Consider the following 57,671-nt stretch of genomic DNA (forward strand, 5'->3'; position numbering starts at 1 on the left):
CGCCAAAGATAAAACACAAACACCTCGCGAGATAAACTCGCTCTCACCAGTCTCAGCAGGGTAGGAGGTGGTTCACCCGCCGATTTGTGTGCATACACATTCGAGTCGAAGACGCCAAAGATAAAAAACAAACACCTCGCTAGATAAACTCGCTCCTACCACAGTCTCAGCAAAGTGCTATAGGTGGGCGGGAGTCATCTGACAATTCGTCTTAAAATTAAATAGAAAATATGTTGAATAAAGAAACATTTGCGATTTTCTTTCAGCTGTATATACTTACAGTAAATGAACTACTGTATGGAATACCAGTTAATGCGTCCTCTAACAAAACGACAAGAACAAATCTTTGAACTGATAAAAGTATTCATTAAAGATACTGGGATGCCCCCGACACGAGCAGAAATTGCCGATGCGCTGGGTTTTAAGAGTGCAAATGCAGCAGAAGAGCACCTAAAAGCCCTTGCTAAAAAAGGTGTCATTGAGATGGTACCTGGCGCTAGTCGTGGCATTAGACTGGTTGAGGACGAACCTGAGCAGCTAGGACTACCGATTATTGGCAGGGTTGCAGCCGGTGAACCCATCTTAGCTGAGCAGCATGTAGAAAGCCATTTTAACGTAGACGCAAACTTCTTTAGACCGAGCGCAGACTACCTTTTAAGAGTTAATGGAATGAGTATGAAGGATATCGGCATTATGGATGGTGACCTTCTTGCAGTTCACCGAACTCAAGTAGCGGAAAATGGACAAGTGATAGTAGCGCGAGTTGAAGAGGATGTTACCGTTAAGCGCCTAGAGAAAAAAGGTAAAAAGGTATTACTTCATGCAGAGAACGAGGAGTTTCAAGCGATTGAAGTCGATTTAGAGCAACAGAATTTTTCTATTGAAGGCTTGGCCGTCGGTGTTATTCGAAGCGCTGACTGGATGTAATACTAGTTTGTACTGTTACTTGTGCAGTTAAGGTAGAGGCTCGCACTCATACCATTCAGTCTTAATATTTGCTCAACTTTAAAGAGTAAATCAGACACTAACTGCGTTAAAAATTTCTTATTTCTAACAACTAAGCAGCAAAATTTTTGCCTTGCCAACATGGACGTCGGCATCTTGATTTGAGCGGGTTGGGTCTCGGGTTGTCGACGTGATTTTCTCGCCTCAAAATAGATCACTTAATTAAGTGACTTGGTATTTTAATGAAAGAAGTTTCTCTTCCCGCTATCAAGACTAGTTTAGCCTTACACCTGTCCAACTTGCTAGAACGTATTTAACGCTAAACTAGTAGCGTGTTGTCACACCACACCATAACATTTGAATAGCCTAGCTAACCTGAGGTTTGGATGAAAAATGGGTTAACTCATTGTTTTTAGAATCTCATAAAATCTGGCCATAGTGTCTTAGGAATAACCCCGCTCTCGCGCTCTGCTACCGCCCTGGTACCAACATCCTTGTAGACAAGGCGAATTTACGTACCAACAGCTGGCTATTGGAAGTGACTGCAGCGCAGTTAGCGCTTGAACTGGCCGCTAGAAAGGCATTAATTATCCGAAGCTCAGGTTAACCCACCTTGCCAGGTTTGGCTGCAACTACTTTGGTGAGAACAAGATGATCAAATAGGATAAGCTATCAGGTCCTCTTATCTCAAAAAGCCTCTTAATTGAGTAAATTGGTATAACCCACAAGCTTACTTGCCTATCGAATATTGGTTGCTCTATTTGAGCGCTAGCATAGTAAAAATAGGGTCATGCATGAGGGGTTGCCTTGCCTTAAAGAAAACCACCAGAATAAATACGCCAATATAAATTGTTCAATTGAGTTCAACATTAAATTGGGTGTTACGCTTAACAGATACTTTATTTTGCTTCAATGCTAAGAATTAACTTTGCTTATTACGCTGTAATGACGAAAGCATTAAGACTTTTTTCATTTATTTGTATATTTACTACATTGATAATTATGCATAATTTTTCTCCTTCTGCTGGTTTGATCTCGAAAATCTAGATTTTCCTTTCTATAGCTATTGCTCTTAAAAATCTTGCGTTTTGTTTGTTTTTTGACTAATTGGTTAATAGTCGTGCAGTAAGTCTATGTACCAATAGACAATATGACAGTCATCCAATAATAACAAAAGGTGGTTTTTAGCCGCCTTGAAGGAGACGTCAAATGAAAATTTGTCGATTAGTTGTAGCATTTGTCACCGTGCTAATCGCCACGCCCTCACTTGCTAATAGTGATTACAATATGAGGCAAGGTGTGACAGACATCAGTCATCAAGTATATGAACTCCATATGACCATATTTCTCATATGCTGTGTTATTGGGGTGATAGTCTTTGGTGTGATGTTTTGGGCACTTATAAAGCATCGTAAATCCAAAGGAGCTGTAGCCGCTCAATTTCATGAAAGCACAAAAGTTGAGATCCTGTGGACTGCCATTCCATTTTTAATTTTGATAGGGATGGCAATACCAGCCACTAAAACTCTCATTGCAATGGAAGATACAAGTAAAGCCGATCTCACAATCAAAGTGACGGGATCACAATGGAAATGGCATTACGAGTATATGGGACACGAGGTTGAATTTTATTCTCTATTATCCACACCAAAAGATGAAATTAGCGATCTCCAAGAGAAGAATGAAAATTATCTTTTGGAGGTGGATAAACATTTGGTAATACCCACAGATAGAAAAGTTCGATTTCTAATGACCTCTGATGACGTTATTCACTCTTGGTGGGTTCCTGACTTTGCGGTGAAAAAAGATGCTAATCCTGGGTTCATTAACGAAGCATGGACCAAAGTTAACGAAGAAGGGATATATAGAGGACAATGCGCCGAGCTTTGCGGTAAAGACCATGGCTTTATGCCTGTGGTGGTAGAAGCTGTTAGCCCTGAAAAATTTGATAATTGGCTCGCTGATGCCAAAGCGGCTAAAGCGAAAGCAGCAGCTGAATCACAAGCCGTTGCTCAGCAAACATTGTCAAAAGAAGAATTGATGGAAGTTGGGGAACAAACCTACATGGCATATTGTGCTGCCTGTCACCAACCAACAGGGTTGGGCTTACCTGGCGTATTCCCAGCGATGAAAGGGAGTAAAGTGGTCACTGGTGATATCAAAGCGCATATAGATATCTTATTACTTGGTCGCCCGGGAACTGCCATGCAATCTTTTGCAAAACAATTAACGATAAAACAGCTCGCAGGGGTCATTACTTACAAAAGAAACAGCTGGGGTAACGACACAGGAGAAGTGGTTCAACCTAGCCAAGTTCAGAAAGAAATTGATGCATTAGAGGAGGCTAAGTAATGAGTGCCATAGTAGAAGAACATTCACATCATGCGGCTCCCAAAGGTTTAAAGCGTTGGCTTTTCACAACCAACCATAAAGATATTGGAACACTCTATCTATTGTTTTCGTTGACCATGTTCTTAATTGGTGGGGCGATGGCGATGGTTATCCGAGCTGAGCTATTCCAGCCTGGTTTGCAGCTAGTAGATCCGCACTTCTTTAATCAAATGACAACGGTACATGGCTTGATTATGGTATTTGGTGCGGTGATGCCAGCGTTTACTGGTCTTGCAAATTGGATGATCCCAATGATGATAGGGGCACCCGATATGGCACTTCCTAGGATGAATAACTGGAGCTTTTGGATCTTACCTTTCGCGTTCGCTATTTTGCTTATGTCTTTGTTTTTAGAAGGTGGTGGACCCGCATTTGGTTGGACTTTTTACGCTCCACTCTCGACAACCTATAGTAATGATAATACAGCATTCTTCGTGTTTGCAGTTCATATCATGGGGATAAGCTCAATCATGGGCGCTATCAACGTCATAGTGACTATCGTCAATCTCAGAGCTCCAGGAATGACATGGATGAAGCTGCCACTTTTTGTCTGGACTTGGCTTATTACGGCATTCTTGTTAATTGCGGTTATGCCAGTTTTAGCCGGAGCTGTCACTATGGTATTGACTGATAAATTTTTTGGTACGAGTTTTTTTGATGCCGCTGGCGGCGGAGATCCGGTTATGTTTCAGCACATATTCTGGTTTTTTGGTCATCCTGAGGTATATATAATGATACTTCCCGCTTTCGGTATTATCTCGACCATAGTGCCTACCTTCTCCAGAAAGAAACTATTTGGCTATGCTTCAATGGTATACGCTACAGCTTCTATTGCGTTGCTCTCGTTTGTTGTGTGGGCGCATCATATGTTTACCACCGGGATGCCTTTGGCCGGTGAGCTTTTCTTTATGTATGCGACGATGCTTATCTCTGTGCCAACAGGAGTAAAAGTATTCAATTGGGTGGCGACCATGTGGCGAGGAGCAATTAGCTTTGAAGTGCCGATGCTCTTTTCAATCGCCTTCATTGTGCTATTCACGATCGGTGGATTCTCCGGCTTGATGTTAGCGATTACCCCTGCTGATTTCCAATATCATGATACCTACTTTGTTGTTGCTCACTTCCACTATGTGCTCGTAACTGGTGCCGTGTTTTCTATCATGGCAGCGGCTTATTATTGGTTGCCCAAGTGGACGGGGCATATGTTTGATATAAAGCTGGCGAAGTTACATTTTTGGTTATCCCTGATAAGTGTCAACATATTGTTTTTCCCTATGCATTTTGTAGGTCTTGCTGGTATGCCGAGGCGGATACCTGACTATGCACTCCAGTTTGCTGATTTTAATGCCATAATCAGTATCGGTGGGTTTGCATTTGGCTTGTCGCAATTACTATTTGTTGCTGTAGTGTATAAATGTGCTAAAGGAGGCGAGCAAGTTCCCGGAAAAGTCTGGGATGGTGCTGAGGGCCTCGAGTGGGATGTACCATCACCTGCGCCATACCATACATTTTCTACTCCACCGGAGATCAAGTAATGCAACATGGGCGCCTACTTAAGAAACTTATCTTACTGACACTTGGGATGTTTGCGTTCGCTTTTGCATTGGTTCCGCTTTACGACGTTTTTTGTGATGTGACAGGGCTCAACGGCAAACCTTCGATGGAAGTGGCTGAACAAAGTGAGGCCATTGTTGATAGCCGCCAAGTTGAAGTAAGTTTCACAACCCATAGTCAAAGTCAGGCGCCATTTAAAGTTGATGCTGTACAGCACTCTGTCAGCGTGCAACCTGGCAAGCTAACAGATGTTAAGTTTATAGCAAAAAATATGAGTGACAGTGAGCGTGTATTACAAGCAATTCCCTCTGTATCTCCGGGGAAAGCTGCCAAGTATTTACATAAAATGGCCTGCTTCTGCTTTGATCAGCAGCCAATGAAAGGCCAAGAAGAAGTTGAGTTTGTACTGAGGTTTTATGTGGATACAGAGCTACCTAATGATGTAGAAGAGCTGACGCTTTCGTACACGTTGTTTGATATTACAGAGCGAGTAAGCAAGACCCAAAGTGCAGAATTGGGTCAGTTAGTTGCTCTAAAGGAGTTCTAATATGAACCATGAACAAGAAAAATACTATGTTCCAGAGCAAAGTCCGTGGCCTATCGTTGGTGCTTTTGCGCTATTTTTTATTGCGGTAGGCTCAGCACTTACAATTATTCAACTTGATTCGGCCAGCAATAGTGGCGCACTTTTGCTGCTTGTGGGCATTGCCACACTCATCTATATGATTTTTGGCTGGTTTAGAAATGTGATCCAAGAGTCTCAAACTGGGTTGTATTCGGCCCAAATGGATCGTTCATTTAAGCAAGGAATGGGCTGGTTCATCTTCTCAGAAGTGATGTTTTTCGGAGCTTTTTTTGGTGCGCTTTTTTATGCTCGGATGTTCGCTGTTCCATGGCTCGGCGGTGCAAGTAATAATGCGAGTACTAATGAAGTGCTATGGCCTCAGTTTGAGGCCGTGTGGCCATTACTAACCACACCTGATGGCACTGTAACACAGGCAATGGGCTGGCAGGGATTACCCTTGATAAACACCATTATTCTGCTCGCATCTTCGGTTACATTAAGTTTGGCACACGTGGCATTGGAAAAAGAGCAAAGAGCAAAAGTAAAAGCCTTTTTAGGGTTAACGGTACTACTTGGCATTGGCTTTTTAACTTTGCAAGTCGAAGAGTATATCCATGCCTACCAAGAGCTTGGGTTAACGCTTCAGTCGGGAGTCTATGGTAATACCTTCTTCTTGCTAACTGGGTTTCACGGAGTGCACGTTACACTTGGAGCAATTATTCTTTTTGTGATTTGGATTAGAGTTCTGAAAGGGCACTTTACTGCAAAAAATCATTTTGCTTTTCAGGCTGGTGCTTGGTATTGGCACTTTGTTGATGTGGTGTGGTTGTGTCTGTTTGTATTTGTTTATGTGTTGTAGAAATCGGCGATGGGTGTAATTTTATCAACCCAAATTGAGCAGCAAGACAAATAATAAGAATGACAGCGATTGAAGCATATACACGATTTAATAATTGCTTTGCCATTGATACTTGTTGCTCAGATTTGAGCATTATCAACATCGCCTTAAAAAGACTAATAAAAACAAATAGCAGTAATACAACGATAATAATTTTAATCATAAGGAGTGTCCGTGAATTTAGGTGCACTTTTTAAAGGTAGATCAAAAACGCCTATATTGGCAGCATTAATCGTTATGCTGCTGTGTTGTTCGCTTTCATATTGGCAGTGGCAAAGAGCGGTTAAAAAGCATGAGCTCAATCAGGATATAGAAAAGCAGCAACAGCTTAATCTTGGGCATGGAGTAAATGATAATAAGAGAGATCTTACCGAGAAAATTAATGGAGAAGTTCAACTAACAGGGCATTTTATTGATGGAGCAATATGGTATCTCGACAACCAAGTGGTGAAAGGTCGCGTAGGTTTTGACGTTATTTCTATCTTAAAAATGAGAGATACCGGCGAATATGTAGTCGTAAATTTGGGCTTTGTTCCACAGCAAGCTAGTCGAATGCCTACGCCTATCTCTCTCTCAGAGGCACAGGTGTCGATCCCTGCATACATTAAAACAAGCTCGAGCAAGCGTTTTACGCTTGCTGACTCAGCTGCAGAAAGTGGGTCAACTCAATCAATTATTCAGTATATCGATATTGATTATCTATCCAAAGCTTCGAATCATGCTTTATTACCTATCATCGCTTATATGACGCAGGACATATTGGGAAGTACCAAACCACACTATCAGCCTGTTGTTATGTCGCCTCAGAAGCATGAGGCGTATGCAGTGCAGTGGCTTCTCATTGCTATTGCAGCCGCGGTAATTGGGTGGAAGCTTTCAAAAAAGGAGAACAAAAATGTCTAAGACAGCAGTTTGGTTTATTGGCTTGTTCGTACTTCCTCTACTTCTGGCTTTTGTAGCACTAAAGCTAGATTGGCTTCCTAATAGCACAACCAACCATGGTGAATTCTTACGTCAAGAAGTGCGTCAGCCAGAAGTCGTTTTAGATACCGAGTGGAGTATCGTGTATCAGCGTCCGCAGTCATGCGATGAGCAATGCTCCTTATTACTAAATAGCCTACCTAATTTGTATTTAGCGCTGGGCAAGTATCAGCAAAAAGTATCGGTTGTGGTGTTACAAAATCAAGATGAGCCTGTTGTGGAACACGCTACCTCGTTACCTTTACACTTAACTCAATTACAAGACAACTATATTTACTTAGTTGATAAAACGGGCCTATTTGTACTTCAGTATGCGCCTACATTAGATCAAGCAAAAATGAGAAGTGTGCAGAAAGGTCTGCTGAGTGATCTTAAGAAACTACTTAACTACTCTCGCTCAAGCTAGGAGGTGAATATGAATAGAATCAGGATCGTAATATTTGCCTGTTTTGTTACTGTAGTCGTGGTAACCCTTGGTGCGTTTACCCGCTTGAGTGATGCAGGGCTTGGTTGCCCCGATTGGCCAGGATGTTATGGCTTTTTGACAGTGCCGAATGAGAGCCACGAACTTTCAGCGGCAAAAGATCAGTTCCCACACTTAGAAGTTGAAGCTGAAAAAGCCTGGATTGAGATGATCCATCGCTATTTTGCCAGCTTTTTAGGGCTTATCATCCTTACATTGGCATGTTTACAGTTATTCAAAAAGCAAGAAAATAAGGGCCCAAATCGACATTACTATTTACTGTTGATGCTTGTGTTGTTTCAAGGCGCCTTGGGAATGTGGACTGTGACAATGAATCTGCAACCTGTGATAGTCATGGGACATTTACTTGGCGGATTTAGTATCTTAGCGTTGTTGGTTTTATTAGTCTTGCGACTAAAGCACAGTAGTATTACTGCTCAGGTGCCCAGGCGCACCGCTCAAGTGTGTTATGTTGCACTGTTTGTTTTGGTGATTCAAATTGCACTTGGCGGCTGGTTAGCTGCTAATTATGCAGCGCCACATTGCACCGGTTTACCTCTTTGTGATAATTCACAACTCTTTTCATGGCAAAGCTTATTCACGTTACCAGAGGCTTCAGCTACTTACGAATTTGGTGTGCTCCCCTTTGAATCAAGAGTGTCGATTCACTTTACACATAGAGTATGGGCGATCATTACCGTATTGAGCTTACTTATTGCGTGCTGGCCTTTATTAAAGCAACAGCAAAGTCAGGTGATTAAAAACTCAGCTTATCTTGTGCTGGTGTTAGTAACTCTGCAAGTTGTTGTCGGCGCTGCCATCGTTCATTTCCAATTTCCATTGTTACTCACCTTATTTCATAACTTCATGGCAGCCATGGTATTACTGGCGATGGTGAGACTATGTTTTTTTGTGAGTTTAGCGCAAAAAATAGGAGAGAAATATGCAACAGTTAACTGAACTTTCGGAATATCAAAGAATAACAACATTGCTAAAATCCTATTTTGGTATGTGCAAATTTAAAGTAGTTTGTATGTTGGTTATTACCGCTTGGGTTGGCATGGCTTTGGCGCCACACAGTGATAAAACGTTACTCTCTCAAGTAATGAGCTTATTGGGTATAGGACTGCTCTCAAGTAGCGCTGCGGCGATTAATCATATCGTGGATCGAGAGATAGACAAAAAAATGGCCAGAACTCGCAACCGGCCATTAGCGACAGAGTCTGTCTCGGTTTCATCAGCATTAATATTTGCCAGTATTTTAGCCGTACTTGGTTATGCTCTACTCACGATTTTTGCAAATCAGCTCTGCGCATTATTAACCCTTGCTGCATTAGTTGGATACGCTGTGGTCTACACATTATTGCTAAAGCGTGCAACACCACAAAATATAGTGATTGGTGGATTAGCAGGTGCTATGCCTCCGTTACTTGGATGGGTCAGTGAGACTGGACAATTGGGAGCAGAACCATGGTTATTGGTGATGATTATATTTGCTTGGACTCCACCTCATTTTTGGGCTCTGGCGATTGCGCGTAAACGTGACTACGAAAAAGCGAAAGTACCGATGTTGCCAGTGACACATGGTGATGAATTTACCAAACTGTGCGTATTATTTTACACCATATTACTTACTTTAGTTTGTCTATTACCTTATTTGGTCGGGATGTCGGGGTGGATTTATTTATTATGCTCTGGTGCGGCCAATGTTGCATTTATTTATAAAGCAACAAAGCTTATGAAAACTAATAGTTTAGAGTATGCTATGAGAGTATTTTATTTTTCTATCTGGCATTTACTGATAGTTTTTGTGGCACTTTTTGTGGATAAAGCATTTATATGAAAAGAATTATAGTTATTGTCTTGGCTGTGATGTTATTTGGGTGTGGTCAAGCACCTGAGGTATCAGAAAAAGTAGTCTGGTATCCAACGCCCAAGGCGGTAAAGCATTTTGAACTTCAAGATCAATACGGTGAGACTGTTAGCAACCAGGACTTTGCCGACAAGTGGAATTTACTTTTTCTAGGTTACACTAGTTGTCCTGATATTTGTCCTATGACGCTATTAAAATTAACACATGTGTATCAATCAGTTGAAAACAAGGATAGCTTGCAAGTGTGGTTTGTTTCTGTAGATCCAAACAGGGATACAAAAGATAAGCGCTTAGCTTATATTAAGCACTTTGAGCCTGCTTTTAAGGCCGTTTCCGGTGATCATGCTGCGCTATTTCCTTTCGTCAGAGATCTGGGATTGATCTATGCGATAAATCAGGAGCAGAAAGGAGAATATTATGTCGATCATAGTGCATCAGTAGCACTAATAAACCCTGATGGCCAACTTGAGGCCATTTTCAAACCCTCATATGCCGAAGGCACAGTGCCAACTATCGACGATAAGTTGTTACTTAAGGATTTAGAAAAGATCATCAATTAGTCGCATATTGGCACTGCTAAATCTCAGTGCCAGCAACATTTCCTACCTCTAACGCTTTAATTATTTGCGGATTTTTATCCAATCTTTGTGGCAATTTTGCTATCTCGGTCTAAGCTAATTTTATTACTCATTTTTACAAGGATAGTCTTCTGCTCATGTTGAAACTTCCACCCGAGATGGCAATCAACCATGTGGAAAGTCTGTACCATCAGTTTTTCCAAGACTCTATGGAAACGTCTGACATCACAATTGACATTAGTGAAGTACAAAAAGCAGACACCGCATCTATCCAGTTATTGTGTGCCGTACAAAAACACCTACTCACAATGGAGCATAAAATTGTATGGCATGGTGAAAGTGAGGCGTTAGCCCAAGCGGTAAATGAGCTCGGATTAACTCATTATTTATTCCATAGTATTGAAAATTAAGAGGTGATTATGAAAAAGATTTTAGCTGTGGATGACTCGGCATCTATGCGTCAAATGGTGGGCTTTACGCTAAAAAAAGCAGGTTTTGATGTAATAGAGGCGAAAGATGGTAGTGAAGCACTATCCATCGCAAAACAACAGGGCTTCGATGCTGTTATTTCTGATGTGAATATGCCTGTGATGGATGGTATTACGCTAATCAAGGAATTGCGCAGTTTGCCAAATTACAAGTTTACGCCCTTGCTGATGCTGACAACAGAGTCAGGGTTGGATAAAAAAACCGAGGGGAAGGCTGCTGGAGCTACGGGCTGGATTGTTAAACCATTTAACCCCGAACAATTATTAGCGGTATTAAAGAAAGTCATAAGATAGATACTGAGAGGCGTCGATATGAGTATTGATTTAAGCCAATTTTTTGATGTCTTTTTTGAAGAAAGCTTTGAAGGACTAGATATCATGGAAGCTGAGCTGTTGAATTTACAGCCCGGACACGAAGATTCTGAGACAATCAATACTATCTTTCGCGCAGCCCACAGTATTAAAGGCGGCAGTGGAACATTTGGGTTTACCTCTGTGGCAAACTTTACCCATGTGTTAGAGACCTTGCTCGACCAGATCAGAGATGGGCGTCGTCAACTTATTGCCGAGCATGTTAATTTGTTATTGCAGGCCGTGGATTGCTTACGAGCATTATTAACTGCACTACAAGCCGAGGAAGAGCCAGACCTTTCAAGCGCCAATGAGTTGCGCGGTAAGTTTGAAGAGATCTTGGGGAGCAAAAGTGAAACAAGCTCTGAGACTTTGCAAAGTGATTCAGGGAGACTCGAATCGCATACCTATCAGATTGACTTTAAACCATTACCGCACCTTTTTAAGACCGGAAATGAACCGCTCTACATGCTAAGTGAGCTCTCGGAGCTGGGGGAGTTAGAAACACATGCCTTTTGTGACGCCATTCCGGAAATAGACGTTTTTAATCCTGAAGATTGTTATTTAAGCTGGCGTTTGTATCTCACAACAACACAACCAGAATCTGCGATTAGAGAAGTCTTCGAGTGGGTTGAAGATGATGCCGAAATAGTCATTACTATATGTGGCGGCCTGTTTGAAGGCGAGGGGGAAATGCTTGCAGGTGAGTTGGAGCAAAACCAACAGGATAGCCCTGCTAATGAGCCTGAGGCTCATAACAAACCTAACAAAGCAGCCGTTGCAGCAAAAGCGAAACCTGAAGCGAGTAAAAAATCAGCAGAATCAACGTCGATAAGGGTAGGCATTGATAAAGTGGACTCTCTTATCAATATGGTTGGGGAACTGGTGATCACGCAAGCAATGTTGACGCAACTAGGAGAGCAAGAACCGACGGAACATACCCTAGCAGCCATGCAAGAGGGACTGGCACAGTTGGCGCATAACACCCGAGACTTACAAGAAAATGTAATGCGGATCAGGATGTTGCCGATTAGCTTTGTGTTTAGTCGGTTTCCTCGGTTGGTGAGAGACACCTCACAGAAGCTAAACAAGCAAGTTGAACTAAAGTTGTTGGGTGAGCAGACAGAGTTAGACAAAACGGTCATGGAGAAAATATCTGATCCTATGGTGCATCTGGTGAGAAACTCATTGGATCATGGCCTAGAAACGCCGGAAGAAAGAATCAAGTCAGGTAAAGACCCTGTAGGCACCGTCACGCTCAATGCATTTCATCAAGGCGGTAATATCGTTATTGAAATCATGGATGACGGTAGAGGGCTAAATACTGAAAAAATAAAAAGTAAAGCAGTAGCGAACGGCCTGATCCAAGAGACTGATGAGCTTTCTGTGGAAGAGGTTAATGAACTGATCTTCAAGCCAGGATTTTCTACAGCTGATGAGGTGAGCGATATCTCTGGCCGTGGTGTCGGTATGGATGTGGTAAGACGAAACATCCAATCGCTGAATGGCAGTGTGGAGGTAACCTCCGCCAAAGGGGTTGGCTCTACCTTTACCATAAGATTACCACTTACCTTAGCCATTTTAGATGGCCAGCTGGTTAAGGTTGCTAAGCATACTTATATTATCCCACTTATCTCCATCGTCGAATCCTTGCAAATTGATATTAAGAAAGTGAGCAAAGTTGGAAATGGTTTAGAGGTGTTACGACTACGTGATGAGTACATCCCGATATTGAGGCTTTATCAGTTGTTTAATCATGAAGGTGCAATTGAAGAGCTCGACAAAACTTTGCTGGTGGTGGTCGAAAGTGACAATCACAAAGTAGGCTTGTTGGTTGATGATTTACTTGCTCAGCAACAGGTAGTGATCAAGAGCCTTGAAGCAAACTATCAAAAGGTTAATGGTATCTCTGGTGCGACCATTTTAGGGGATGGCAGAGTTTCTCTAATAGTTGATATTAGTGGTCTGATTAAATTAAGTGGTCTCAAACGTCCAGGCACTCAAGAGTTGCTGATGGAGCAGGAGCTAGAAGAGGTGGCATCATGATCACGGAAAGGGCATCAATAAATGAGCAAGTTATGCTGGCAGACAAAGATGACGATACACAATTTTTAACTTTTATGATGGCCAATGAAGAATATGGTATGGATATTTTGGCTGTACAAGAAATAAGAGGTTGGGAAGAAGTAACGACTATTCCAAATGCCCCCAAATATGTAAATGGCGCGATTAACCTGCGCGGTACGATTGTACCTATTATTGATTTAAGACTGCGATTTGGCTTACCCCAAGTTGAGTATGGCCCATTAACCGTCGTTATCGTTGTATCTGTGATTATAAAAGAATCCACCAAAATAATGGGATTAGTGGTAGACGCTGTATCGGATGTGTACAGCATAAATGAAGAAACGGCTAAAGATGTCCCTGACTTTCAGGACTCTGAAAACAGCCAATTTGTACAAGGACTTGTCAATGTGGGCGAAAAAATGGTCGTCCTTTTGAATTTGAAAAAAATCTTAAACCTTGAAGTAAAACAAAATGAGCAATAGGTTGTCGGGGGATAACATGAACGATCAAGCATTAGCAAGTCAACTCAACAATAGGGTCTTGATAGCGAGTGCCATAATAGTTGTGGGCTTGGCAATTAGTGTTCAGATGCTGAATATTAGTATGTCTACTCAGACTTATGTGGCGATTGTCATCGCGCTAGTTAGTGTAGTGTTGGCGATTTTACTATTAAAGCAGAGTGCAAACGTGCTCCTCTCTAAATTAAGAGATGTTGAAGAAATTGTGCCTGCCATCCAACAAAAAGATGCCAGTCTACTCAATGTGAATAGTGCGGCGAGACAGTCTTCACTGTATCAGGCAGTGTCTAATTTATTAAATACCGATGATAATAGCCAAGATCATAGCCATAGCTTGTTACTGGCGCTTCAGGTTTGCCAAGCAAATATTATGTTAGCCGATGAATCTTTGAATATTGTTTATTTAAATGATTCAGTTACCAGCATGTTAAGGAAAAACCAAGCAAAGTTGCAACAGGAGTTACCCGGTTTTAATGTGGAAAATTTGATTGGCCAAAATATTGATTCGTTCCATAAAAACCCAAGCCACCAAAGGGGGATACTGGCTAATTTAACCAGGCCTTACGTGACAAAAATAAAGGTAGCTGGGTTAACGTTTGACTTAATTGCAACGCCTGTATTTGACGACGAAGGACAAAGGATCGCGACGCTAGTAGAGTGGAAAGATCTCACTCGAGAGCTAGCCATGGAGAAAAAGCAGGCCGATTTGGCCAGTCATAATGCACGTATATCAAATGCGCTAGATGTTTGTCAGGCTAATGTGATGCTTGCAGACGAACACTTAAATATCGTTTACGTCAACGACTCGGTTGTCAGCATGTTAAGAGATAACCAGTCTCAGCTTAGAAAGTCATTACCGAATTTTGATGTAGATAGCCTGGTTGGCCAATGTATTGATGTGTTTCATGAAAACCCCAACCATCAGCGTAATTTGCTTGAGAAACTGAGTGATGTTTATAAAACCGATATTAAGGTTGCAGGTTTTACTTTTGGCCTGATTGCGACACCTGTTTTTGATGACGATAGAAATCGCATAGGCACGGTTGTTGAGTGGGAAGATAAAACGGAACGGTTAATACGTGAGCAAGAAGAAAAAGCTGCCGCCGCTGAAAACTTAAGGGTTCGTCGAGCATTAGATAATGTATCAACAAACACGATGATCGCGAATGAACAGTTCGAGATAGTCTATTTAAACCGCGCGTTGAAGAAATGATGAGAAACGCGGAGCATGATCTGAAACGAGATCTGCCTAACTTCGATAGTCGACAACTCTTAGGTGCAAATATCGATGTGTTCCACCGTAATCCGAGTCATCAGCGTAGTATGCTAGGGAGATTGGAGTCAGAGTACACAACGGAAATTGTTGTAGGAGGAAGAACCTTTAGTTTGGTGGCCAATCCTATTTTTGATAGCAACAACGAGCGTGTCGGCACTGTTATCGAGTGGGATGATAGAACGAAAGAAGCTTCTATCGAAAAAGAAGTGGGTGGGCTTGTGCAATCTGCTAATAGCGGCAACCTGAGCGTTCGTTTATCTGAGGCGGGTAAAGATGGGTTCTATTTACGCTTAACACAAGGGCTTAATAGCCTAGTGTCCACTGTTGATGAAACGGTGACGGACATGGGCGACATGTTAGATTCATTGGCTACAGGCAATTTAACTAGACGTATCGAAGGGGATTATCGCGGTGCATACGAAAAACTGAAAAAAGACGCCAATACCACTGCCGAGAAGTTAACAGAGGTGTTAAGTCGGATCCGCACGTCTGCAAACTTAGTGGCTAGTGGAGCCGAGGAAATATCCCAAGGCAATGCTGATTTAAGTCAGCGCACAGAAGAGCAAGCTTCATCGCTAGAAGAAACTGCATCCAGTATGGAAGAAATGACCAGTACGGTCAGACAAAATGCTGACAATGCCAAGGTGGCGAACGAATTAGCAGAAGAAACCTGTGATAAAGCAACCAAAGGTGGTGAAGTGGTGACTCGCGCCGTAGCGAGCATGTCTGAGATCAATAATTCGAGCAAGAAAATAGCTGACATTATTGGTGTGATCGATGAAATTGCTTTCCAAACTAATTTGTTGGCCTTAAATGCAGCAGTAGAAGCGGCAAGAGCAGGTGAACAAGGGCGTGGTTTTGCGGTAGTTGCCGGTGAAGTGAGAAATCTTGCACAGCGCTCAGCGGCAGCAGCGAAAGAAATCAAAGACTTGATAAGAGACAGTGTCAGTAAAGTGGAAGATGGCACATTACTGGTTAATGAGTCTGGCGAAACATTAAAAGGTATCGTCGAGTCCGTAAAACGTGTTACGAACATGATATCTGATATTGCAGAAGCGTCTATCGAGCAAAGCTCAGGTATTGAGCAGGTTAATAAAGCTGTGTCTCAAATGGACGAGATGACACAGCAAAATGCAGCACTGGTTGAAGAAGCATCAGCTGCTGGTGAGTCAATGGCTGAGCAAGCAAACGACATGAGAAGGCTATTAAACTTCTTTACACTGGGCGACGGTTCAGGGCAGGGTTACGAACTTGCTGAAGCTCCACAGTCTTATAAAGCTCCTGAAAGGCAGCTACCAAAACAAAGTATGAACTCCAGCAAAACGCTTTCTCCAACTCCAGCTACAAGGGGTAATCAGTTTGCAGATGATTCCGAAGAGTGGGAAGAGTTTTAGCCGACAAGCCACTTAGCGCAAACAAGTAGTGAGTTTGATTGAAGGAATAATACGATGCGAGAGTTTTTATTAACCGATAAGGATTTTTCCGAAATTTCGGCTCGGGTTTATGATGTGTGTGGCATCGTGCTTGGGCCTCATAAAAAGGAAATGGTTTACTCTCGATTAGCGCGTCGCATTAGGGCTAACGGACTTCACTCGTTTGCGGAGTACCTCTCTTTTTTAGAAGACAATCAGGATGCTGAGTTCAGCCATTTTATCAATGCGATAACGACAAACTTAACGTCCTTTTTCAGAGAGAATCATCACTTTGAGTTTTTGGCAAAAAAAATAGTACCAGAAATAGTTGCCAGACATAAACAGGATAAGCGAGTCAGAATTTGGTCAGCAGGTTGCTCTACAGGTGAGGAGCCGTACAGTATTGCGATGACCATCGCAAGTGCGTTTCCGAGTGATTGGGACATCAAAGTACTGGCCACCGATCTCGATTCTAATGTACTGAGTAAAGCAAGTATTGGAGAGTACACCGCAAATAATGTAACAGGACTAGATGAAGAAAAACTAAAAAAGTGGTTTTTGCGCAGTGCCGACGGCGCTTTATATCGGGTGAAACCAAAGTTACAGTCATTTATCCATTTTAAGCGGCTAAACCTGTTGGAGCCATGGCCGATGAAGGGGCCCTTTGACGTGATATTTTGTCGCAACGTGTTAATTTACTTTGATAAAGAAACCAAGGATAAGCTTTTTCAGCAGTATCACAATTTGTTAGTGCCAAATGGGTATTTGTTGATAGGACACTCAGAAACAATGGGAAAAGAACACCTTGAGTTTAAAAACTTAGGTAAAACCATTTATCAAAAAGGCCAGTTGAATGAAAGAGTTTAGACCTGTTCTGCGAGGCTTTGAGCATGTAAAGCGTTTTTGGGATTCTGGACGAGCCAAAGTTGTCGCGAAAGTACTTCCTGGGGAGTTTTATGTGTCTAAGCAGGATGAACTAATCTCGACGGTGCTTGGTTCATGTATTGCCGCTTGTGTATATGACGAGAAGCTAGGAATTGGCGGAATGAATCATTTTATGTTGCCAGGCGCCAAGGCATTAAGAGAGGTACATGCTGATGACCTAAATTGTCGATATGGCAACTGGGCGATGGAGTATCTTATTAACGAAGTAATAAAAAATGGCGCTTCAAGAACCAACCTAAAAATAAAACTGTTTGGTGGTGGGAAAATTATTAGCTCCATGACGGATATTGGAGATGGGAATATTAGGTTTGCACAAGCTTATGTTGAAGAAGAGAGCTTAAACCTCATCTCTCAGGATGTGGGAGGACCTTGGCCCAGAAAAGTGGTTTTTCACCCACAAAGCGGCAAAGCACAGGTGAAAAAATTACGGACTATGCACAATAATACGATTGAACAGCGTGAAGTGCGTTACTTACATGATATTGAAGCTCAAGATAACAAGACGGATATTGAGCTGTTTTAGGGGTGAAATATGATCAAGGTTCTGATTGTCGATGACTCACCGCTAATTCGTGGGTTGCTAAAAGAAATACTAAGTCAGGCAGAAGGTATTGAGGTTGTTGGCACTGCGGAAGATCCCTATGAAGCGAGGGAGTTAATTAAATCAACTTCACCAGATGTGCTTACGCTAGACATTGAAATGCCAAAAATGAATGGCATCAGCTTTTTGAAAAATTTAATGCGTTTACGACCGATGCCAGTAGTTATGATTTCAACTCTAACACAAGAAGGGTCGCCAGCTACGATAGAGGCATTGGAACTTGGTGCGGTTGACTTTATTTCCAAACCCACAAGCAATGTTGCCGATAAGCTGATGTCCTATTCCGATATTTTGGTAAAAAAAATAAGGGTGGCAGCTAAGGCGAGAGTACGCTCATTCAAAGCGCCAAAGCAAGATAGTGAGATTGAAATTGGTACAAAGTTTACATTCTCGCGACAAACAATTTTAGCAATAGGCGCCTCGACTGGTGGCACCGAAGCCATCCGTGAGGTGCTGATGCGCCTGCCGACTCATGCTCCCCCAGTTGTTATTACCCAACATATTCCGCCAGTGTTCAGTACATCGTTTGCACAAAGGATGGATCGGACTTGCGCGGTAGCGGTGAAAGAAGCGGATGATGGGGATGTGTTAAAACCGGGCCATGTTTTTATTGCACCTGGAGATAAACACCTAAAGGTGGCGAGCACGGCAAATGGATATGTGTGTCGTCTTGATGACACTGATCCTGTGAATCGTCATAAACCTTCCGTTGAAGTGTTATTTAACTCCTTAGTTCCCATGGGAAAACATGTGTGTGCTGTCATGCTCACCGGCATGGGCAGCGATGGGGCAAAGCTATGTTAGCGCTGAAATTAGCGGGGGCTAGAACATTCGCGCAAGATGAGTTGAGTTGTGTGGTTTGGGGAATGCCAAGAGCCGCGCATGAGTTAGGGGCTGTACAGGCTTTGGTACCACTGAGCAAGGTAACCGAAACAATGCTCAGTGCAATAAAAAAGTAACTTCAATAAAAACGTTAAGAAGTGAGGTGTGATTTGACTGTCTTATACCAATTGAAATCAGTTTCCAATCAATTTGAAGGGTGAAATACCATATTAGCATTGTTAAAAATTGTTCATTTAGAATAACTAAATAGCAAAATTTTTGCCTTGCTACTAACGCAATAGTAAGGGATAACAGCTGCTAGAGAACAAGCTGCTATCCCGAGTTTAGGTTACTTAATACCATGGGTATTACTTCACAATAACCCAAGGCTGAGAAAACCAATAGTAACGTCCCGCATCTTTTATGGATGGCGCGGTACAATTATATCGCGAGCGTCCCAGTGTAAGTGCTTTTGGAGTTTGGATCCGAACTCTATTTTCAGATTGCCACTCCAGCTCAGCCTGACCAACACCTGAGACATAGCAAGTAAATTGACTGGTGTGAAAATCTTTATTTTCAAACTCTAAGGTTATTTCAGGCTGCTTATTCTCAGTTACGCTGTCCTGATACACCAGATTCTGTAGCTGGAACGCTTTGGTATCCAATTTTGTTTTCAATGTTTCTAAATTGCTATAAATACCAGAGGCAGGAAAGCGCGCAACGCGTGAAAAGTCTGAGGTGATCCCCACGGCACCAGAGTGTTGCCCAATGCCGATTAAACCTAATTCCGTCACTAACTTTTGCAGCGCTTGATTAAACTCACCGTAAGGATAAGCAAGATAAGGATAGTCATGGCCAATCTCTGCTTTAATACGCTGTTGTGACCACGTGATATCATGTGTAATACGCGCTCGCCATTGTGCTTCGGATTCACCATCTAGCTTTCGATGCAAGTAATCATGTTTGGCGCTATGGTTCGCGATGGTAGCGCCTCGCTCTGCCAGCTTTTTCAGTTCATCCCAAGTCATCACATAGCTTTTTTTCTCATCGATAAGCTGCGGATTAACAAAAATAGTGTAGGGGAAGCCAAACTCCTGTAAGAGAGGGGCAGCAGCAGTGATATTATTGTCATAACCATCATCAAAAGTAATTGCTAACGTTTTGGCGGGCAGTGACTTTCCCGATTGTAGGCGAGTTAATAGTTGTGGTAATGGGATCACGGTATAGCCATTTTTTTTAATATAGCTAAGGTGTGATTTGAAGGTTTCTTCACTAACACTAGTGACCGCCGGCAGTTTCTCACTGACGTGATGATACTGTAAGATGACCGCACTCCAACTATTTGCAGAGAACAGGGCCAAGCCTAAAATAATATGCTGTATCAATTTCTTAAATGCCATAAAGCGCAACATCTGAGCCTCTTACTACTTGCAGGTCCGATGATATTATCAAATATTACGGTCCCACTGTTAGGATTAGTCGACACAGCTGTTATTGGTCATATGGATGATGCACACTTCTTGGCTGGGATCGCACTGGGCTCAAGCTCTATTTCAGTATTATTTTGGCTCGCCAGCTTTTTACGAATGAGCACTACAGGTGTGATTGCGCAATCCAGTGGCCAGCAAGATCACGACAAGTTAGTGCGCTCATTGTATACCAGCATGCTTATTGCGTTAATTTTTGCACTAAGCTTGATTGTCTTGTCTCCATTTTTACTCAATGTGATTGCCTCATTGTCGAATGCCTCTCATGAAGTATTTGAGCAAGCCAAACTATACTTTCAAATCCGGGTATTTAGCGCACCCGCTGCGATGCTAAATTTGGTGTTACTGGGTTTTATGCTCGGTATGCATTATGGCCGTGGGCCATTCTACTTAGTGTTATTCACAAATATAGTAAATATAGCCTTGGATGTTTTATTCGTTATTGGATTCGAGTGGGGCGTAGCAGGGGCCGCTTGGGCATCCTTAATGGCAGACTATGCGGCGCTGGGTTTATCGATATTTTTATGTATGGGGGTTGCGAGAAAGCACGGAATCACACTAGAGTTTTGTCTACCTGAACGAGCTCATTGGCTCAGTCTATTGACGCTGAATCGAGACATCTTTATCCGTTCATTGATCTTGCAGTTGTGTTTTAGCTTTATGACCTTTTATGGCGCCCGACTTGGAGAAATCACGTTGGCTGCAAATGCTGTATTGCTCAACTTCTTAATGTTAGTGAGTTTTGCAATGGACGGAATTGCCTATGCGGCAGAAGCAAAAGTAGGAAAATCAAAGGGGCAAGCCTCGTTAACTCAACTACAGCTTTGGGTAAAAGTGAGCCTGTTTTGGGGGGCGGTATTTGCACTGTTCTACAGTCTTACTTTTTATGTTGCTGGTGGCTGGATCATCGGTTTGTTAACCAGTATTCCAGAGGTGATTACGTTAGCAGGTGTTTACTTACCTTGGCTTGTTGCTTTGCCGCTGATTGCCATGAGTTGCTTTTTATTTGATGGTGTCTTTGTCGGATTAACTCGTGCTAAAGAAATGCGAAACAGCATGCTGGTTTCAGCACTGATTGGGTTTTTTCTACCATTCTTACTCGCACAATCATTGGGTAATCACGCGCTTTGGTTTGCGATGAGCTGCTTTATGGGGTTACGGGGAGTAACGCTAGCTTACCAGTATTATCAGCTATCTCGTCGCGGAGCGCTGCTGGATTAGGCAAAAGGATCATTGTCTTTTAGTGTTTGATGACGCTTTTCTCGCGCTTCTAAGACCTGAGAAAAACGGTTGGCGAAAATGCCAATATAACCGTAGAAAGCGCAGCAAAGGCCGGGAAGTAGCAGTATTAAACCGACTATCTGAAAACGGTGGTCTTGATAATAACCAAGTGCAATAAAGATAGCGGCAACAATAACGAGACAAAGACCTGCAAGAAAGAATTTGAGGCTGCGCTTAGGGTGAGACCCTAAGCGATAAATGAGGGTTTTGCTCATTAATAGTAAGAGTGCTCGCCGCGTGCGTGCTCCGTGATGTCACGAACACCGCTGATCTCTTCAAACTTGGCAACCATCTCTTTTTCGATGCCTTCTTTTAGGGTGACATCGATCATTGAACAACCATTACATCCACCACCAAACTGAAGGACGGCAATACCGTCTTCGGTAATTTCGACTAGGCTCACCTGACCGCCGTGATTAGCTAGTTGTGGGTTTACTTCGGTGACTAGCATATGCTCGACGCGTCGGCGAGGCTAGCATCTTCACGTAGTCGCTTGGCTTTTGCGTTAGGTGCTTTGAGTGTTAACTGGCTGCCCATTTTGTCGGTAACGAAGTCGATGTCGGCTTCTTCTAAAAATGGTGCACTTTCTTCGTCGACAATAGCCTCAAATCCATTGAATGGTAAACGGATATCGCTTTCTTCTACAGCATCTGCTGGGCAATATGACACGCCACACTCAGCTTGAGAAGTGCCAGGGTTAACCACGAAAACTCTAATATTGGTGCCGTCAGCCTGATCGGCTAATAGTTTTGCGAAATGGCTTTGGGCAGAATCTGAAATATGGATCATAATTCGCTCTATACTTGACTAAATTACTCGGTTAATACGTATCATACTCTCCTCATCGTGTTGTCGCTAGTGTTCAGCGTAAAAATTTGGCAATCGAAGATAGGCTTGTTAGCTTGAAAAGTAATCGGAATTAAAGGAAATTACCATGCGGTTGATCAGCTGTATTATCTTGCTCTTGAGCTTTGGCTTACAGGCAAAGCCCATCGATTATTATTTTGGTGATGAGGTAAAATTTGACCCAACCATTACTACTCCAAAGCAAGCGTTTGGATATGAAGTTGGGCAGTGGCACTTGCGTCATGATCAAATAGTTCAATATTTACAAACATTAGCAAATGAAAGCCCAAGGCTCAGCATTGAGACGATTGGCTATAGCCACGAACAACGTCCGTTGTTGTTACTTAAGGCCAGCTCGCCACAAAACCAGCAAAATCTGGCGAGTATTCAGCAGGCTCATCTTTCCTCATTGAGCGATGACTCGAGTCGTACCACGCAGCCGGTTGTGATGTGGATGGGTTACAGTGTGCATGGCAATGAGTCGTCTGGAAGTAATGCCGCGGTATTAATCGCGTACTATTTAGCTGCTGCACAAGGTGAGTTTGTCACTGAGTTACTTGAGAACGCCGTTGTTCTATTAGATCCTGCCTTAAACCCTGATGGCTTGTCTCGTTTCGCGACTTGGGCCAATAGTAATAAAAGTCTTTCACCATCTAGCGATCCTGCACACCGCGAACATACTGAGTCTTGGCCTTCGAGCCGCACCAATCACTATTGGTTCGACTTAAATCGCGATTGGCTACTGTTACAACACCCTGAATCGAAAGCCCGTATTCAAGCTTTCCATAACTGGAAACCAAATGTACTAACCGATTTTCATGAAATGGGGCCCAATAGTACTTACTTCTTTCAACCAGGGATCCCGTCTAGAACACACCCAATCACGCCGTTGAAGAATGTAGAATTAACGAATGAAATAGGTAAGTTTCATGCAAAAGCTTTAGATGCACAGGGGAAGCTATATTTTACGCAAGAAAGCTTTGACGATTTTTACTATGGCAAAGGGTCAACGTATCCAGACGTTAACGGTGCGGTTGGGATATTGTTTGAGCAGGCTAGTAGTCGCGGACACGCGCAAGAAACCCAATATGGAGTACTGAGCTTTCCAGAAACCATTAAAAATCAGGTAACCACCAGTTTATCGACGTTTCAAGCGGGTGTATCACATAAACAGGCTCTGCTTGAGTATCAGCAGCAGTTTTACCAACAAGCATCCACACTGGCAAGTAAAGACGAAATCAATGGTTATGTTGTTGCTAAGGGCGAAGACAGCTATCGCTTTACAGCATTTATCGATTTATTGAAACAACACCATATCGAAGTAAAGTACCTTGCGAAGGACAAAGAAGTTGATAATAGAAACTATCAGCAAGGAGATTTGTATATTCCCTTGGCACAGCCTCAATATCGACTCATTAAGGCGTTGTTTAGTACTCAAACCCACTTTAAAGACAATACCTTCTATGATGTCTCTGGGTGGACGATGCCTTATGCTTACGACCTTGATTTTGCTGCATTAACAAGTGATTGGGGGCTGAAGCTAAGCAATGATAACCAGATTGATAAACCACCCCTTGCGCCAGTTGCGGGGAGTTATGCCTACACGGTAAGTTGGCATCATTATTTGGCTCCACAATTGGCGAATCGCTTATTGCAGGCTGGTGTAAAGGTGGCCGCAGCGATGTCGCCATTCTCAGCAGTAACTACTGCAGGCAGCCAAGATTTTCAAGCGGGCACGCTGGTGATTGCCAGTGGCATCCAACAACAAGATGACTGGTACAGTCAACTAGAAACGATTGCAGGTGAGCTTGGGCTTTCTGTATATAGTGTGACAACAGGACTAACAGCAAGTGGCGTAGATTTGGGCTCAAGACAAATGCTGCAATTGCAAAAGCCTGAAGTACTGATCCTTGGCGGCGCAGGTGTAAGCCAATATGAAGTCGGAGAGCTTTGGTATCACCTAGATAGACATTTGATGCTAGCCCCGTCCATTGTAGAAAAACATCATATCGGCAGACTCGATTTATCACGTTATAGCCATATCCTACTCGCAGATGGAAAGTACAATGATCTCAGTGATAAAGCAAAATCTAAAATCCTCGCATGGGTTGCTAAAGGTGGCGTAATTTGGGGGCAAAAGCGCGGTGCGCAGTGGTTGATTGAACAGCAATTGTTAGATGCAGAAATGGTGTCGAGTAAAGAAATGCGTGAGTTGTTTGAAACCAAAAATCTCACCTTTGCAGACCAAGATAGACTGTCTGCAAGACAGCGTATTGCTGGTGCTATTTTTGATGCGCGACTCGACCTCAGTCATCCGCTTTCTTTTGGGTTTGAAAATAGTGAGTTACCCGTATTTAAAAATAGTACTTGGGTAATGCATCGTGCTGATAAGCCTTTTGTCGAATCATTAGCATACACTAAAGCGCCTTTGTTATCTGGCTATGCAGATGCCATTAATGTTCAGCAAATAGCCGGCTCTTCTGCGCTTATCGCATCAAAAGCAGGGCGAGGAGTCGCGGTTGGTATGACGGATAATCCGGTATTTCGTGGCTTTTGGTATGGCTCCAGTAGGTTATTAAATAATGCTCTATTTTTTGCGCAAGGTATAAGGTAGATGTAGCGCGTTAGCCGTTAAGCATCAAATGGTGTGAGGCCAATACTCATGGCCCACACCGCATTCGCCCCACTTGCTTTACAGGCTTTTGCCGCAGCATCCATTGTGGCACCTGTGGTGATCACATCTTCAAGTAACAGAATATTTTTACCCGCTACGGTCGGTTTGGCCGAGAATGCATTACGCAAATTCAGTTTACGTTGGGCTTTGCTGAGTGCTGATTGTGCTCGTGTTTTTCTGTTTCTGGTGAGTATCGTTGGGTTCAGTGGTAGCCCTCGCCAGATCTGCTCTACCTGATTATAGCCTCTTTGTATCAAGCGGTGTTGGTGTAAGGGTAAGCAACAAATAATATCTACTGGGAACGCACTTTCCCTATCAAAGCGTCGCCACAGGTGATGTGCCAATACATTCAAGGCACATAGATGTGCTCTACTATGATGGAACTTAACGCTTTGGATCCAGTGTGACATGGGAGGACGATACCAACTCACCGCACTTAATCCATCGCACTGAGCTAGGTTTACCATGCGTTGAATGTTCGGGTAGGTAAGTAGATTTATCTCTTGTTCGGCAAAATCCAAACATGTAGGCATGCAATAGTCGCAAAGTAATGCCAGTGATGTTGTTTGCTCACAACACACACAAGGTTGGATCCAATTGCAGATTTTCAGTCGGTCTAGTTGAATCATTGCTTTCCATCCCGGGTTAGCTATCATGGCGACAAGTTTGGTATAGAGATCCGATAAATGCAAAATGAAGTTGTACTTCTCCACGGTTGGGGAATGAACAAGGCGGTATGGCAGTTATGTGAAGAAGCCCTTACAACAACATACCCAGCAATGATAAAAGCGATAAATTTACCGGGATTTGGTGGGGCGTCGAGCGCCGATGGCGACTATTTAATTGCCAATAATGCCGCATTGATAGCGCAGCAGTTAGCGCCTCAAAGTATTGTTATTGGTTGGTCTTTAGGCGGTCTATTCGCCTTGCACTTAGCCAAACACTTTCCAGATAAAGTCAGTAAAGTGATATTAGTCGCGTCGACGCCATATTTTTGTGAGCAGCATGACTGGCCCGGTATCGCGCCAAACGTTTTAAAGAATTTTGCAACACAGCTTCAAACTAATAGTGCTAAAACCATAGAGCGTTTTTTGGCGATTCAAGCGATGGGCAGTGAACATGCTCGAGAAGACATAAAACAACTGCGGGCATTATTAGCACAGCTACCTGCAGCTGAAAGTAAAGCACTGGCTGGTGGCCTCACGATATTAGAGTCGGCAGATTTGCGTGCTGAGTTTGCACAGCTAACACAGCCTGTTGCTGGCGTATTTGGGCGATTAGACTCCTTGGTTCCCATCGCCGCCATGGAAAAAATACAGGCGTTAAACCCAAATTTTAAAGCGTATACCCTTACTAAAGCCTCTCATGCACCTTTTATTTCTCATAAAGATGAATTTTTATCCCTCCTTAAATCAATTATTTAGTTTATAGAAATAATGAGGCGGCAAAAAATTGCCGCTTTTACTTTCTTTTGTTGATATTTTGCGCAATAATTAGTCAGTAAGAAAAGGTTTATCTAATAGGTGTGACTATGCCAATAGGTGATGTGTTAAATAACGGAATCGATGGTTATAACCGTGCTGCTCAGGGGATCGCCCAAGCTAGCGCTGATATAAACCGTGCTGCGGCTGAAGAGCAAAGCACTGCCGACCGTGCTTTTGGGCGACAATTGCAAGGTGCCAGCACTGACGAGGCTGTAACAGCACCTGTCAGCGAGACGCCGAGCCTGACTGAGTCAGTTGTAGCGCTTAAAGTAGAAGAGTTTAACGCGAAAGCTAATGTCCAAAGTATTCGCACCGCAGATGAAGCATTAGGTACGTTGATTGATATCAGAGTGTAATGAATATAGTAACGCCACCACCGGCGATGAATTTAAACACTGCCAACGTGTACACCGAAACGGTTGTACGCGACAATCAGCTACGTGAAGCGATACCCAAGCCAACACCAACTAACCCTTCATTCACTGAAAATCGTAATCTTTCAGACTCCGAAAAAGGCCGCTCTAATAATATAGAAGAAGGCAAAGTCTACGGCTCTAATGGTAAAACTGAGCAAGATAAAAAAATAGAGGGTAAAGAAGAGGGAGAAAAAGGCGAAGGCCAAGAAAAAGAAAAAAGCGAACAAGAGCAGCAGCAAGCCGAACAGGATGAGCAGATTGTTCAGGAGCTAAAATCCCGAGATAGAGAAGTTCGCTTACACGAACAAGCTCATGCTAGGGTTGGTGGTCAGTACGCCGGCTCCCCAAGCTATGAATATCAACGTGGTCCCGATGGCAATAATTACGCCATTGGCGGTGAAGTCATGATAGATGTCGCACCGATCGAAGGTGATCCTCAAGGGACGATTGAAAAAATGCAGACAGTGAGAGCAGCTGCATTGGCTCCAGCTGAGCCTTCTGGCGCTGATAGAGCGATTGCCGCTGACGCGACCCAAAAGCTTTCGGCCGCCCAAGCTGATTTAGCCAAAGCCGCTATTAGCGGTGAAGAGCAGAGTGGCGGTCGGCGTGTACAAAATATTCAAACTCGACGTTTGAGTGGTGAGCAGGCAAAAGCTGAGACTGAAGAGGAGCAGGTCAAGCTTAAGCAAGACGCGGATCCGTATGCGGTAGCCATGCCTATCGAGCCCGACCCTGAGATCCAAGCGAGATCACTTAGGATCTCTGACTTTTACCAACATGTAGCGGTGCCAGATAAACCTGCGTCGCTATCTGTGCAGATTTAACCGTAGGTACTGGCCTTTACCTCCGCGGGCCAATGCAGTGAAGACGAGTTAAAACCCCCCAACAAACGAAAAGCGCGACGAATGCCGCGCTTTTTTTTGTCACAGACTCATACCAGACTTAATGCTTGAGCAACTAAGCAAGCGTTAGTTAATACAATTGGTATTATTCAACGCTTGTAGTCAGTTCCTAATCAGGTCTCCTGAGCTCGGATAATCTTGCTATTTTGTGAGTGAGTAAATTATTACTTTTTCAGTTTAGCAAAAGCTTCTGCAAAGGCATTCCCCATCGCAGCATTTCCAGCATCACGGGATTTTGACTTTGCTGCCTTCTGTGCTGGTTTTCCCTTATTAGGCTTAGCATTTTGTTTGTGTGTAGAGTGATGTGATACCTCATCATTAAGGCGCATGGTAAAACTAATACGTTTACGAGGTACATCAACCTCGATCACCTTAACTTTAACGATATCACCGGCTTTAACCACTTCACGAGGATCTGAAATAAACTTATCGGTCAGCGCTGAGATGTGTACTAGGCCATCTTGATGCACACCTACATCAACAAACGCGCCAAAGTTAGCCACATTTGAAACTACGCCTTCTAATATCATACCGACAGTAAGATCATTAATGGTTTCAACACCCGCTTTAAATTGTGCTGTTTTAAACTCAGGGCGAGGATCTCGGCCTGGTTTATCGAGTTCTTTGATAATATCTGTAACGGTAGGTACACCAAACTTATCATCAACATAATCGTTAGCAACAAGTCCGTTTAAGACCTCGCGATTTCCAATAAGTGCATCTACTTCTAGACTTTGCTTCGCACATATTGCTTTGACAACTGGATATGCTTCTGGGTGAACCGCAGAGCCATCTAGTGGGTCGTCGCCATTAGCAATACGCAAGAAACCTGCCGCTTGTTCAAATGCTTTAGGCCCTAATCGTTCAACCTTTTTAAGCGCTTTGCGATTCGTAAAAGAACCATTTTCATCGCGGTATTTTACGATATTGCTGGCGAGTGTTTTATTCAAACCTGAGACACGGGTTAATAATGGTACAGATGCCGTATTCACATCTACACCCACTGAGTTTACACAGTCTTCTACAACAGCTGTTAGTGTTTGTCCTAACTGGCTTTGCGAGACATCGTGCTGATACTGCCCAACACCGATCGATTTTGGTTCAATCTTCACCAGCTCTGCCAAAGGATCTTGTAATCTTCTCGCGATAGAAACAGCACCGCGCAAAGAGACGTCAAGATCAGGAAATTCGTTCGCTGCAAACTCCGAAGCAGAGTAAACAGATGCACCGGCTTCACTGACCATGATTTTGTTTAGTTTTAGCTCAGATGCTTGCTTTAATAATTCGGCAGCAAGCTTGTCGGTTTCGCGTGATGCTGTCCCGTTACCAATGGCGATCAACTCGACTTTATACTGTCGGCACATCTGCTCTAGTGTTTTAAGCGACTTATCCCATTGGTTTTGAGGAGCGTGTGGGTGAATAGTGCTTGTAGCGATCAGTTTACCGGTAGCATCGACGATCGCAACTTTACACCCAGTGCGTAAACCAGGATCTATCCCCATCGTCACTTTTGCACCCGCTGGCGCAGCCATCAGTAAGTCTTTTAGGTTTTTAGCGAATACTTCGATTGCATCTAATTCAGACTTCTCACGCATCGCACCTAAAAATTCATTTTCTAGATGTAATGCGATTTTGATTTTCCAGGCCCATTGCACTACGCCCATAAGCCACTCACTGGCGGCTTCACCTGACACGGCTAGAGCATAGTGGTCTGCAATGATCTGGGCACAAAATTGGGCTGCATCCTCAACACTAGGTTCTGGATTGATAGACAATTGTAAAAACCCTTCGTTACGTGCTCTAAGCATTGCCAAGGCGCGGTGTGAAGGAATTTTACTTAACAGTTCGTTATGCTCAAAGTAGTCACGGTACTTACTACCAGCTTCTTCTTTGCCGGCGATGACTCTTGCTTCAATTTGTGCATTTTCTTTTAGGTGCGCTCGGAGCTTAGCAAGTAACTTGGCGTCTTCAGCGAAGCGTTCCATCAAAATAAATTTAGCACCATCTAACGCCGCCTTGCTATCAGCTACCCCTTTGTCTGTATCAATGAATGCAGTGGCTTGTTGCTCTGGATTGAGGCTAGGATCGGCGAACAATGCATCGGCCAGAGGCTCAAGTCCAGCTTCAATTGCTATCTGGCCTTTGGTTCTGCGTTTAGGTTTGTAGGGAAGGTATAAGTCTTCTAGGACGGTTTTGCTGTCTGCGGCTTGGAGCTCTGCACGTAGCTCGGCAGTGAGTTTGCCTTGTTCATCAATTGTTTTGACAATAAACTCACGGCGCTCATCAAGCTCTCTTAAGTAACCTAACCTCTGCTCCAATAGGCGTAATTGTGTGTCATCTAAGCCACCTGTTACCTCTTTACGGTATCGTGCAATAAATGGGACTGTTGCCCCTTCGTCTAGCAAAGTAATAGCAGCGTTAACCTGTTGCTCTCTTGCGTTAAGCTCAGTTGCTAAACGTTGTGCGATATTGCTCATGCAAAATCCTTATACTCATCTTTATCAGTCTGTGCTGGCCCAATGCAAGGTAGAGATGTGCTAGTTGGGCAAGCATATTTAGCTCAATGTTATCATTGTTCCGTGTTATTACGATATTCGATTTGGTTGATAAACCAAAGTCTCTGCCCATGAGGTGTGGTAACGGTGATTTCATCATCGACTTGTTTTCCCAGCAGCGCACGTGCCATTGGCGCATCAATAGAAATATAGTCATTGCGGTCGTATATTTCATCAGGGCCTACGATGCGAAATGAGCGTACTTCGCCTTCTTCACTTTCTACTTCCACCCACGCGCCAAAAAAAACTTTACCGTTTTGTTCAGGACTATACTGAACGACCTTAAGCTCGGGCATACGTTTGCGCAAGAAGCGAACACGTCTATCTATTTGCCTTAGTAGACGTTTGTTAAAGGTGTAATCGGCATTTTCGGAGCGGTCGCCTAAACTTGCTGCCCAATTCACTATTTTGGTAATTTCTGGACGTTTCTCAAACCACAGGTGATCATGTTCTTGCTGCAGTTGGCGATAGCCCTCGGGAGTGATCAAATTTGTTTTCATGTTGCTTAGGTCTGTTGGGTTAAACCCTTGTAATGTTCGGTAACAATCTAGTATCAATGTATGGTGTCGAAAAGCACCAAATTCAATTATATTTAAGCATAATAATATCATGGTCCATTTTCGCCATGAGCATGCAATGAACAGGACGATGATGTGTGTACGGAATGTCGCAGATCAGTAAGCTTTAGTAAATTAATAAATAGAAGAAATATAAATGGGAAATGAAACCACCAAAGTACTCGTCGTTGACGATGATATGCGCTTACGTAGTTTGTTAGAGCGTTACTTAGTTGAGCAAGGCTTTATTGTTCGAAGTGCGGCAAACTCTGAGCAAATGGATAGATTACTCGAACGAGAAAACTTTCACTTAATGGTGTTAGATTTGATGCTACCGGGAGAAGACGGTCTTTCTATTTGTCGCCGCCTTAGGCAAAAAGAAAACGAAATCCCCATTGTGATGCTCACGGCTAAAGGGGATGAAGTAGATCGTATAATTGGACTTGAACTTGGGGCTGACGATTATATTCCAAAGCCATTTAATCCAAGAGAGTTACTTGCGCGGATCAAGGCCATTTTGCGACGCCGTGCCAAAGAAGTGCCAGGTGCACCCGCAGCAGAAGAAAACGAGGTAAGCTTTGGCAGCTTTACGCTTAATTTGGCTACCAGAGAAATGCAACATGGTGAGACAACAATCTCGCTGACTTCTGGTGAGTTTGCGGTATTAAAAGCCCTTGTAAGCCACCCTCGTGAGCCGTTAAGTCGAGATAAATTGATGAACCTTGCAAGAGGCAGGGATTACAGCGCATTGGAGCGTAGTATAGATGTTCAAGTTTCACGCCTACGTCGAATGATTGAGGATGATGCGTCCAACCCAAGGTATATTCAAACGGTTTGGGGCCTCGGCTACGTATTTGTGCCTGACGGCGTGAAGTAGTCGCTATGTTACCTCGCAGTGCTTTTGGACAAACCGTCTTTTTTGTTGGCGCTTTGCTGCTGATTAATCAGGTAGTGTCATATATCACAGTAACATTATACGTGTTCAAGCCCACTTTTGAACAAGTGAACTTAATGCTCGCGAAGCAGGTTAAAACTGTTTTTATTGATTGGGAAGACGGCGTTGAGGTGGACAGCACACTCTCCCGAAAATTCTTTGAGATAACCGGTATCGAAGTGATGACACAACGCGAAGCTTATGTGAATGGCCTCGGACAAGCAAAAGAGTATACTTTGCTCTCGCGTAGTATGTCTGAGCAGCTTAATGGCTCGGCTCGGGTTCGGATCAGTCAAGGAGACCCAGTTGTTTATTGGGTTGAGGCGCCACAAGCGCCTGGTTATTGGGTTAGGGTTCCCCTAAGTGGTCTCAGTGAAACAAAAATGGAGTTTTTAGTTTTCTACCTCTCCAGTATTGGCTTTTTAAGCGTCTTAGGTGGTTGGCTTTTTGCTCGGCACCTAAATAAGCCGCTCAAGTCATTACAAATTGCAGCAAGTCGAGTTGGGGTAGGTGACTTTTCTACTCGATTGGTGGAAGAAGGCTCTACCGAGGTGATCGAGGTAACCCGAGCATTTAATAAGATGTCTAAAGGTATTGCTGAACTTGAAAGTGACAGACGGCTATTAATGGCCGGCGTTTCTCATGACTTGCGTACTCCGCTTACCCGAATTCGTCTTGCCACTGAGATGATGTCGGATGAAGAAGATTATCTTCGCGAAGGTATTATTGATGATATTGAAGATATGAATGCCATTATCGATCAGTTTATCGAATACTTACGCCACCATAACGGCGCTGAAATGTCAGCGGATGATGTTAATACGGTGATTGAAGAAGTGGTACATGCCGAACAGCAGCATCAAAGACCGATCCATTTGCAGGCGCAGCAGTATTTACCCGCAGTGATGATGAATGCCGTTGCATTGAAGCGTGTGTTTACCAATATGATTGAAAACGCTATACGTTATTCAGAAGAGGATATTGAGGTCACAACGGAATATAGTCCCAAGCACCGCTCGGTTATCGTGAAAGTGATGGATAGGGGACCTGGGATCCCTGAGTCTGAGTTGGAGTCTGTATTTGAACCATTTAAACAAGGGGATCAGGCTAGGGGAAGTGAAGGAAGTGGTCTCGGACTTGCTATTATTAAACGGATTGTTACCACGCATGGCGGTAAAGTAAGACTGAGAAACCGCGATGGTGGTGGTTTAGTTGCCGAGGTTTCATTGCCTGCTTATCGTGGTAAACTCGAAGAGAATAATAACTAACCTGAGCTTCGGATAATGAATGCCTTTCTAGCAGCCAGTTTTAGCGCTAACTGCTAAAACTGGCTTTTCTTAGAGGTGTAGGAGCCTCAGCGAAAGCAGAGCGCGGAACCGGTGTTCTCCCCAAACCGCTCTGGCTAGATAAGTAAATAATTTAATGTGATTTTCAGACAATGAGTTAGTTCACTTCTTATCTAATCCTCAGGTTTAATAATAAATAAACGAGATTGGCTCGAGGTATTATCTTGAGCCTTTAGCAATAGTAAGGAATACTTTTGTGGCTATTGTAGTATCCAGCACACGATTAATCCCCGTTTTAAGGCGCCTTGCCACGGTTAAGAAGTTCGCAAGACTCCATTCAACTCTGATCCCTTTTATGGTTTACCTTGTGGTTAGCGGCATTGGACTATTCTATCTTACCCGTTTGCTTAATGCGTTTGGTTTCTCTGCTCTTAAACATATAGGCATTAGTGACTTTTTAACAGTTGTGATGACCAACTATCTATTTATACCGGCATTTGCTCTTGTGGTTCTTAGCCTGTTGACGATCATCAAACAGGATAAAAAATTTGTTCGAATTCGGTTTTTAGGTTTAGGAAAATTGAATTATATTGTCAACCAGCCACTATATAAGTTTCCAATGGCTACCACTATTACATTGACTCTATTATTATCGACTCTGGCGGCTGACTTTGCCGCAAAGAGTGCAGTGAAAGAAGTAAAAAGTTTCAAGCAAGGAAACGCTGATATTTACTTGAGTTATCCTGTAGATTGGTTTGGCCAACAGGTGATGACCATCCCCTCTGTTGTGATTGTGTTATCAACATCACGTTATACATTTATCTATGACCCTGAAACGAAGAAAGCAGCAGCTATTCCTGATGCAAATTTAGGGAGTATTACCAAAATCACTGCGTCAGGGGAAATAAAATGAGAAAAATTGACAATGATTCAGAGTATTACACTTGGTTTATGGACACGAGTAAACAGTGTGGGAAATTTGTTTACGAACAACCTGGGGTCCTGATCTCTTTGGGGTATCTTACCCTTAATTTATCTGGCTTCGTGTATCTCTTATTTCTGTTTAATGCTTTTTCTATCGACATTATCAAATACATGGAACTTAGTGACTTCATGATGGCATTCTTAGCAGAGCCAGCCATTCTCTTTGCTACCTTTTCTGCCATTATTTGTAGTTCAAGCATCGCATATTTAATGAGTCGGCTATATAAGTTAAGCGGGGGGACGACTTTTAAGGGGTGGAAAAGTTGGCTGCTTACCTACCGCATGTTATACCGATTTAATCCTTTTTATACTTTTGTGATTGTGACTATTTTTGTTTTTCCGAATTTATATGCCGGATTATTAGGAGCTTGGAACAGTGACAGCATTAAACAAGGCGATGGAAAGCTATACAGCTTTGATTTGATAAACCCTATTAATCTTGACCAACAAGGCAAACGTCACTTTAAAGATATGCAAATCATACTTGAGTCTGAGCGTTATGTTTTTTTGTATGAGCAATCAAAAAGCCGTACTGTTATTCTATCCAGAGAAAATATTGCAAGTATTCAGATGGGAGTACAAGATATTGATAACTAGGCCACTATATGCATAATCCGTTGCAATGCCGTAACTTAACCTACACGGCAGGTGCGCTTGAGGAGACGCAGTTAATTCAGCTTAAGCGTGTTATTGAAGCAAGCTTTGCTGACGTAGATGTGGAACATTATTTTACTCTGTACTTTGAAAGCGGCGAGAAGGTAACTCGAAGGCTGAGGTTGTTTTTGTCAGACGAAAAAGTGGTAGGTTACTGCTTACTGACGTTTGATGACAGCAGAAGCGATTTTTGTCTGGTCGGTGCGTCTGCTGCTTTTTTGCCCAACTTTAGAGGGAAAAACAGTACCTTTTTGTTTTCCCTGACTGAGGTATTAAAACGGTATCTTCGATATCCTTGGCGCAAGTTATTGTATGCAGATACCATGTTGAGCCCTGCGATGTTTAGGGCGATGGCGAAAAACATCGCACAAGTCTATCCGTCCGATGCCCATCAGCATAATCAGCTAGTGCAACTCTATGATTTGATTAATCCAAGCGGCCGAGTGAGTATATATAATGGTTTGCGATGCTTAAAGGTAGTTGGACGGAGAACGAATTATAGTCAGGAAGAAGTTGAAAGTTTCCGCAACAGTCAGAAAAATGAGATTGCACATTACTGCCGTGTGAATCCTGATTTTGATAAGGGAGTTGCGTTGGTCGTTGTGATCCCTATTACGCTGCAGCAATTCACCTTAACGTTAAAGAAGGTACTATCAAACCAAATTTAGCTGTTTTCGCCTAAGTGAATAGCTTCACCGAAAACGCGGAGCCCCACCAAGCTTTCTACTCCACTTTTCTGTTTAGGTTTTTAAGAGGTTTTCGTTATGGTTCTGTTTACTTTGTTGATATTTAGTCTTTTGCATGTAATCCTTTATTCTTAACAGTTAACTAATATAAAAGGAAAATTGTATGAAAAAACTAATATCTGCAGCTGCTTTACTTGTTGCAACCCTACCTCTGAGCACTCATGTGCATGCAAATGAGAAAAAATTAACAGTTGGTGAATTTGGTGAAATCAGTGCCAGTGGAGATGTTGGCACTGCATCTATGTCTATTCCTGAGTTTAAACAATACTTTCGATATATTCTGGATACGGATGAAGTCGCTAATATCACTTCACAATGCCGTATCTTGACTTACATATACCATGATATTGATTTTAACTATATCTATCCTGTCGAGTTTCGAATTGAGGCATATTCAAAAACCAAGCTTTATAAAACATATAAAGGCCAAAGAGGACGTTTCCCTTCTGAGCAAAGGCTATGTAATTGATTAAAAAGCTTTAGTGCAAAAAATGAACCCACTTGAAGTGGGTTTTTTAGATCAAAAAAACGCCCAACAAGGGGCGCTTTTGATAAAGGAATCTTTCTAGGCTAGCTTAGCCGCGAGGGCCTGCTGCTTTGATTGCTTCAGAAACATCGTATTTAGCGAAGTTTTCTTTGAAGTCAGCTGCTAGTTTTGCCGCATACTCTGCATATTTGGCTTGATCTTGCCAGGTATTTACAGGGTTAAGAAGGTTGCTATCAACGCCTTCTACTGCAACTGGCACATCTAGGTTCAGTGCTTCAATATGCTGTGTTTCAACGCCACCCAGCGTATCGTTTACGATTGCATCGATAACTGCGCGTGTTGTTGGAATATCAAAGCGTTTACCAATACCATATGGGCCGCCAGTCCAACCTGTGTTAACTAGATAAACTTTAGCGCCAAATTCACGTACGCGCTTCATTAACAGTTCAGCATAAACACCTGCTGGACGTGGGAAGAAAGGTGCACCAAAACAAGTAGAGAACGTTGATTCGATGTCAGAAGTTGAACCAATTTCAGTAGAACCTACTTTTGCTGTATAGCCGCTTAAGAAGTGGTAAGCCGCAGCTTCTTCACTCAGAATAGAAACTGGTGGTAATACGCCGCTCACGTCACACGTTAAGAATACCACTGCACGAGGCTCACCTGCACGGTTTTCTTCTTTACGTTTTTCAACGTGTTCAAGCGGATAAGCTGCACGTGTATTTTGCGTTAAGCTTGAATCTGTGTAATCTGGTGTGCGTGTTTCATCAAGTACAACGTTTTCTAGGATAGTACCGAAGCGAATAGCATCCCAGATAACCGGCTCGTTCTTTTGTGAGAGGTCGATGCATTTTGCATAACAACCACCTTCGATATTGAATACGCTACCAGGTGCCCAACCGTGCTCGTCATCACCGATAAGGAAGCGCTTTGGATCCGCTGAAAGCGTTGTTTTACCCGTTCCAGATAGACCAAAGAATAGCGTTGTATCGCCAGCTTCACCTACGTTTGCACTACAGTGCATAGGTAAAACCCCTTTTGCAGGAAGAAGGAAGTTCTGTACCGAGAACATTGATTTCTTCATTTCACCGGCGTAATGCATACCCGCGATTAGCACTTTGCGTTGTGCAAAGTTGATGATAACAGTACCATCGCTGTTTGTACCATCACGCTCAGGGTCACAAACAAAAGAAGGCACATTCATCACCTGCCATTCAGGTAAATCTGCTTTATTGTAAGTATTAGGCTCAATAAACATGTTCTTAGCAAATATATGATGCCAAGCTGTTTCAGTCGTTACGACTACTGGTAAATAGTGCTCTGGATCTGCACCCACTTCTAAGTGAGAGACGAAGTGGTCATTTTCAAGAACGTGTGCTTCTACGCGAGCCCACAATGCATCGAACTTCGCACTGTCGAATGGGCGGTTGACGTTACCCCATTGAATATCATTTTCAGTGCTTGATTCTTGTACGATAAAACGATCATTTGGTGAACGTCCAGTACGGCGACCAGTTTTTGCTACAAAAGCTCCATTTGCGGCTAAAGTGCCCTCGCCACGACGGATAGCGTGTTCGACAAGTTCAGCTGCGGTTAAATCGACAAAACGAGTAGCGCTTGAAGTCATGTTTATACCTAAAAAGTGAGAGTTGAACGGGATAGCTCTGGGGTACTCTTGCCCTTAGCTAAATTTATAGTAACAGATGAAATTGAGATATTCGAGCCTTTAGAGTGGTTAAAATTACATAAAAACGTCAAAAAACTTGAATAATTTCAATGATACCGGTGTCATAGTTTTTAGATGTTTTATGACACCGGTATCAGCAGGTAGCAACAAAAAAACCGCCAAAAATGGCGGTTTCATTTTGTAATTAAGGGCAAAGCCATAACTTAATTAAATAACGATTTTATCTCTTGCTCGTTAAAAACGTAGTTTTTCAAGCAATAATGGCAGCTGATATTGATTTCGCCATGTTTCTGCAAGTCTTCCATTAGGGCTTCTTGGCCTACATTAACTAGCGCATTCTCCGTCTTTTCACGGCTACAGCCACACACAAACGAAATTGCCTGAGGCTCAAATAATTGCGGATTATCTTCATGATAGAGTCTAGTTAGTACAGTATTAGCGTCGAGATCTAATAGCTCTTCGTCTTTAATTGTGCTGCTCAGGGCCTCTAAATGTTGAAAATCGACAATCGACTTCTCTTTATTTACTGGAAGCACTTGTAAGAATAAGCCAGATGCTTGCACTCTTTCAGCTGTCACCTTAGTTGCAAACCAAAGACGTGTTTTGAGCTGCTCTGATTGCTCAAAGTATTCTTCAAGGCACTGAGCAAGTGATTCTTTTGTTAATGGAACAATACCTTGATAACGTTCACCTTTTATCGGTGTAATGGTAATGACCATGTAGCCTTTACCGATAAGATCAGGGATCGATGAGCCCGTTACCTCGGACTGTAACCGAGCTACGCCACGCATTTGCTGTTTGTGATTGCCATTAATTACCGCATATTTCACCGGACCATCGCCTTGGAGTTGAACAGCAATATCGCCTTCAAACTTTAAGGTGGCGGTGAGCAAACTGGTTGCAACTAATAATTCGCCCAATAACTGTTGTACAGGCTCTGGGTAGTTGTGACCGCTGATGATATCTGTAAATGTTTGCTCTATTTGAACAAGCTCACCACGTACATCATGTTTGTCGAAAATATAACGGTGGAGTAAATCAGTCTGCATTAATGAAAATCCTAGTTTGACTTCAATTTAAGTAATTCACGGCGTTGCTTCTTGTCCGGCTTAGTAGCCGGTCGCGGTGCAAATAAGCTATTGTTTTGGCGCGCCAACGCATTTTGAGTTCGCTTTTCGATACTCGCTTCTGACTCTTCATAGAGAGTCTGTGCGATGGGAGCAGCTTGTCGCTTCTCCATAATGTTAATTATGGTTACTTCTTTCTCTTCATAACCTTGGGCCAATTTAACAACCGCACCTATTTCAACAATTTTGCTGGGTTTACAGCGCTGACCGTTATAGTGTACTTTGCCACCTTGGACCATGTCGCGAGCAAGCGCTCGGGTTTTATAGAAGCGAGCGGCCCATAACCATTTATCAATGCGAACTTTCTGTTCAGATTGGTTGTTTTCCTGTTGGAGTTTTGTCACAATTCGTTAACTATTTTGCAAGTGTGAAATTTAACCTGATAAATTTAGCATATTTCGCTTTGCAAACAAAGAGAGTGACGGGTGTCAAACTCAGGAAGTAGGGTTTTATGAAATTTTTTACCTAAAAAGTGAACTAAGATGTTAGCTTGTGTTCCAAGATTGGGTTTATATTCAGTTAATTGGCTTACAGTGTACCTGTTTAAATTAAAGTTTAACAATTAGACGCTTGTTGAAAAAATTTCGAGGCGGTACACTGAGGCGTTGAAGAGAATAAGAAAAGTATTATATGGAATTACAGTTACAGCAGCTTCAGAAGTTTTGGCTTGGTATGCCCCATGCGAAGTTAAGCCGCACCCTTGTTGTCCTGTCGGTTGTTTACATTGCGTATCTCTTTTCGCAATTGTTTTGGTTGTTATGGCCTGTGCCACAAACACAGCCTCTACTGCCTGCATCACAACTCTATAGCCAATCAAGTAACAGCATTACAAGCCAAGGTATTGTTGCAAGAAATTTATTTGGAGAGGCGAATGCTAAGCCTGAAGCTACGCCTGAGCCTGTAGTATCAGATGCGCCAGAAACGACGCTTAATGTTAGACTCACTGGTATTGTCGCTGTTAGCCAAGATGATGGAGCGGGACTTGCTATTATTGAGTCTCAAGGCCGTCAAGAAACTTACTCAGTGGGTGGGTCTGTAACAGGGACGCGCGCGAAGTTAGCTCGCGTGCTACCGGATCGTGTGATTTTAGATGTTAGTGGTCGTTTTGAAACATTAATGCTAGATGGGTTGGAGTTTAGCCGCACAGTGGCAATGCCCTCTAAGTCGAAACAGATTGTCAATCAAGCCACTGCACCCACTCCCGCCAAAAATGAGCTGGCAAGTCGTCGCCAAGAGTTGCTCCAAGACCCTGGAAAACTATTTGATTATATAAGAATCTCTCCTGAACGAAGTAATGGGCAGCTCATTGGCTATCGATTAACACCGGGAAAAGATCCTGAATTATTTAAGCAAGTCGGGCTTAAATCGAATGATTTAGCAATCGCAATAAATGGGTTTCAGCTCACGGATATGAAACAGGCTATGTCAGCTATTAATGAACTTAGAACCAGCACAGATGCGAACATCACGATCGAGCGAGACGGTCAGGTGATGGATGTGCAGTTTAGCCTGTAAAGTTACTAATTTTGGAGTTTTAGAATAATGGGTAAAAAGCTACACCTCACAAAAACCAAAAAAGGGTTAGCTAAGTATGCAACACTCTTGATTGCTGCTGGTATTTCACTTTCTGTTTCTGCGGTTGAATACGCAGCGAACTTCAAAGGTACTGATATTAATGAATTCATCAATATCGTTAGTGATAAACTAAATAAAACCATCATCATCGACCCTAACGTGCGTGGTAATATTAACGTACGCAGCTATGAGTTGATGGATGAAAAGCTGTATTATCAGTTCTTCTTGAACGTGCTTGAAGTATATGGCTACTCTGTTATTGAAATGGATAGCGGTGTGCTTAAAGTAGTTCGTAGCTCAGACGGTAAAAAGTCAAACGTGCCTTTGGTATCTGGCGAAGAGCTAGGGAATGGTGACGTTATGGTAACACGCGTTGTTCGCGTGAAGAACGTTAGTGTTCAAGAGCTTGGCCCCCTTATTCGCCAATTCAGTGATCAAAAAGACGGTGGTCACGTTACAAATTTAAACTCAGCTAACGTAATGATGCTAACGGGTCATGCCTCTTCGGTAAATCGCCTTGTTGATATCATCAAAACGGTTGATCAAGCGGGTGATAAACGTGTCGACATAGTCAAGTTAAAACATGCAACGGCTGAAGATGTCGTGAAGGTTGTTGAAAAAATCTTCCAAGATTCAGGTAAGGGTGGAGTTCCGGATTTTCTTATTCCTAAAATCGTGTCTGACACGCGAACTAATAGCGTTATTGTAAGCGGTGAGTCTCAGGCGAGAAGCCGAGCTGCGGAGCTTATCAAACGTTTAGATGATGAGTTGCAATCACAAGGCAACACACAGGTTTTCTATCTTAACTATGCCAAAGCCGAAGACCTAGTGAAAGTATTGCAAGGCGTGAGTAAATCCATTGAAGAAGAGCAAACCGGTGGCCAACAAACTCGCTCACGTAGCAATAACAATGAAACCAGTATAGAAGCGCACGAAGATTCAAACTCCCTGGTTATTACAGCACAACCAGACACCATGCGTTCATTAACGCAAGTGATCAAAAAGCTAGATATTCGCCGAGCGCAGGTTTTAGTTGAAGCGATTGTCGTCGAAGTTTCTGAAGCCGATGGTATTAACCTTGGCTTACAATGGATCTCTGAAAAGGGCGGGATGCTACAGTTTAATGATGGCAGCACAGTGCCAATTGGTTCATTGGCGGTGGCTGCAGAGCAAGCGCGTGATAGAGAGATTAAAGGGACGATAGTTGGTACAGATGATAATGATGTATCTAATACAACTACGACTGAGCGCGGTGATTATAGTGGTTTGGCAGGCCTGCTTAAAAATATTAATGGTTTAGCAGCTGGTATCGTCAAAAATGACTGGGGTGCGATCATCCAAGCGGTAACCACAGATACGAACTCAAACATTCTGGCTACACCGTCGGTGACTACCATGGATAACGAAGAAGCGTCTATGATTGTCGGTGAAGAAGTACCGATCGTGACGGGTTCTACTGCTAATGACAATAACTCTAACCCTTTCCAGACTGTAGATCGTCAAGAAGTGGGTATCAAACTAAAAGTAACCCCTCAAATTAACGATGGGACTGCGGTACAGCTGAAAATTGAGCAAGAAGTATCTAGTGTAAAAGGGGCTACTTCTGTCGATATTCGAGTGGCTAAGCGTGCTATTAATACCACGGTTATCGCAGATGATGGCGGTATGGTTATTCTTGGTGGCTTGATTGATGAATCTGTCCAAGAAAGTGTTTCTAAAGTTCCATTACTTGGTGATATTCCAGTGCTAGGCCACCTATTCAGATCGACGGGCACTCAAAAAGAAAAACGTAACCTGCTGGTGTTTATCCGTCCGACGATAGTGCGTGATGGTCGCAGTATGAATGATATCAGCCACTCTAAATATAACTTTATTCGCGGTGAGCAGCATAAACATAGAGAAGAGGGTATCGAGCTAATGCCGTTTGAAGATACGCCAATCCTACCTAAATGGGATGACAAACTTACTCTGCCACCTACGTATGAAGAATTCTTGAAAGAGCAAAATAGAAAAGAGCGTGAAGATGATTGATGAAAAAGTCGCGCCAGATCTCGGAGCCGAAGCTGAAGAAATGGCGGCCCAGTTACAAAGTGGCGAACTTGTGACCAGTGATGTGGTGGAGGCGTCAGTCGTCCCTTCGATTACACTGCGCCTGCCTTTTTCTTATGCCCGACGTAAAGGGGTATTATTGAGCCCTGATGGAGAGCGAGCGAAGCTTTACCATAAAGGGACACTCGATCTTGAAACGTTAATGGAAGTGCGTCGAGTGGCTGGGAAGTCATTGCATCTTGAGGCACTTGATGAAGCGCGCTTTGAACATATGCTTGAAGCTTCTTATCAAAGAGATAGCTCTGAAACGCAGCAGATGATGGAAGATATCGGCAACGAAATGGATCTATTTTCGTTAGCCGAAGAGCTGCCACAAACGGAAGATTTGCTCGCAGCAGACGATGATGCACCTATTATCAAGCTTATTAACGCGATGTTGAGTGAGGCAATTAAAGAAGGCGCATCTGATATCCATATCGAAACCTTCGAACAAGAGCTTGTGATCCGCTTCCGGGTTGACGGTGTGTTGAAAGAGGTTTTAAAACCAAACCGTAAGCTTTCTTCATTATTGGTTTCTCGTATTAAGGTAATGGCTAAGCTGGATATTGCCGAAAAACGCGTGCCACAGGATGGTCGTATTAGTTTACGAATAGCTGGCCGAGCAGTAGATGTGCGTGTATCAACCATGCCATCAAGCTTTGGTGAGCGAGTTGTATTGCGTCTACTAGATAAAAACAATGCAAGGTTAGATCTAGAAGATCTGGGGATGACTCAAGCTAATCGTGATGCATTTGCGGAAATCATTGCTAAACCGCACGGTATTATACTCGTTACTGGCCCAACGGGTTCTGGTAAAAGTACTACCTTGTATGCTGGGATGACGCAGATCAATTCCAAAGACCGTAACATCTTAACGGTAGAAGATCCGATTGAATATGAAATCCCAGGTATTGGCCAGACTCAGGTAAACCCGAAAGTAGATATGACATTTGCGCGTGGGTTACGTGCGATCCTTCGTCAAGACCCTGACGTGGTAATGGTAGGTGAGATCCGAGACTTAGAAACCGCACAAATTGGCGTTCAAGCCTCTCTAACCGGCCACTTAGTATTGTCTACACTGCATACCAACACGGCTGCAGGTGCAATTACCCGTATGGAAGATATGGGTGTTGAACCATTCTTATTAAGCTCATCATTGTTAGGGGTATTGTCACAGCGATTGGTAAGAACGCTTTGCCCGAATTGTAAAGAAGCGCATTTAGCGGATGAACGAGAGTGTGAACTGCTTGGTGTGGCCAAAGACAGTGGCACGCAAATCTTCCGTGCGGTCGGCTGTGAAGAGTGTAACTTCAATGGTTATAAAGGCCGTACTGGTATTCATGAGCTACTGATTGTTGATGAACCAATCCGTGAACTTATCCACAACGGTAAGGGTGAGCAGGCGGTTGAAAAATATATTCGCAAGCGCACACCTAGCATTAGGCAAGATGGCTGTTCGCGAGTACTGGCTGGCCAAACGACCTTAGAAGAAGTAATGCGTGTAACGCGTGAGGAAGGCTAATGGCAGCGTTTGAATATCGTGCTCTGGACGCTAAAGGCAAAGAAAAGAAAGGAATTTTAGAAGCCGACACAGCAAAGCAAATCAGGCAAATGCTCAGAGAAAAGGCATTGATGCCACTTGAAGTAATGCCTGCTGCTGAGAAGGAAAAAAGTCAAAGTAGCGGTGGTTTTACGTTATTTAGAGGCTATCGTCCATCGGTATCGGATCTTGCATTGATCACCCGTCAGCTTGCCACCTTAATCCAGTCTTCTTTACCGGTTGAAGCAGCTGTGATGGCTGTAGCAGAACAATGCGAAAAACCAAGACTAAAGCGTATGTTAATGGCGGTAAGATCAAAAGTCGTAGAAGGTTATACCCTTGCTGATGGCATGAGTGAGTTTCCACACGTTTTTGATCATTTATATCGTTCGATGGTTGCTGCAGGCGAAAAATCGGGCCATTTAGATCAAGTATTGAACCGACTGGCTGATTATACCGAGCAACGCCAACATATGCGCAGTCAAATCACACAAGCGATGGTATATCCAATCATCCTAGTGATATTTGCGATTGCTATTGTCTCTATCTTACTAGGGACGGTTGTACCAAAAATCTTAAAGACCTTTGAAAAGTCAAAGCAAGCACTTCCATGGACAACGGAGTGGGTTATGGCTGCCAGTAACTTTGTCCAAAACTACTGGATGATTACACTGGCTGTTGTTGTTATTGGCACTTATGCTATTAAAAAGGCATTACAAAAGCCTAAAGTTCGCTTTTGGTACGATAGTAAACTGTTAAGCTTACCGGGCCTTGGGAAAGTAACTCGAAGCGTAAATACGGCACGCTTTGCTCGTACTTTGAGTATTTTGTCCTCAAGCTCAGTGCCATTACTTGAAGGCATGAAGATATCTGGACAAGTTCTTGAAAATGAGAAAATCAAGGCGTCGGTGGCTGAAGCGGCTACTCGAGTGAGCGAAGGAGCCAGCCTCCGAGCCTCGTTGCAACAAACAAAGATGTTTCCTCCTATGATGCTACATATGATTGCAAGTGGGGAAAAATCAGGGGAGTTGGAGCAAATGCTCGAGCGCGCGGCCAACAACCAAGAACAAGAATTTGAAAGTATGGTAAATGTCTCGCTGAAATTGCTAGAACCTGCGATGATAGCAACGATGGCAATTATCGTACTGTTTATAGTTATGGCGATACTTCAGCCGATTATGGCGATGAACAAAGCCGTAGGATTATAGTCAAAAAGGAAAGGCCATAGTACATAATGGACATGGTCGTTAATAACAGCATTGAGGTAAACATTGTGAAAAAACAATCAGGTTTCTCACTACTAGAAGTGATGGTGGTACTTGTTATCATCGGTATGATTTTGTCTATCGTTGCCCCTAACGTGATGGGTCAACAAGAAGAAGCAGCCAAAGAAAAGGCGCGTCTGGATATTCGCCAAATTGAAGATGCGATGAAAATGTATAAGCTGAAAAACAAGCGCTATCCGACTACTGAGCAAGGCCTTGAAGCATTGGTGACACAAACCAATATTGACCCAGTACCGAAGCGTTTCCCTGAAGGTGGTTTTATTTCAAAGCTTCCTGAAGATCCATGGGGTAACCCTTATCAGCTAGTTAGTCCTGGTGAAATGAGCCAAATTGATATCTTCTCTATGGGACCTGACGGTGAAGTAGGTACTGATGATGATATCGGTAACTGGGATACAGAAGACCGTTAATTTATGTACTCAACACTGCGTACCAATACATCGGTTAAGGCAAAGGGCTTCAGTTTACTTGAAGTCCTCGTTGTCTTAGTGATCATTGCTTTTTCAGTGAACTTAATTACCTACACCGTAAGTGACAGTGATGAAGAAGAGCTAGAAAGCATGGCAATGCGTATGCAGGGTACAATTAACCTCGCCTCTGAATTTGCCGTATTAAATCAAGTGGAGCTAGGCTTCCATTTAGACAAAGGGATGCTTGAGTTTTTGGTATTTGACGGTGAAAAATGGCGACCCTTTGAAGCGGACGATATTTACAAGCCCATTGAACCACCCGAGCAATATAAAATTGACCTCATACTAGAAGATCTCCCATGGTCTCAAGATAATTTGCTTGAACAAGCGAACTGGCGAGAACTTATGAGTGGCGGTGATGATGACAGTTTATTAGAGTTAAAGAAACTCAAGATCCCCCAAGTATTAATTTTATCGTCTGGTGAAGTTAGTGCGTTTAGGTTAAGTGTTGAAAATAAAGAACTACCAGAGCCTATATTCTACGTTGAAGGGGAGTTCATGGCTCCGGTAAGCCTAAAACGGGAGCCGGAACTATGACCGCTCGGAAAAACTTAGGTTTTACACTACTTGAAGTAATGGTAGCGCTGAGTATTTGTGCTGTGGCTGGTATAGCTGCAATGCAGGCAACCAGTGAGCATATTACTCATATCGGTTCACTAGAGGAACAAACTTATGCATCATGGGTTGCGGAGAATCGCTTAGTCTTTTTGCGTGCTCAAGGCGAGGATTGGCATGGAAAGAATGGCAATAAAGGCGAAGAGGAAATGGCTGGGGTAACATGGTATTGGCAACAGCACATTCAAAAAACCGCAGATCCTAGCTTTGTAAAACTGACCGTACATGTTTTTCGTGAGCCGGAACTTAAAAACTCGGTATATGACATCACCACATTTATGTACCGAGGTAAGTAGTGAAAATACATAGGCAGCACGGTTTCACGCTTATTGAAGTGTTATTGGCCCTCGCTATATTAGCGGTGGTAGTTACGGCTACACACCAAATTTTAGACTCAACCTTGAAGGCTCAAGCTGCCTCTACTGAGAAAATCGCTGAGATTGAAGGGTTGCAAACCACTTTTCGCTTGATGGACCAAGATTTCAATCAAATTACCAAACGTGAAGTACGTAATGAGGCGGGCGACTTTAGTCCGACTTACATTATTCATGGCCGATATGAGCTGGATAGTCAATATGACGGTATTGCTTTTGTCCGTGATGGTTGGACAAACCCAATTAGTTTGTTGCCTCGGTCCGAATTACAAGCGGTTGGATACAGAGTGGTTGATGATAATCTTGAGCGTATTTATCGCATATATGTCGATCAGCTAGATGGAACAGAGCCCAGAGCACAAGTCATTCTTGAAGATGTAGAAGAGCTAAAATTTGAGTTTTTAGATGACAAACAAAAGTGGCAATCCGATTGGAAATCCAAATCATTGCCCAGAGCGGTCAAAGTGACGCTACAAAGAAAAGATTCAGATCCTATTAGTCGCTTATTCTTAACGCCGGGTAGTGGCAAAATGGACGAGGAACAGATCCCATGAGGCAACAAGGTGCAGCATTAGTTATTGTGTTGTTTATCGTTGCATTGGCAGCGACAATTGCTGCCGAAATGGCAAGCAGTTTGATGGTTCAGGTGCAAAAGGCATCAAATATTCAAACGCAGCAGCAGGCAAAGTGGTATAGCTATGGTGCAGAAGAATTAGTAAAACGTGCGCTGATCAAAGTAAAAAAAGACGATCCTGATACGGTGAACTTAGATCAGCCATGGGCGCGAGAAGAAGTGCCATATCCAGTTGATCACGGGACCTTGAGTGGTAAAGTGACAGATCTACAGGCTTGTTTAAATCTCAACGCCTTAAGAGCAAAGCCACAAGCTAATAATAACAACAACCAGCGTAGTCAACAGCTCGGCGCAAAAAGTACTAATGTGGCCCATGGTGCTCTGTTAGAGCTTTTAAAGAACATCGAAGACTTACCGAGTAATGAAAGTGAAGAAGCTCTTGCTGACAGCGTCTATGATTGGTTGGACGAAGACAGTATTACTTATCGCTCGGGAGCTGAAGAAGACGAGTACATGTCGAATCAAACGCCATATTTGACCGCGAATAATCTGATGGCATCGGTAAGCGAATTGCGCATAATTAAGGGGTTTAATCCGCTTGTAATGGAAAAGATCAAGCCTTATGTTTGTGTGATCCCAGGTAGTGAGGAGCTGGCAGTTAACGTCAATACCATTTTACCTGAACAAGCACTGTTACTAAGTGCCCTGATCCCTGGTCTATCAAAGTCAGGAGCTGAAGCCATTATTTCAGCGAGACCAAAAAAAGGCTTTAGCGATATTAATGAATTTTACACGGAAGTCGCAAACCAAGGGGTAAAAAACCCCAACAAGACTTCCAAATTATTTACGATTAACAGCAATTATTTTCAGTTGCGAGCAACGGCAGTGTTTGATGAGCGACGCTTTTCTCTCACATCAATTATAGAAACAAAAGATGGTAAAGCGTACGTGCTTGCTCGTAAGTTTGGAGGCGTAGAGTGACAGAACAATTATTGGTCCGTGTAGACCAGTCACACCAGGCGACAATACATTGGTTAGTATGGTCAACAGAACAACAACAAATTATTGCCAGTGGTGAACTCGAGGATAGCGAGCAGCTTGATAAACTTGCAGATAAAGCACACACTCGACCAGTGGTATTACTACTTCCGTCGACAGCAGTGCAACTACGCACCTTGGAGCTACCCGCAAAATGGAATAGAAAGCTAGAGCAAGCCCTTCCTTTTATGCTTGAAGAGCAGGTGGCAACCGATATTGATAGCTTGTTTGTTGCTATTGGTAAACCTGGTATGAAAGAAGATACGCACACTATAGATGTTGCTGTTTGTGACCACGATTGGCTCCAAAGTTGGTTTATTGCATTTGAAGACGCGGGAATGAGTGTTTCTAAGGCGGTGCCGGATGCTTTATGTTTACCGCTTCAAGAAGCGATGACGAGCGCTGTACAGCTAGGCCAACAATGGCTGTTTAAACATAGTACATGGCAAATTGGCACGGCTGAGCTTAGTTGGGTTAACGACTACTTGAACATTGCGGGTGTCGAACATGTTGCACATTTTAGTCCAGCGAATGATTTTGCTAGTGATATTAAACTAACGGCACAGCAGCAAGAGTATGATCTGCCGCTAGCACTGTTTGCAAAAACATTGCCTGATATCGATTTTAACTTACGCCAAGGCCGATTTGCTGCGAAGAAGAAGCAGCCACAATGGTGGCGTGATTGGCGCAGTGGTTTAATCGCTGCAAGTGTGGCGGTGGTCAGTTTTATTGCTATCAAAGGCACACAGTTATATGTTGTTAGCCATCAAGCTGAGCAGCTTGAAACGCAGGCTGTGAGTATGTATCAACAAGCGTTTCCAAATAAAGTGGTGCGCCCACACTTGCTGAAAAAGCAAATTCAAAATGAGTTAAATGCCCTGTCTGGTGCTGAGCAAGGTGGATTGCTTGAGCTGACGAATCACTTTATTGCGATTTACGACGAAATTGATGCCTTTACTCCTGAGACACTGCGCTATGACAAACGAAGAAATGAATTACGGATCAGAGCGAGAGCGAAAGAGTTCCAAGTCTTTGGCCAAGTAAAGTCAATTCTTGAGCAGCGTGGCGTTAGCGTTGAGCAAGGAGCCTTAAATAATGATGGTGACTTTGTGGTTGGTGAAATTCGCATTGGAGGTGCAGCATGAAGCAGCAAGTAATCAACTACTGGCGTGGCCTTAAAGAACAAGAACAAAGGCTGCTTATCGTTGCTGGTGTTACCTTTGTGGTCTTCGTGCTCGTTATGGGGATATTTAGGCCGCTGAATCAGGCTGTTAGTGATGCTGAAGCAAAGCTTAAACGCAATCATGAACTGGTTAACTGGGTAGGGCAAAGTGTCAATAAGTTAAAGTCTAGCAGCCCTTCACGAGTGATTAGTGGTGGGAACATTAGCCAAATCGTTAATAATACTCGCGGCCGTTTTCAAATCGATATTAGTAAGATGCAACCAAGTGGAGAAGCGATACGCTTGACCATAGATAACGTTGAATTTAATAAGTTGGTCGCATGGATAGACGAATTGACAAACAAACATGGGGTGAAGGTAGAAAACCTCGATCTAACGCAGGGGAATTTACCTGGTTTTGTTCGTGTTAGTCGTTTGGTTTTAGAGAAATAATTATGAAAAATACACTAACTCTACTCATCATTTTTTTGCTGGCGTTCATTGTTTTCTGTACCTTTACGATGCCAGCGGCTGTATTGCTACAGGTATTTAAGGGACAGTTACCGCCAAACCTGCAACTTGGAGCGGTGAATGGCTCTGTATGGCATGGCCAAGTCAGTGGTGTTAGGTTTAATAATATTCAATTGAATCAAGTGAAGTGGGATATTGAACCTTCAGCACTGCTACTGGGTAATCTAGCTGGCAATGTTCAGTTTGGAAATCCTAGAGACAAGAGCGAAATTTCTGGCAAAGCAAACTTTTCTTCTAACCTGTTAAGCAAAACGGTTTCGGTAAATAACGCTTCGCTGCGTTTTAGTGTTGAACAAGCCATGGACCAAGTAACATTACCACTGCCAGTTGATGCGAAAGGCCGCGTTATTGTCAATGTTAAAGAATACCGAAGTGGTGCACCATACTGTGAAGGCTTAAATGGTGAAATTAGCAGTCCTAATATTGATGTGAAAGGCATGAATGGCTGGTTTAGCATTGGTGATTTGAGTGGCCAGTTAGCCTGTAAATCTGGGGATATTGCGGTGGTGGTTGACCCTGAAAACCGTTTAGGGTTACAAGCGGACGCCACGCTTGCCGCCAATTTCCAGTTTAGGGTTGCTGGCAACATCAAACCGGATGCCAATTTACCAAAAGAAGTACATGATGCAGTCAAGTTCTTAGGTCGACCAGATGGTGAAGGACGCTATCCTGTTAACTTATAAGCGACTTTAAGTCATACTTAACCTGAGGTTTGGACAAAGCATTAACTATCCGGAGCTCAGGTTACTTAACCTTTCCTTTCGTTCTTTTTTGTAAAGGTGCTACTTTAGCGCCTCTAGTCAAGGCAATACTATGCAGGATTTTTCATTTACCGCTGCTCATCAGCAATGCTTAGAACAGTACTTTTCTGAGCGTAAGCTATCTATTGATATCGCATTCTTACAGGGATATCTGTTTGCTACATGTATTGATCCCAATGGGATTGAAGTAGAAAAGTGGCTTAAAACATTAACCAATGCAGATCCTCAGTTAGATGAGCGCGTTGCCTTTGCATTGATGGCTCTGCACCATGAAATATCAGAACAGGTATATGAAACAGGGTTTCAATTACCTTGGCATAGTGAAACGCCATTACTTCAGAAAATAAATTGGGCAGAAGGTTTTTTGATGGCTGCGACTCCATTTTATGAGCAGCTCATGTCGAGTCCACTCTCTGAAGAGATTAAACAGGCCCTGCAGATGAGTACCGAGCAGCTGGGGCTTTTTGCGCTAGGCGAACAGCAGCTAACGATTTATTGTGACAAGATTGGACAGTCTTTTGCTGAGTTTCAAACCACTCAAGCACAACTTGCAAACGAATTCGCAGCTTCCTATGCCGAGCTGGTTGAAGTAGCTGCGGTAAACAGTGGGTTATTTGAGTAGCTCAAATAACCACTTCAAGCAAGGTCTAGCTCAATAAGCGTGCAGCCTTTTTGACAACGGGCAATGGCTCTATTGTGAGATTCAGGGTTGAGTGTGAGTGTAATGGGTTGCTGGCAGCTAGTGCAGTTGACGACGCGACCTTGGCTCAGCTTTTTTATCAGTGCCTTTTGATCGTTAAACGACTTTGAAGATTTCTTGTTGAGCTGACTAAAATCCATCATAGCGCCTTTGCTTCGTGTATTGCTTGATTTGCAATTTCACAAATTTTGATAAGATCTGGACCATAAAAGTAAAGGTTATAGTCATTTTCTTTACAATACTTTAAATGAAAAAGCCTGACTTTTTCGTCCGTTGCAAGCGCCTCATTAATGTAATTTTTTTCATCTTCTGTCATAGAAATCGCTTTAGCTACATTGGCTCTGGCGATCCTTGCTGCGGTACTACGCTGCACTTTACTTGATTCACTAAGTACCTCAACGCCTTGACCTAACAGCTTATCTCTTGGCTCTTTAATCAGTGGATGATCCACAGTAAACAGAGCAACGACTATAATGGCTAATACGAGGAATTTTTTCATAATCTGGCGCAGATTTGATCTAGCTAACAAAAATAATGTACCTAGTGTAATAAACTTGTCTGCCGAGGCGCAACAAATCTCTCATCATTTATGATGGGTTTTAGCTCAACTCACTATTAATAATAGAGTTTCAAGGCGTATAATAGTAACCGCTAAACTATATTATGGGGCACACCGCAATAGTTTAGCCCGTATTTTTTAAGGTCACTGTAGCAAGTGCATCTCGTTCCAAAGCACTAAGGAGCTTCCATGGAGAACGAAAGAATCAAGGTTAAAAATATACCGTCAGAGGTAAAAATTCAAAAGCCAGCAGGTGGTTCAGAAGGGAAATCACTTAACAGCTCTACGCCTGATCGCTTCAACCCAAGAAATCGCATCTATGTTCGTGCGGTAACGGGCCTACATCAATTATTAAGAAAGCGCATCGGCTTTATTGGTATGTTGGCATTTATGGCTTTGCCATGGCTTAATTTCCATGGTCATCAGGCTGTGTTATTCGATATTTTTGAGCAAAAATTTAATATATTTGGCATGACCTTATGGCCTCAAGATTTGACGATTTTTGCCTTTATCTTGATGATTGCTGCATTTGCGTTGTTTCTGGTCACTACGTTTTATGGCCGGGTATGGTGCGGTTACACTTGTCCCCAAACGGTCTGGACTTTCATTTTTATTTGGTTTGAAGAAAAATTTGAGGGCACCGCCAACCAGCGGAAAAAGCTGGATCAAAGGTACATGGACTTTGACAAGTTTTGGCGTAAAACGGCCAAGCATAGTAGTTGGATTTTATTCTCGCTGTATACCGCAATTACCTTTGTTGGCTATTTCACGCCTATTCGCTCATTGATCCCTGATTTACTGACGGCCTCTGCTGGGTTTTATTCTGTATTAAGTATTATCGTATTTACAGTTTGTACTTATGGTAATGCAGGCTGGATGAGAGAAATCATGTGTTTGCATATTTGCCCATATGCGCGTTTCCAATCTGCAATGTTTGATAAAGATACCTTTACAGTAAGCTATGATGCTGCACGCGGTGAAAGCAGAGGTCCCAGAGGACGTAAGCAAGACCCTAAAGCCTTAGGATTGGGTGACTGTATCGACTGTAATCTATGTGTTCAAGTCTGTCCTACAGGTATCGACATTCGCAATGGCTTACAATATGAGTGCATTAATTGCGGTGCTTGTATCGATGCCTGTGATGGCGTGATGGATAAAATGAACTATCCGAGAGGGTTAATCGCGTATACAACCGAGCGTAATTTAGAGGCCTCAAACGAGAAAACCAAGCCAGTGCGCGGCAAATTAATTGGCTACTTAATGATACTTGTGGTGATCACAGGTGCATTAGTGGTAAACATTGCGATGCGTAAGCCGATGGATCTTGATATTATTCGTGATAGAAACCAGCTTTATCGCGTTAACATTGAAGGGCTAGTAGAAAATACTTACACTCTTAAGGTGATAAACAAAGCACAAGTCGAACAGAAATTTTCTATTGAAATATCGGGTCTAAGTAATTATCAGGTGATTGGTAAGCAACAGGTACACCTCGCTGCGGGAAGTACATTGGATGTGCCTTTATCGGTTGTGATAGACCCCTATGACTTGAAAAAACCGGTCACAGAGTTTGAGTTTGTGCTCATAAACCAAGCAAACCCAGAAGAGCGGCTGGCACAACCCACCAACTTCTTCAAGGGAAGGTAGGATTAATAAGGTAAAAAGCGAGGTTAGCCCCTCGCTTTTTTAATAGGTACTATGAACGATTTTAGTTTTAACGCGTTGACCCCCGATCTCATCTTGGATGCAATCGAAGCGCTCGAGATTTATCCTGCTACAGGGCTATTGGCTTTAAACAGTTATGAAAACCGCGTTTACCAATTTGGTGCTGAGGATGGTAAACGTTATGTGGTGAAGTTTTACCGCCCTGCTAGATGGACGAATGAACAAATCTTGGAAGAACATGACTTTGCGCTGCTAGCCAAAAATGCGGAAGTCCCCGTTGTTGCCCCACTATTAATTGGTGGGCATAGCTTACACTTTCACGAGGGTTACCGTTATACGCTATTCCCAAGTGTAGGGGGGCGACAATTTGAACTGGATAACCTTGACCATTTAGAAATACTTGGCCGTTATCTTGGACGGTTACATTGTTTGTCGGCGCAACAAGCATTTGAACACAGACCAGCCTTGAGTACTCAGCGCTTTTTATTTGATGCACAAGAGACTTTGCTAAAAAGCCAGCTAGTGCCTAGTCATTTGCATACTCCATTTGTTACTATCTTAGAGCAAGTTATTAACAAAGCCGCGTCTAAGTATCAGGTTAGCAAAACGATTAGGCTTCATGGTGATTGCCATGCTGGTAACTTATTGTGGTCCGCTGATCAGCTCATGCTGGTTGATCTTGATGATTGTCAACAAGGCCCAGCAATCCAAGATTTATGGATGATGCTTAATGGCGACCGCAATGAACAACTTGTACAGTTAGATACCCTATTGATGGGGTATGAAGAATTTATGCCGTTTGATCCAAAGGAGCTTGCGCTGATTGAACCTTTAAGAGCCATGAGAATGGTTAATTATATGGCTTGGTTAGCACAACGTTGGCAAGACCCTGCGTTTGAACGGAACTTTTCTTGGTTCGCAACAGACAAATACTGGGAACAGCAGATCCTTGCATTAAAAGAGCAGTTAGCTGCCTTAGATGAACCAAGTTTAAGCCTATTTCCTTAAAATTAGAGAGAGTAGCATGCTAAAAAAATTAAGAATTGCATTGATTGCACTATGTTTACCTGTGGTCGCTATGGCCTCAGACTTTACTGAAGGGGAGCATTACACCACCTTAACAACGGAGCAGAGCAAAGATCAGAAGGTGACGGAGTTTTTCTCATTTTATTGCCCTCACTGTTTTCGTTTTGAACCTATTGCAAAAGCAATCGAACAAAACTTGCCTGAAGGTGCTCACTTTGAGAAAAGTCATGTAAACTTTTTACGTGGTGTACCAGCTGAAACGCAAAGCAACTTAAGCTATGCCTATATTATTGCTGAGCAAGAAGGTAAAGCAAACCTGATTGCTGAGAAAATTTTTCATGCCATTCATTTAGAAGGAAATAAGCTTTTAGAGATTAAAGACCTGAAAACGCTTATGGAGCTAAACGGCATTTCTGCGAAACAGTTTGATCAAGCTGTAACAAGCATGCCGGTTATAAGTGCTGAAAATAAGATGCTAGAAGCACAAGAGAAATTTTCTGATGCAGGAGCTTTGACTGGCGTGCCTACATTTATCGTTAATGACAAATACAGAATTGAGATGAAAGGCCTTAAGAGCCAAGCGCAGCTTGATGAACTGATCGCATATTTGTTAAAGAAATAAGGACTGGAGAAAGTTAGTATGTTGAAAGTATTGAAAGGCTTGGCAGTTGCATTGATGCTGCCACTATTTGCTCAGGCTGCACCTTATGAAGAAGGCGTACACTATGAAGTGATTGCTGAGCGCGGTACTAAAAAGCCGGAAGTAATGGAATATTTTTCTTTCTACTGTCCAGCCTGTAACGTAATGGAAAACTTAATCGTTGACGTTAAACCCAAGCTTGATAGCGATGTGAAGTTTAAAAAAAGCCATATTGATTTTGTTGGACCAAGAGATTCCGAAATCCAACAATTATTAGCTCAAGCGCTTGCGACAGCAGCGGTATTGCCACAAAAAGATAAAATTATCGCAGCTATGTTCAATCATATTCATGGTAAGCGTGCAAAGATCAATGAACTTGCTGATGTAAAGGATATCTTTATTGCGCAAGGTGTTGATGCTGAAAAGTTCGATAAACTGTACGCGAGCTTTGCCGTCCGTACGAAAACATCGAAAATGCAGCGTATGCAAAAAACATTGTCAGACAAAGGTGCACTTACCGGCGTACCTACGTTTATCGTGAATGGTAAATATAAGTTGTTGTTACGTGAATCAGGAACAACCAAAGCTGACCAAATCGCTGCGTTGGTAAATTATTTAGCAAAGCAATAAATGCTGATTTGTATTAGACTAGCCCTGTAATGATTGCAGGGCTTTTTTATGTTTAAAATTCTAGTTTCAAGTTGTCTGCTCGGTTACCCCGTAAGATACGACGCCTCGTCGCAAAGCTTGCAAGATAATACTTTGCTATATTGGCGGCAAAAAAATTGGGTACTACCATTTTGCCCAGAAGTCGCTGGCGGCTTGCCCACACCGCGTCCACCTGCTGAGATAACAGACGGAAAAATTCTGAGTCAGCACGGTGAGGATTTTACAGAAGCCTTCATGTTTGGTGCGCAAAAAGCGCAGGCACTGTGCGTTGAGCACAATATTCAGTTTGCTTTGCTCAAAGAGTCCAGCCCATCCTGTGGTAGTAATTTTATCTACGATGGTAGTCATTCTGGAAAGAAAATAGCAGGGGAAGGGGTGACGGCGGCTTTGCTAAGGCTGTCGGGCATTCAAGTCTTCAGTGAAACTGAGCTGCCAGCACTGGTTGCAGCGATGACAGCCGATGATATTGAGCTCTGTTAAGCTCAATCAACTATTTTCGAGTTAGATAAACGCCAGATTCTATATGGTGTGTATATGGAAACTGATCGAAGATTGCAAAGCGTGCAATCTTGTGCGTTTCACACAGTAAGGTTAAATCACGCTCGAGTGTGTCTGGGTTACATGAGATATAAATAATATTGTCATAGTTACTCACCAAGCGGCAGGTCAGTTCATCCATGCCCGCTCGCGGAGGATCGACAAGAATGGTCTGGCAGTTATAAGATTGTAGATCAATACCGTCTAAGCGAGAGAACTTTTGTCCTTTCATTGCTTGAGTAAACTCTTCACTCGACATACGAATAATATCGAGATTATCTACTTGGTTTGCTGCAATATTAAATTGTGCAGATTTTACCGAAGACTTGGAGATTTCTGTGGCCAGAACTTTGTTGAATGAACCTGCTAAGGCAATTGAAAAGTTTCCGTTACCACAATATAACTCAAGTAGGTCATTACTTAATGGCTCACTGATGTCCTGAGCCCATGCTAACATCTTTTGATTCACTTCAGCATTTGGCTGGGTGAAACTATTTTCTACCTGCTGATAAATATATTCCTTGCCATTTACAGTTAGTTTTTCGGTGACATAGTCATTCCCAAACACAACTTTCTGCTTTCTGGCGCGACCGATAAAGTCGACAGTGTAATGTTGTTGTAGCTCTGTTCTCAATGTTTGCATTGCGTTTTGCCATGCTTCATCGAGTTGCTTATGATACAAAAGGCTAATCAATACTTCACCACTAAGAGTCGTGAGATAGTCAATTTGAAATAGCTTGCGACGTAAGAGTTCGTTATCTTTTAGCTTGTCTATCATGACCTGCATCATTTCATTGACAAGTGGCGCACCTGGGTCAAAGCTATCAACACGGATTTTTTCTTTGGTTTGCTGGTCAAACATGATGTGAAACAAGTCGTCACCATCATGCCAAACCCTAAACTCACAGCGCTGGCGGTAATGGCGCGTTGCTGAGTCATACACCTCTAGTGTCGGTGCATTAAACTGCGCAAATTGTGAACTGATACGCTCAGCCTTCTCTGTTAACTGTTGTTCGTATACTGAAT

General features: G+C 42.9%; 57 protein-coding genes and 3 pseudogenes (1 of these 60 running past the window's edge). 47 read left to right on the forward strand and 13 right to left on the reverse strand.

The genetic code is table 11. From position 1 onward, the window contains the following. The first annotated feature begins 312 nt into the window (after positions 1 to 312). The 5 genes from lexA (at position 313) to CEX98_RS19960 (ending at position 6,314) form a co-directional block, all read left to right on the forward strand. On the forward strand, positions 313 to 927 hold the full coding sequence (gene lexA / locus CEX98_RS19940; protein ID WP_099643745.1) for a transcriptional repressor LexA: 615 nt from the start codon (positions 313 to 315) through the stop codon (positions 925 to 927). Between the two features lie 1,227 nt (positions 928 to 2,154). After that, complete coding sequence (gene coxB, locus CEX98_RS19945) at positions 2,155 to 3,297, forward strand: cytochrome c oxidase subunit II (protein WP_099643746.1); 1,143 nt, start codon at positions 2,155 to 2,157, stop codon at positions 3,295 to 3,297. Next, complete coding sequence (gene ctaD, locus CEX98_RS19950; RefSeq protein WP_099643747.1) at positions 3,297 to 4,871, forward strand: cytochrome c oxidase subunit I; 1,575 nt, start codon at positions 3,297 to 3,299, stop codon at positions 4,869 to 4,871. The genes coxB and ctaD overlap by 1 nt, the downstream gene beginning before the upstream one ends. Further along, entirely contained in the window at positions 4,871 to 5,437 is a 567-nt protein-coding gene (locus CEX98_RS19955; protein ID WP_099643748.1) for a cytochrome c oxidase assembly protein, read from the forward strand. Before ctaD ends, CEX98_RS19955 begins: the two co-directional genes overlap by 1 nt. Position 5,438: 1 nt before the next feature. Continuing rightward, positions 5,439 to 6,314, forward strand: coding sequence for a cytochrome c oxidase subunit 3 (locus CEX98_RS19960; protein ID WP_099643749.1), 876 nt, complete (start codon positions 5,439 to 5,441; stop codon positions 6,312 to 6,314). On the opposite strand, the gene CEX98_RS19965 is transcribed toward CEX98_RS19960, so the two are convergent. Continuing rightward, positions 6,214 to 6,516, reverse strand: coding sequence for a DUF2909 domain-containing protein (locus CEX98_RS19965; RefSeq protein ID WP_099643750.1), 303 nt, complete (start codon positions 6,514 to 6,516; stop codon positions 6,214 to 6,216). The two genes, CEX98_RS19960 and CEX98_RS19965, sit on opposite strands and share 101 nt — an antisense overlap. Before the next feature lie 11 nt (positions 6,517 to 6,527). Between CEX98_RS19965 and CEX98_RS19970 the strand changes: the two genes are divergently transcribed. From CEX98_RS19970 to CEX98_RS20030, 13 genes and pseudogenes are all read left to right on the forward strand, one after another. Further along, positions 6,528 to 7,256 carry an SURF1 family protein gene (locus CEX98_RS19970; RefSeq protein ID WP_099643751.1) on the forward strand — a complete coding sequence of 243 codons (729 nt, stop codon included), beginning with the start codon at positions 6,528 to 6,530 and terminating at the stop codon, positions 7,254 to 7,256. Beyond that, positions 7,249 to 7,740: a transmembrane cytochrome oxidase associated protein gene (locus tag CEX98_RS19975; protein WP_099643752.1), complete on the forward strand. Its 492-nt coding sequence runs from the start codon at positions 7,249 to 7,251 to the stop codon at positions 7,738 to 7,740. Before CEX98_RS19970 ends, CEX98_RS19975 begins: the two co-directional genes overlap by 8 nt. Positions 7,741 to 7,749: 9 nt before the next feature. Beyond that, entirely contained in the window at positions 7,750 to 8,757 is a 1,008-nt protein-coding gene (locus CEX98_RS19980) for a COX15/CtaA family protein (protein ID WP_172439814.1), read from the forward strand. Next, positions 8,741 to 9,640, forward strand: a complete 900-nt coding sequence (gene cyoE / locus CEX98_RS19985; RefSeq protein WP_099643754.1) for a heme o synthase — start codon at positions 8,741 to 8,743, stop codon at positions 9,638 to 9,640. The genes CEX98_RS19980 and cyoE overlap by 17 nt, the downstream gene beginning before the upstream one ends. Continuing rightward, the gene (locus CEX98_RS19990; RefSeq protein ID WP_099643755.1) at positions 9,637 to 10,230 is read left to right on the forward strand and encodes an SCO family protein; all 594 of its coding nucleotides are present in this window, start codon (positions 9,637 to 9,639) and stop codon (positions 10,228 to 10,230) included. Before cyoE ends, CEX98_RS19990 begins: the two co-directional genes overlap by 4 nt. A gap of 155 nt (positions 10,231 to 10,385) precedes the next feature. Next, positions 10,386 to 10,658 carry an STAS domain-containing protein gene (locus CEX98_RS19995; protein ID WP_099643756.1) on the forward strand — a complete coding sequence of 91 codons (273 nt, stop codon included), beginning with the start codon at positions 10,386 to 10,388 and terminating at the stop codon, positions 10,656 to 10,658. Between the two features lie 9 nt (positions 10,659 to 10,667). Continuing rightward, positions 10,668 to 11,030 carry a response regulator gene (locus CEX98_RS20000; protein WP_099643757.1) on the forward strand — a complete coding sequence of 121 codons (363 nt, stop codon included), beginning with the start codon at positions 10,668 to 10,670 and terminating at the stop codon, positions 11,028 to 11,030. An 18-nt stretch (positions 11,031 to 11,048) separates the two neighbouring features. Further along, positions 11,049 to 13,133: a chemotaxis protein CheA gene (locus CEX98_RS20005; RefSeq protein WP_099643758.1), complete on the forward strand. Its 2,085-nt coding sequence runs from the start codon at positions 11,049 to 11,051 to the stop codon at positions 13,131 to 13,133. Beyond that, positions 13,130 to 13,636: a chemotaxis protein CheW gene (locus CEX98_RS20010; RefSeq protein WP_099643759.1), complete on the forward strand. Its 507-nt coding sequence runs from the start codon at positions 13,130 to 13,132 to the stop codon at positions 13,634 to 13,636. Before CEX98_RS20005 ends, CEX98_RS20010 begins: the two co-directional genes overlap by 4 nt. 16 nt (positions 13,637 to 13,652) lie before the next feature. Continuing rightward, a pseudogene (locus tag CEX98_RS23505) lies at positions 13,653 to 16,342 on the forward strand (methyl-accepting chemotaxis protein). Positions 16,343 to 16,396: 54 nt separating this feature from the next. Next, entirely contained in the window at positions 16,397 to 17,227 is an 831-nt protein-coding gene (locus tag CEX98_RS20020) for a CheR family methyltransferase (protein WP_099643760.1), read from the forward strand. Then, the gene (gene cheD / locus CEX98_RS20025) at positions 17,214 to 17,828 is read left to right on the forward strand and encodes a chemoreceptor glutamine deamidase CheD (protein ID WP_099643761.1); all 615 of its coding nucleotides are present in this window, start codon (positions 17,214 to 17,216) and stop codon (positions 17,826 to 17,828) included. The genes CEX98_RS20020 and cheD overlap by 14 nt, the downstream gene beginning before the upstream one ends. 9 nt (positions 17,829 to 17,837) lie before the next feature. After that, positions 17,838 to 18,865: pseudogene (locus CEX98_RS20030) on the forward strand (protein-glutamate methylesterase/protein-glutamine glutaminase). 231 nt (positions 18,866 to 19,096) lie between these two features. Here the strand turns inward: CEX98_RS20030 and CEX98_RS20035 are convergent. Continuing rightward, positions 19,097 to 20,140: a polysaccharide deacetylase family protein gene (locus tag CEX98_RS20035; protein WP_099643762.1), complete on the reverse strand. Its 1,044-nt coding sequence runs from the start codon at positions 20,138 to 20,140 to the stop codon at positions 19,097 to 19,099. A 27-nt stretch (positions 20,141 to 20,167) separates the two neighbouring features. Between CEX98_RS20035 and CEX98_RS20040 the strand changes: the two genes are divergently transcribed. Continuing rightward, entirely contained in the window at positions 20,168 to 21,436 is a 1,269-nt protein-coding gene (locus CEX98_RS20040; RefSeq protein ID WP_099643763.1) for an MATE family efflux transporter, read from the forward strand. Here CEX98_RS20040 and CEX98_RS20045 read toward each other — a convergent pair. Continuing rightward, on the reverse strand, positions 21,433 to 21,711 hold the full coding sequence (locus CEX98_RS20045) for a hypothetical protein (RefSeq protein ID WP_099643764.1): 279 nt from the start codon (positions 21,709 to 21,711) through the stop codon (positions 21,433 to 21,435). The genes CEX98_RS20040 and CEX98_RS20045 overlap by 4 nt on opposite strands. After that, positions 21,711 to 22,285: pseudogene (gene nfuA, locus CEX98_RS20050) on the reverse strand (Fe-S biogenesis protein NfuA). Before nfuA ends, CEX98_RS20045 begins: the two are co-directional and overlap by 1 nt. A gap of 145 nt (positions 22,286 to 22,430) precedes the next feature. Between nfuA and CEX98_RS20055 the strand changes: the two are divergent. After that, the gene (locus CEX98_RS20055) at positions 22,431 to 24,956 is read left to right on the forward strand and encodes a M14 metallopeptidase family protein (protein ID WP_099643765.1); all 2,526 of its coding nucleotides are present in this window, start codon (positions 22,431 to 22,433) and stop codon (positions 24,954 to 24,956) included. A gap of 17 nt (positions 24,957 to 24,973) precedes the next feature. On the opposite strand, the gene CEX98_RS20060 is transcribed toward CEX98_RS20055, so the two are convergent. Next, the gene (locus CEX98_RS20060) at positions 24,974 to 25,645 is read right to left on the reverse strand and encodes a ComF family protein (protein ID WP_099643766.1); all 672 of its coding nucleotides are present in this window, start codon (positions 25,643 to 25,645) and stop codon (positions 24,974 to 24,976) included. A gap of 57 nt (positions 25,646 to 25,702) precedes the next feature. On the opposite strand from CEX98_RS20060, the gene bioH reads away from it, so the two are divergent. From bioH to CEX98_RS20075, 3 genes are all read left to right on the forward strand, one after another. Continuing rightward, complete coding sequence (gene bioH, locus CEX98_RS20065; RefSeq protein ID WP_099643767.1) at positions 25,703 to 26,440, forward strand: pimeloyl-ACP methyl ester esterase BioH; 738 nt, start codon at positions 25,703 to 25,705, stop codon at positions 26,438 to 26,440. Positions 26,441 to 26,547: 107 nt separating this feature from the next. After that, positions 26,548 to 26,856 carry a hypothetical protein gene (locus tag CEX98_RS20070; RefSeq protein WP_099643768.1) on the forward strand — a complete coding sequence of 103 codons (309 nt, stop codon included), beginning with the start codon at positions 26,548 to 26,550 and terminating at the stop codon, positions 26,854 to 26,856. After that, positions 26,856 to 27,740, forward strand: a complete 885-nt coding sequence (locus tag CEX98_RS20075) for a putative metalloprotease CJM1_0395 family protein (protein ID WP_099643769.1) — start codon at positions 26,856 to 26,858, stop codon at positions 27,738 to 27,740. Before CEX98_RS20070 ends, CEX98_RS20075 begins: the two co-directional genes overlap by 1 nt. Positions 27,741 to 27,982: 242 nt before the next feature. Here the strand turns inward: CEX98_RS20075 and CEX98_RS20080 are convergent, their stop codons facing one another. Together CEX98_RS20080 and greB are read right to left on the reverse strand one after the other, a co-directional pair. Further along, positions 27,983 to 30,295, reverse strand: coding sequence for a Tex family protein (locus CEX98_RS20080; protein WP_099643770.1), 2,313 nt, complete (start codon positions 30,293 to 30,295; stop codon positions 27,983 to 27,985). A 92-nt stretch (positions 30,296 to 30,387) separates the two neighbouring features. Further along, positions 30,388 to 30,873, reverse strand: coding sequence for a transcription elongation factor GreB (gene greB / locus CEX98_RS20085; RefSeq protein WP_099643802.1), 486 nt, complete (start codon positions 30,871 to 30,873; stop codon positions 30,388 to 30,390). Between the two features lie 214 nt (positions 30,874 to 31,087). On the opposite strand from greB, the gene ompR reads away from it, so the two are divergent. From ompR to CEX98_RS20115, 6 genes are all read left to right on the forward strand, one after another. Next, positions 31,088 to 31,807 carry an osmolarity response regulator transcription factor OmpR gene (gene ompR / locus CEX98_RS20090; protein WP_099643771.1) on the forward strand — a complete coding sequence of 240 codons (720 nt, stop codon included), beginning with the start codon at positions 31,088 to 31,090 and terminating at the stop codon, positions 31,805 to 31,807. A 5-nt stretch (positions 31,808 to 31,812) separates the two neighbouring features. Next, positions 31,813 to 33,132 (forward strand): two-component system sensor histidine kinase EnvZ, encoded by a 1,320-nt coding sequence (gene envZ / locus CEX98_RS20095; RefSeq protein WP_099643772.1) that lies wholly within the window; start codon positions 31,813 to 31,815, stop codon positions 33,130 to 33,132. Between the two features lie 274 nt (positions 33,133 to 33,406). Beyond that, positions 33,407 to 34,063: a hypothetical protein gene (locus CEX98_RS20100; RefSeq protein WP_143484364.1), complete on the forward strand. Its 657-nt coding sequence runs from the start codon at positions 33,407 to 33,409 to the stop codon at positions 34,061 to 34,063. Continuing rightward, the gene (locus CEX98_RS20105) at positions 34,060 to 34,731 is read left to right on the forward strand and encodes a hypothetical protein (protein ID WP_099643774.1); all 672 of its coding nucleotides are present in this window, start codon (positions 34,060 to 34,062) and stop codon (positions 34,729 to 34,731) included. Before CEX98_RS20100 ends, CEX98_RS20105 begins: the two co-directional genes overlap by 4 nt. Before the next feature lie 8 nt (positions 34,732 to 34,739). Continuing rightward, positions 34,740 to 35,456, forward strand: a complete 717-nt coding sequence (locus CEX98_RS20110; protein WP_242441771.1) for a hypothetical protein — start codon at positions 34,740 to 34,742, stop codon at positions 35,454 to 35,456. Positions 35,457 to 35,637: 181 nt separating this feature from the next. Next, complete coding sequence (locus tag CEX98_RS20115; RefSeq protein ID WP_099643775.1) at positions 35,638 to 36,003, forward strand: hypothetical protein; 366 nt, start codon at positions 35,638 to 35,640, stop codon at positions 36,001 to 36,003. 106 nt (positions 36,004 to 36,109) lie between these two features. On the opposite strand, the gene CEX98_RS20120 is transcribed toward CEX98_RS20115, so the two are convergent. The 3 genes from CEX98_RS20120 to hslR all read right to left on the reverse strand — a co-directional run bounded on the left by CEX98_RS20120 (position 36,110) and on the right by hslR (position 39,179). Continuing rightward, positions 36,110 to 37,648, reverse strand: a complete 1,539-nt coding sequence (locus CEX98_RS20120) for a phosphoenolpyruvate carboxykinase (RefSeq protein WP_099643776.1) — start codon at positions 37,646 to 37,648, stop codon at positions 36,110 to 36,112. A gap of 263 nt (positions 37,649 to 37,911) precedes the next feature. Then, positions 37,912 to 38,757, reverse strand: a complete 846-nt coding sequence (hslO, locus tag CEX98_RS20125) for an Hsp33 family molecular chaperone HslO (RefSeq protein ID WP_099643777.1) — start codon at positions 38,755 to 38,757, stop codon at positions 37,912 to 37,914. An 11-nt stretch (positions 38,758 to 38,768) separates the two neighbouring features. Then, a complete protein-coding gene (gene hslR, locus CEX98_RS20130) occupies positions 38,769 to 39,179 on the reverse strand; it encodes a ribosome-associated heat shock protein Hsp15 (protein ID WP_099643778.1) in 411 nt (136 codons plus the stop codon). 286 nt (positions 39,180 to 39,465) lie between these two features. On the opposite strand from hslR, the gene gspC reads away from it, so the two are divergent. From gspC to CEX98_RS20195, 13 genes are all read left to right on the forward strand, one after another. After that, positions 39,466 to 40,350: a type II secretion system protein GspC gene (gspC, locus tag CEX98_RS20135; RefSeq protein ID WP_099643779.1), complete on the forward strand. Its 885-nt coding sequence runs from the start codon at positions 39,466 to 39,468 to the stop codon at positions 40,348 to 40,350. A gap of 27 nt (positions 40,351 to 40,377) precedes the next feature. Next, on the forward strand, positions 40,378 to 42,441 hold the full coding sequence (gene gspD / locus CEX98_RS20140; RefSeq protein WP_099643780.1) for a type II secretion system secretin GspD: 2,064 nt from the start codon (positions 40,378 to 40,380) through the stop codon (positions 42,439 to 42,441). Continuing rightward, entirely contained in the window at positions 42,434 to 44,020 is a 1,587-nt protein-coding gene (gene gspE / locus CEX98_RS20145; protein ID WP_099643781.1) for a type II secretion system ATPase GspE, read from the forward strand. Before gspD ends, gspE begins: the two co-directional genes overlap by 8 nt. Further along, complete coding sequence (gene gspF / locus CEX98_RS20150; protein ID WP_099643782.1) at positions 44,020 to 45,246, forward strand: type II secretion system inner membrane protein GspF; 1,227 nt, start codon at positions 44,020 to 44,022, stop codon at positions 45,244 to 45,246. Before gspE ends, gspF begins: the two co-directional genes overlap by 1 nt. Positions 45,247 to 45,311: 65 nt before the next feature. Further along, entirely contained in the window at positions 45,312 to 45,734 is a 423-nt protein-coding gene (gspG, locus tag CEX98_RS20155; RefSeq protein WP_277948940.1) for a type II secretion system major pseudopilin GspG, read from the forward strand. A 3-nt stretch (positions 45,735 to 45,737) separates the two neighbouring features. Beyond that, entirely contained in the window at positions 45,738 to 46,331 is a 594-nt protein-coding gene (locus CEX98_RS20160) for a prepilin-type N-terminal cleavage/methylation domain-containing protein (protein ID WP_099643783.1), read from the forward strand. Continuing rightward, positions 46,328 to 46,705 (forward strand): type II secretion system minor pseudopilin GspI, encoded by a 378-nt coding sequence (gspI, locus tag CEX98_RS20165; protein ID WP_099643784.1) that lies wholly within the window; start codon positions 46,328 to 46,330, stop codon positions 46,703 to 46,705. Before CEX98_RS20160 ends, gspI begins: the two co-directional genes overlap by 4 nt. Next, positions 46,705 to 47,337 (forward strand): type II secretion system minor pseudopilin GspJ, encoded by a 633-nt coding sequence (gene gspJ, locus CEX98_RS20170; protein ID WP_099643785.1) that lies wholly within the window; start codon positions 46,705 to 46,707, stop codon positions 47,335 to 47,337. The genes gspI and gspJ overlap by 1 nt, the downstream gene beginning before the upstream one ends. Next, a complete protein-coding gene (gene gspK / locus CEX98_RS20175) occupies positions 47,334 to 48,338 on the forward strand; it encodes a type II secretion system minor pseudopilin GspK (protein ID WP_099643786.1) in 1,005 nt (334 codons plus the stop codon). The genes gspJ and gspK overlap by 4 nt, the downstream gene beginning before the upstream one ends. Next, positions 48,335 to 49,540, forward strand: a complete 1,206-nt coding sequence (gspL, locus tag CEX98_RS20180) for a type II secretion system protein GspL (RefSeq protein ID WP_099643787.1) — start codon at positions 48,335 to 48,337, stop codon at positions 49,538 to 49,540. The genes gspK and gspL overlap by 4 nt, the downstream gene beginning before the upstream one ends. Continuing rightward, complete coding sequence (gene gspM, locus CEX98_RS20185; RefSeq protein ID WP_099643788.1) at positions 49,537 to 50,010, forward strand: type II secretion system protein GspM; 474 nt, start codon at positions 49,537 to 49,539, stop codon at positions 50,008 to 50,010. Before gspL ends, gspM begins: the two co-directional genes overlap by 4 nt. Before the next feature lie 2 nt (positions 50,011 to 50,012). Continuing rightward, positions 50,013 to 50,771, forward strand: a complete 759-nt coding sequence (locus CEX98_RS20190; RefSeq protein WP_099643789.1) for a type II secretion system protein N — start codon at positions 50,013 to 50,015, stop codon at positions 50,769 to 50,771. A 130-nt stretch (positions 50,772 to 50,901) separates the two neighbouring features. Then, positions 50,902 to 51,471, forward strand: a complete 570-nt coding sequence (locus tag CEX98_RS20195; RefSeq protein ID WP_099643790.1) for a UPF0149 family protein — start codon at positions 50,902 to 50,904, stop codon at positions 51,469 to 51,471. A 14-nt stretch (positions 51,472 to 51,485) separates the two neighbouring features. Here the strand turns inward: CEX98_RS20195 and CEX98_RS20200 are convergent, their stop codons facing one another. Together CEX98_RS20200 and CEX98_RS20205 are read right to left on the reverse strand one after the other, a co-directional pair. Beyond that, entirely contained in the window at positions 51,486 to 51,692 is a 207-nt protein-coding gene (locus tag CEX98_RS20200) for a hypothetical protein (protein WP_425334959.1), read from the reverse strand. Next, entirely contained in the window at positions 51,689 to 52,048 is a 360-nt protein-coding gene (locus CEX98_RS20205; RefSeq protein WP_242441772.1) for a hypothetical protein, read from the reverse strand. The genes CEX98_RS20200 and CEX98_RS20205 overlap by 4 nt, the downstream gene beginning before the upstream one ends. Before the next feature lie 249 nt (positions 52,049 to 52,297). Between CEX98_RS20205 and ccoG the strand changes: the two genes are divergently transcribed. From ccoG to CEX98_RS20230, 5 genes are read left to right on the forward strand one after another with little or no spacing between them, the layout of a single operon-like run. Further along, a complete protein-coding gene (gene ccoG / locus CEX98_RS20210) occupies positions 52,298 to 53,755 on the forward strand; it encodes a cytochrome c oxidase accessory protein CcoG (protein WP_099643793.1) in 1,458 nt (485 codons plus the stop codon). Positions 53,756 to 53,806: 51 nt separating this feature from the next. After that, positions 53,807 to 54,781: a serine/threonine protein kinase gene (locus CEX98_RS20215; RefSeq protein ID WP_099643794.1), complete on the forward strand. Its 975-nt coding sequence runs from the start codon at positions 53,807 to 53,809 to the stop codon at positions 54,779 to 54,781. A gap of 16 nt (positions 54,782 to 54,797) precedes the next feature. Then, a complete protein-coding gene (locus CEX98_RS20220) occupies positions 54,798 to 55,421 on the forward strand; it encodes a thiol:disulfide interchange protein DsbA/DsbL (RefSeq protein WP_099643795.1) in 624 nt (207 codons plus the stop codon). A gap of 18 nt (positions 55,422 to 55,439) precedes the next feature. Then, positions 55,440 to 56,069: a thiol:disulfide interchange protein DsbA/DsbL gene (locus tag CEX98_RS20225; protein WP_099643796.1), complete on the forward strand. Its 630-nt coding sequence runs from the start codon at positions 55,440 to 55,442 to the stop codon at positions 56,067 to 56,069. A gap of 48 nt (positions 56,070 to 56,117) precedes the next feature. Next, positions 56,118 to 56,588 carry a DUF523 domain-containing protein gene (locus CEX98_RS20230; protein WP_099643797.1) on the forward strand — a complete coding sequence of 157 codons (471 nt, stop codon included), beginning with the start codon at positions 56,118 to 56,120 and terminating at the stop codon, positions 56,586 to 56,588. 10 nt (positions 56,589 to 56,598) lie between these two features. Here CEX98_RS20230 and trmA read toward each other — a convergent pair whose 3' ends face one another. Next, positions 56,599 to 57,671, reverse strand: partial view of a tRNA (uridine(54)-C5)-methyltransferase TrmA gene (trmA, locus tag CEX98_RS20235; protein ID WP_099643798.1) — the 3' portion only. The gene runs 22 nt beyond the window's last position; the window shows 1,073 of its 1,095 coding nt (coding positions 23-1,095); its start codon lies off the right edge, out of view — the gene reads right to left on this strand; its stop codon occupies positions 56,599 to 56,601.

The organism is Pseudoalteromonas piscicida (assembly GCF_002744175.1).
In the GTDB taxonomy this organism is placed as follows: domain Bacteria; phylum Pseudomonadota; class Gammaproteobacteria; order Enterobacterales; family Alteromonadaceae; genus Pseudoalteromonas; species Pseudoalteromonas piscicida_B.

Coding starts and splice junctions, on each gene's coding strand:
- lexA (WP_099643745.1), top strand. CDS start 313: ATGCGTCCTCTAACAAAACGACAAGAACAAATCTTTGAACTGATAAAA.
- coxB (WP_099643746.1), top strand. CDS start 2,155: ATGAAAATTTGTCGATTAGTTGTAGCATTTGTCACCGTGCTAATCGCC.
- ctaD (WP_099643747.1), top strand. CDS start 3,297: ATGAGTGCCATAGTAGAAGAACATTCACATCATGCGGCTCCCAAAGGT.
- CEX98_RS19955 (WP_099643748.1), top strand. CDS start 4,871: ATGCAACATGGGCGCCTACTTAAGAAACTTATCTTACTGACACTTGGG.
- CEX98_RS19960 (WP_099643749.1), top strand. CDS start 5,439: ATGAACCATGAACAAGAAAAATACTATGTTCCAGAGCAAAGTCCGTGG.
- CEX98_RS19965 (WP_099643750.1), bottom strand. CDS start 6,516: ATGATTAAAATTATTATCGTTGTATTACTGCTATTTGTTTTTATTAGT.
- CEX98_RS19975 (WP_099643752.1), top strand. CDS start 7,249: ATGTCTAAGACAGCAGTTTGGTTTATTGGCTTGTTCGTACTTCCTCTA.
- CEX98_RS19980 (WP_172439814.1), top strand. CDS start 7,750: ATGAATAGAATCAGGATCGTAATATTTGCCTGTTTTGTTACTGTAGTC.
- cyoE (WP_099643754.1), top strand. CDS start 8,741: ATGCAACAGTTAACTGAACTTTCGGAATATCAAAGAATAACAACATTG.
- CEX98_RS19990 (WP_099643755.1), top strand. CDS start 9,637: ATGAAAAGAATTATAGTTATTGTCTTGGCTGTGATGTTATTTGGGTGT.
- CEX98_RS19995 (WP_099643756.1), top strand. CDS start 10,386: ATGTTGAAACTTCCACCCGAGATGGCAATCAACCATGTGGAAAGTCTG.
- CEX98_RS20000 (WP_099643757.1), top strand. CDS start 10,668: ATGAAAAAGATTTTAGCTGTGGATGACTCGGCATCTATGCGTCAAATG.
- CEX98_RS20005 (WP_099643758.1), top strand. CDS start 11,049: ATGAGTATTGATTTAAGCCAATTTTTTGATGTCTTTTTTGAAGAAAGC.
- CEX98_RS20010 (WP_099643759.1), top strand. CDS start 13,130: ATGATCACGGAAAGGGCATCAATAAATGAGCAAGTTATGCTGGCAGAC.
- CEX98_RS20020 (WP_099643760.1), top strand. CDS start 16,397: ATGCGAGAGTTTTTATTAACCGATAAGGATTTTTCCGAAATTTCGGCT.
- cheD (WP_099643761.1), top strand. CDS start 17,214: ATGAAAGAGTTTAGACCTGTTCTGCGAGGCTTTGAGCATGTAAAGCGT.
- CEX98_RS20035 (WP_099643762.1), bottom strand. CDS start 20,140: ATGTTGCGCTTTATGGCATTTAAGAAATTGATACAGCATATTATTTTA.
- CEX98_RS20040 (WP_099643763.1), top strand. CDS start 20,168: ATGATATTATCAAATATTACGGTCCCACTGTTAGGATTAGTCGACACA.
- CEX98_RS20045 (WP_099643764.1), bottom strand. CDS start 21,711: ATGAGCAAAACCCTCATTTATCGCTTAGGGTCTCACCCTAAGCGCAGC.
- CEX98_RS20055 (WP_099643765.1), top strand. CDS start 22,431: ATGCGGTTGATCAGCTGTATTATCTTGCTCTTGAGCTTTGGCTTACAG.
- CEX98_RS20060 (WP_099643766.1), bottom strand. CDS start 25,645: ATGATTCAACTAGACCGACTGAAAATCTGCAATTGGATCCAACCTTGT.
- bioH (WP_099643767.1), top strand. CDS start 25,703: ATGCAAAATGAAGTTGTACTTCTCCACGGTTGGGGAATGAACAAGGCG.
- CEX98_RS20070 (WP_099643768.1), top strand. CDS start 26,548: ATGCCAATAGGTGATGTGTTAAATAACGGAATCGATGGTTATAACCGT.
- CEX98_RS20075 (WP_099643769.1), top strand. CDS start 26,856: ATGAATATAGTAACGCCACCACCGGCGATGAATTTAAACACTGCCAAC.
- CEX98_RS20080 (WP_099643770.1), bottom strand. CDS start 30,295: ATGAGCAATATCGCACAACGTTTAGCAACTGAGCTTAACGCAAGAGAG.
- greB (WP_099643802.1), bottom strand. CDS start 30,873: ATGAAAACAAATTTGATCACTCCCGAGGGCTATCGCCAACTGCAGCAA.
- ompR (WP_099643771.1), top strand. CDS start 31,088: ATGGGAAATGAAACCACCAAAGTACTCGTCGTTGACGATGATATGCGC.
- envZ (WP_099643772.1), top strand. CDS start 31,813: ATGTTACCTCGCAGTGCTTTTGGACAAACCGTCTTTTTTGTTGGCGCT.
- CEX98_RS20105 (WP_099643774.1), top strand. CDS start 34,060: ATGAGAAAAATTGACAATGATTCAGAGTATTACACTTGGTTTATGGAC.
- CEX98_RS20110 (WP_242441771.1), top strand. CDS start 34,740: ATGCATAATCCGTTGCAATGCCGTAACTTAACCTACACGGCAGGTGCG.
- CEX98_RS20115 (WP_099643775.1), top strand. CDS start 35,638: ATGAAAAAACTAATATCTGCAGCTGCTTTACTTGTTGCAACCCTACCT.
- CEX98_RS20120 (WP_099643776.1), bottom strand. CDS start 37,648: ATGACTTCAAGCGCTACTCGTTTTGTCGATTTAACCGCAGCTGAACTT.
- hslO (WP_099643777.1), bottom strand. CDS start 38,757: ATGCAGACTGATTTACTCCACCGTTATATTTTCGACAAACATGATGTA.
- gspC (WP_099643779.1), top strand. CDS start 39,466: ATGGAATTACAGTTACAGCAGCTTCAGAAGTTTTGGCTTGGTATGCCC.
- gspD (WP_099643780.1), top strand. CDS start 40,378: ATGGGTAAAAAGCTACACCTCACAAAAACCAAAAAAGGGTTAGCTAAG.
- gspE (WP_099643781.1), top strand. CDS start 42,434: ATGATTGATGAAAAAGTCGCGCCAGATCTCGGAGCCGAAGCTGAAGAA.
- gspF (WP_099643782.1), top strand. CDS start 44,020: ATGGCAGCGTTTGAATATCGTGCTCTGGACGCTAAAGGCAAAGAAAAG.
- CEX98_RS20160 (WP_099643783.1), top strand. CDS start 45,738: ATGTACTCAACACTGCGTACCAATACATCGGTTAAGGCAAAGGGCTTC.
- gspI (WP_099643784.1), top strand. CDS start 46,328: ATGACCGCTCGGAAAAACTTAGGTTTTACACTACTTGAAGTAATGGTA.
- gspK (WP_099643786.1), top strand. CDS start 47,334: ATGAGGCAACAAGGTGCAGCATTAGTTATTGTGTTGTTTATCGTTGCA.
- gspM (WP_099643788.1), top strand. CDS start 49,537: ATGAAGCAGCAAGTAATCAACTACTGGCGTGGCCTTAAAGAACAAGAA.
- CEX98_RS20190 (WP_099643789.1), top strand. CDS start 50,013: ATGAAAAATACACTAACTCTACTCATCATTTTTTTGCTGGCGTTCATT.
- CEX98_RS20195 (WP_099643790.1), top strand. CDS start 50,902: ATGCAGGATTTTTCATTTACCGCTGCTCATCAGCAATGCTTAGAACAG.
- CEX98_RS20200 (WP_425334959.1), bottom strand. CDS start 51,692: ATGATGGATTTTAGTCAGCTCAACAAGAAATCTTCAAAGTCGTTTAAC.
- CEX98_RS20205 (WP_242441772.1), bottom strand. CDS start 52,048: ATGAAAAAATTCCTCGTATTAGCCATTATAGTCGTTGCTCTGTTTACT.
- ccoG (WP_099643793.1), top strand. CDS start 52,298: ATGGAGAACGAAAGAATCAAGGTTAAAAATATACCGTCAGAGGTAAAA.
- CEX98_RS20215 (WP_099643794.1), top strand. CDS start 53,807: ATGAACGATTTTAGTTTTAACGCGTTGACCCCCGATCTCATCTTGGAT.
- CEX98_RS20220 (WP_099643795.1), top strand. CDS start 54,798: ATGCTAAAAAAATTAAGAATTGCATTGATTGCACTATGTTTACCTGTG.
- CEX98_RS20225 (WP_099643796.1), top strand. CDS start 55,440: ATGTTGAAAGTATTGAAAGGCTTGGCAGTTGCATTGATGCTGCCACTA.
- CEX98_RS20230 (WP_099643797.1), top strand. CDS start 56,118: ATGTTTAAAATTCTAGTTTCAAGTTGTCTGCTCGGTTACCCCGTAAGA.